This is a genomic window from Tateyamaria sp. syn59 (assembly GCF_007995245.1).
GTDB lineage: Bacteria > Pseudomonadota > Alphaproteobacteria > Rhodobacterales > Rhodobacteraceae > Tateyamaria.
Genome location: NZ_VCBA01000016.1, coordinates 1 through 57,671, shown reverse-complemented (window position 1 = coordinate 57,671; position 57,671 = coordinate 1). Strand labels below are relative to the sequence as shown.

Below are 57,671 nucleotides of genomic sequence, written 5' to 3'. Positions count from 1 at the left end.
GATGAACCTGGGCGTCGACCCCCGCCACGCGGATCAGATGGTGCGCGGCGTGGTTGGCCTGCCCAACGGCACCGGCAAGGACGTGCGCGTCGCTGTGTTTGCCCGCGGCCCCAAGGCCGAGGAAGCGCAAGCGGCAGGGGCCGACATCGTGGGTGCAGAGGACCTGATGGAAACGGTTCAGGGCGGCACCATCGAGTTCGACCGCTGCATCGCCACCCCCGACATGATGCCCATCGTGGGCCGTCTGGGTAAGGTGCTGGGCCCCCGCAACCTGATGCCGAACCCCAAGGTCGGCACCGTGACCATGGACGTCGCGGACGCCGTCAAAGCGGCCAAGGGCGGTGAAGTCCAGTTCAAGGCGGAGAAGGCCGGTGTGGTCCACGCAGGCGTGGGCAAAGCATCGTTCGATGAGGCCAAGCTGGTCGAAAACATCCGCGCGTTTGTGGGGGCTGTGGCCAAGGCCAAGCCCGCGGGCGCGAAAGGCACCTATATGAAAAAGGTGTCGCTGAGCTCGACCATGGGTCCGGGCGTGAGCGTCGATGTGGAGAACGCCGTTACCGAATAATCGGGGACGAGTTCGAGAGAGTTTGGATGGCGCGTGCCCGATGGGGTGCGCGCCATTTTTTCGTGTCCCCGCGGGGACATAAGCGGTTTGTCCCCGCGGGGACAGCGTGTTCGGACGGGTCACGCGATGTTAGGGACTTTCGAGTCCGTCAGGCGGGTCAGGGGGTTGGACCACCGCACGGTGGGTTTCAGGGATTTTAACGGGTTGATTTGTAGCATGACGCCCGAAGGCGGGCGGTTTTTGGGTTTTCGAGAATTTTGGGCATTTGATTGGCGGGGGATGCCGGGCTGAAGCCCGGCCTACGGCGTTTGGCATGGTGGGCAGAATGCCTACCCTACAGCAGGCGCGCGGTGAGACGGACATCGCCGGACCGGGGGATGGCGATCTTGGGGTGGTGCGGCGCGCTTTATGGTCGTGGGGTCATCGGACGGTTGAGCGGGGTGCAGGTGGAGATGTATCGCCAGCCCGTGGGGCCGGTCTGGCGATGTCCGGCGCCTTCGGCTTGATTCCGGACTGGTCAAGTTCTGGTTGGGCCTTAGCGAAAGGTGTTGTTGTGTCCACAAGCTGGCAGATATCGAAAGTCTCAACAGGCGTACAACTAGTTCAAATGGGTAACGCCTAAGTATCGCCAGCGGCGTTTGCGATAGCTTTCCTACCTTTTCTGCTAAGTTGTACCTCCATTCCGTTTGGACCAATATTCGCGCCAGCCGATAAACCCATTAACGCCGCAAGAGCCTGAGCACCTTCTTCCAAGCTTTCTTTTTTGTTTGCAGAAAACAAACCTTCGGTTACCCCTGAAATCCATTCAGGTGGGATCTCTTCGTCATGCTCTTTTCTGATCTCCAAGGCCGCTTCCATCACCCATGATGCGCGAGCCATGTCATTTCGGAAGCGCCTCATGTCCTCTTGGGTCTGTAGGTCACGATTATAAAAGTAACGCATCCAAGCTGCGGCCCCCAGAAAGGCGCCTAAAGAAGCTACGGTGAGCACAACTGTGCGCAATACAAGCATCATTACAGTGCTAAACCGGTCCACCGCAGAAGATGGGATTGCTGCTTCCCAAGTAGCAATATCGAAACTCAAGAAAGCGAAGAACCCTGCTGCACATCCAGCAGCAATTAATGCTATGAAAACCGCCCACCGCATGGTTCTTAAACCCTTGTCAACAGCAGGTGCATTCAAGCTTTCTAGTAGATCTTTTTGCAGCCCATCAAACTGTTTCCTTCTGGCATCTTTGTGACTGCTAATCTCCAACTTCAGCCGCTCTTCCGCAATTTCTTTCTCAAGCGTTTCGAGTTCAAGCCGTTCGGTATCTAATGTTTTCCGCGCGGTTGCTAAAAGTTCTTCTCGTTCTTCCAGCATTTCTTCCCGAAGTTTACGCCGTTCATTTTGAAACTCCGTTATCTGCTCAGCACGCTCTTTGCTCACTGCGGCAACTGCTGTAGATAATTCGGATGCAATCCTTTGATAACTTGTGTCAAATGCTTGAGAAAGGTTTGTGAGTGTAGGCACTAACCCACCGTCCTCGGGGGCCACCGGCTGGAGTAAAGTGGATAATGACTTATGGATAGACCTTTGTACTGTCTGTTCCCCCGAACCATTCATTGAATGATATTGGTTGCTTGAAGAAATTCTAAATGTGTCGGTTACACCACCGTCCGTTCCACGAACTAGTTCGAAGGTAACAGAATCCTGCCTTTGTTGTTGTCTATCAACCGTTTTTGAAACGAAGCTTAGCGATGCTCGACCGATGGCGTATTCACCTGGCGGCGACTGGCTCAAGTCATCCTCAGTAATCGTCCAAGGAAGCGAAGAGCTGTAAGAAGTGCTTATTTGGTGGTTGCGACCCTTCAATTCTATTTCCGCATCTATAACTCGCTGAAGAGTTTTCTCCCCAGCGTTTTGAGCCGATTTGAACAGACGAAAAATTGTCGCGTCATCAACGCGCTTGATATGAAATTCACTTGGGTTGGCCATGTGCGACACTCGCTCGTAAACAGACTTCGCTCCTTACTATTGTGGCAGTTGGCTAACATCTAGAGCTTACGAATTTTAACTGTACACTCTACCCCAAACCCCCTTCCCAAATCCCCCAAAACCCTCTAACTCCCCACCGCGAGGGTGTCCGATTGATTCGAACGCCCTCGCTTTCGTCCGAGACGGTGGGTGAGCGATAGCTCATAAATCCTGCCCGAGGCGGGAACAGACCTTACTTCTCCAGATGCTCCGTCGAGCCTCTGGCGGTCTTGGACCCGTGTATTTCGAGGACCAAACCGCCGGAGTGATCCGGTGCAAACTGAGCCGGGGCGTTCGCGTCCCATAAACTGGAGAAAACTGTGGATAGAGCCCAGAAAGAGAAAGTGGTCGAGGAACTCGGCCAGATCTTTGAAAGCTCTGGCGTCGTTGTGGTTGCCCACTACGCCGGTCTGACAGTTGCCGAAATGCAGGATCTGCGCGCGAAAGCACGTGAAGCGGATGCTGCGGTTCGTGTTGCCAAAAACAGGCTCGCCAAGATCGCCCTTCAGGACAAGCCCTGCGAAAGCATTGCTGACTACCTGACGGGCATGACCGTTCTGACCTATTCCGAAGACCCCGTGGCAGCCGCCAAGGTGTCGGAGGACTTTGCCAAGGGCAACGACAAGTTCGTGATCCTTGGTGGTGCGATGGGTGAGAACGCGTTGGACCGGGCCGGTGTGACGGCTGTGTCGAAGATGCCTTCGCGCGAGGAGCTTATTGCTTCCATCGTGGGCTGCATCGGCGCACCTGCATCGAACATCGCCGGGGCCATTGGCGCACCTGCAAGCAACATCGCCTCCATCCTCTCGACCATCGAGGAAAAGGCGGCCTGAGGCATTGTCTGATTGGCGTGCGGTAAACGCTGCACGTTGGAACACATGTAAACGGAAAGAGCTGATACAATGGCTGATCTGAAAGCACTCGCAGAAAGCATCGTGGGTCTGACCCTGCTGGAAGCACAAGAACTGAAAACCATCCTCAAGGACGAGTACGGCATCGAGCCCGCCGCTGGCGGCGCAGTGATGATGGCTGGCCCTGCAGGCGACGCCGGTGGCGCCGCTGAGGAAGAGAAGTCGGAATTCGACGTTGTCCTGAAAAACGCAGGCGCCTCCAAGATCAACGTGATCAAGGAAGTGCGCGGCATCACCGGTCTGGGCCTGAAAGAAGCCAAGGACCTGGTCGAAGCCGGCGGCAAGATCAAGGAAGGCGTCGACAAAGCCGAAGCCGAAGAGATCAAGGGCAAGCTGGAAGCAGCTGGCGCCGAGGTCGAGCTGGCCTAAGCCTTGCGATTTCGCATTGAAGGGGGCGTTCCGGAGACGGGGCGCCCTTTTCCGTTTCTGGGCGGGGATTTGACAAAAGCGGGGGTTTGGCGCAGTGTGTCCCTTGTGCTTTCCCCGATAGCGTCCTAAATGAACCTCTCCGCTGGGAGCGATGATTCGCGCCCGGCTTTTTGCGTCTTGTATCTATGGGGGTCAGCCGAACACACACTTCATGTTCCGATCTTTCGCAAAAAGCCGCTGGGTCCGAACCGCTGCGGCGGCTTTTTAGGAAAGATTGTGATCGGGCGCGCATCTTGGGCGGGTGCGCAGGGATAGATCACCTTTTCGATCTTTGAGGATCGCGCCGGGAATGCCCCTTCCGTTGCGCGACCAGAACAAAGATGGAGTGCGAGAACCGCATGGCACAAACGTTCCTTGGTCAGAAACGTCTACGTAAATACTACGGCAAGATCCGCGAAGTGCTGGACATGCCGAACCTCATCGAGGTGCAGAAATCCTCCTACGATCTGTTCCTGAACTCCGGTGATGAGCCGACGCCGATGGACGGCGAAGGGATCATGGGTGTGTTCCAGTCGGTCTTCCCGATCAAGGACTTCAACGAGACGTCCGTTCTGGAATACGTCAAGTACGAGCTGGAAAAGCCGAAATACGACGTGGAAGAGTGCCAGCAGCGCGACATGACCTACAGCGCGCCGCTGAAGGTTACCCTGCGTCTGATCGTGTTTGATGTCGATGAGGACACGGGCGCAAAGTCTGTCAAGGACATCAAGGAACAAGACGTGTTCATGGGCGACATGCCCCTGATGACACCGAACGGCACGTTTATCGTGAACGGCACCGAGCGTGTGATCGTATCCCAGATGCACCGCTCGCCCGGTGTGTTCTTTGACCACGACAAGGGCAAGACGCATTCCTCGGGCAAGCTGCTGTTTGCCTGCCGGATCATTCCTTACCGCGGTTCGTGGCTGGACTTCGAGTTCGACGCCAAGGACATCGTGTTCGCCCGCATCGACCGTCGCCGCAAGCTGCCCGTCACGACGCTGCTGTATTCCCTGGGTCTCGACCAGGAAGACATCATGGACGCGTATTACGATACGGTTCAGTACAAGCTGGAGAAGAACAAGGGCTGGGTTACCCCGTTCTTCCCTGACCGTGTGCGCGGCACCCGTCCGACATATGACCTGGTCGACGCCAAGACCGGCGAAGTGATTGCCGAAGCGGGCAAGAAGGTCACGCCGCGGGCTGTCAAGAAGCTGATCGACGAGGGCACGGTCACCGACCTGCTGGTCCCTTACGAGAACATCGTCGGCAAGTTCGTCGCCAAGGACATCATCAACGAAGAAAACGGCGCGATCTATGTCGAGGCCGGTGATGAGCTGACCCTGGAATACGACAAGGATGGCGACCTGATCGGTGGCACCGTGAAAGAGCTGATTGACGCAGGGATCACCGATATTCCGGTCCTTGACATCGACAACGTCAATGTCGGTCCGTACATCCGCAACACGCTGGCCCAAGACAAGAACATGAACCGCGAAACCGCGCTCATGGACATCTACCGCGTGATGCGTCCGGGCGAGCCGCCCACCGTGGATGCGGCAAGCGCCCTGTTTGACACGCTGTTCTTTGACAGCGAGCGGTATGACCTGTCGGCCGTTGGTCGCGTGAAGATGAACATGCGTCTGGCGCTGGACGCCGAAGACACCCAGCGGACCCTGCGCAAAGAGGACATCGTGGCCTGCATCAAGGCGCTGGTGGAACTGCGTGATGGCAAGGGTGACGTCGATGATATCGACCACCTTGGCAACCGTCGTGTCCGCTCCGTCGGCGAGTTGATGGAGAACCAGTACCGCGTGGGTCTGCTGCGCATGGAACGTGCGATCAAGGAGCGTATGTCTTCGGTCGAGATCGACACGGTGATGCCGCAGGACCTGATCAACGCGAAGCCTGCTGCGGCTGCCGTGCGTGAGTTCTTTGGTTCGTCGCAACTGTCGCAGTTCATGGACCAGACGAACCCGCTGTCCGAAGTGACGCACAAGCGTCGTCTGTCGGCGCTTGGGCCGGGCGGTCTGACCCGTGAGCGCGCGGGCTTTGAGGTGCGCGACGTGCACCCGACCCACTATGGTCGGATGTGCCCGATTGAGACGCCGGAAGGGCCGAACATCGGTCTGATCAACAGCCTTGCGACCTTTGCCCGCGTGAACAAGTACGGCTTTATCGAAACGCCCTACCGCGTGGTGAACGAAGGTCAGGTGACCGACGAAGTCCACTACATGTCCGCGACCGAGGAAATGCGTCACACCGTGGCGCAGGCCAACGCGATGCTGGACGAGGACGGCAAGTTCCGCAACGAGATGGTGAACACCCGGAAATCCGGGGACTACACCTTGTCGCCCGTGGATCAGGTGGACCTGATCGACGTGTCGCCCAAGCAGTTGGTGTCTGTTGCTGCGTCCTTGATCCCGTTCCTTGAGAATGACGACGCGAACCGGGCGCTTATGGGTTCGAACATGCAACGTCAGGCGGTTCCGCTTCTGCAAGCCGAGGCGCCGCTGGTCGGCACCGGTATTGAGGAAGTTGTGGCGCGCGACTCTGGTGCGGCCATCATGGCGAAACGTGCCGGTATTATCGACCAGGTGGACGCCACCCGGATCGTGATCCGTGCGACGCACGACCTTGAGCTGGGTGACGCGGGTGTGGACATCTACCGCATGCGCAAGTTCCAGCGGTCGAACCAGAACACCTGCATCAACCAGCGTCCGCTGGTGAAGGTGGGTGACACGGTTCAGAAGGGTGAGGTCATTGCCGATGGTCCATCCACCGATATGGGTGAACTGGCGCTGGGCAAGAACGTGGTCGTCGCGTTCATGCCGTGGAATGGCTACAACTACGAAGACTCGATCCTGATCTCCGAGCGCGTGTCGCGTGACGACGTCTTTACCTCCATCCACATCGAGGAGTTTGAAGTCGCCGCCCGTGACACCAAGCTGGGTCCGGAAGAGATCACCCGCGATATTCCGAACGTCGGTGAGGAAGCCCTGCGCAACCTCGACGAAGCGGGCATCGTGTATATTGGTGCCGACGTGGAGCCGGGCGACATCTTGGTCGGTAAGATCACACCGAAGGGCGAGAGCCCGATGACGCCGGAAGAGAAGCTTCTGCGCGCCATCTTTGGTGAGAAAGCCTCGGACGTGCGCGACACCTCGCTGCGCGTGAAGCCGGGTGACTTCGGCACGGTCGTTGAGGTGCGTGTGTTCAACCGCCACGGTGTGGAGAAGGACGAACGTGCCCTGCAGATCGAGCGTGAGGAAGTCGAGCGTCTGGCCCGTGACCGGGACGACGAGCTGACCATTCTGGACCGCAACATCTATGCCCGTCTGGGCGACATGCTGTTGGGCAAAGAGATCGCCAAGGGGCCGAAAGGCGTCAAGGCGGGCTCCAACGTGGACGCCGATCTGTTGGAAGCCTTCCCGCGTTCCGCATGGTGGCAGATTGCCCTGAAGGACGAGCAGTCCGCACAGGTGGTCGAGGCCCTGAACGAGCAATACGAGGCGCAGAAACGTGCCCTGGATGCCCGGTTCGAGGACAAGGTCGAGAAGGTCCGCCGTGGTGACGATCTGCCCCCGGGCGTGATGAAGATGGTTAAGGTGTTCGTGGCGGTGAAGCGCAAGCTGCAACCGGGCGACAAGATGGCCGGTCGTCACGGCAACAAGGGTGTGATTTCGAAAGTGGTGCCGATGGAGGACATGCCGTTCCTCGCGGATGGTACCCCGGTCGATTTCTGTCTGAACCCGCTGGGTGTGCCATCGCGCATGAACGTGGGCCAGATCCTTGAAACGCACATGGGCTGGGCCGCGCGGGGTCTGGGCGTGAATGTGGACGAGGCGCTGCAAGAGTACCGCCGGTCGGGTGATCTGACCCCAGTGCGCGAAGCGATGAGCCTGGCCTATGGCGAGGATGTCTATAACGAGGGCATCAGCGGCATGGACGAGGAGCATCTTGTCGAAGCGGCGGGCAATGTGACCCGCGGTGTGCCGATCGCGACGCCGGTCTTTGACGGTGCGAAAGAGGCGGACGTGAACGACGCGCTGGAGCGTGCCGGGTTCTCGACCTCGGGTCAGTCGGTGCTGTTTGACGGCCGCACGGGCGAGCAGTTCAGCCGCCCCGTGACGGTGGGCATCAAGTACCTGCTGAAGCTGCACCACCTTGTGGACGACAAGATCCACGCCCGTTCGACCGGTCCGTACTCGCTTGTGACCCAGCAGCCGCTGGGTGGTAAGGCGCAGTTCGGTGGTCAGCGCTTTGGTGAGATGGAGGTCTGGGCCCTGGAAGCCTACGGCGCCGCCTACACCCTGCAAGAGATGTTGACGGTGAAGTCGGACGACGTGGCGGGCCGGACCAAGGTCTATGAGAGCATCGTCAAGGGCGAGGACAATTTCGAAGCCGGCGTGCCGGAATCGTTCAACGTTCTGGTCAAAGAGGTCCGCGGTCTGGGCCTCAATATGGAGCTGCTCGACGCCGAGGAAGACGAGTGAAGATGAGCCACGCAATGCTTGCAACTGCTGGCGCTTGTGCATTATCCGCTTGCGGACCAAGAGTTGCTGAGTTGGCGAAGGATAGTCCAATCCGCCAGCGCAGCGGCGCGACGCATAGCGTCAGCGTCGATGTTATTCGCTTGACAGACTCAAATGCTGGCTATCAGCGCGCATTGCGTGGCGCTCTTCAAACTTGCGACCTGCCTACCAATACAAATGCTTCGGTCATCGAATTTACGCGCACTCTGGCAGCCTACTCGGGCCGCTTCTACGCGTTCAAATGCCCGGAACCTGGAAAGGACACCCAATGAACCAGGAACTGACAAACAACCCGTTCAACCCGCTGACGCCGCCCAAGGTCTTTGACGAGATCAAGGTGAGCCTGGCGTCGCCCGAACGCATCCTCTCGTGGTCGTTTGGCGAGATCAAGAAACCCGAGACCATCAATTACCGGACGTTCAAGCCCGAGCGTGACGGCCTTTTCTGTGCCCGTATCTTTGGCCCGATCAAGGATTACGAATGCCTGTGCGGCAAGTACAAGCGCATGAAGTATCGCGGCGTTGTCTGCGAGAAATGCGGTGTGGAAGTCACGCTGCAAAAGGTCCGCCGCGAGCGGATGGGCCACATCGAACTGGCCGCACCCGTGGCCCACATCTGGTTCCTGAAATCGCTGCCGTCCCGCATCGGTCTGATGCTGGACATGACGTTGCGTGATCTGGAGCGTGTGCTGTACTTTGAAAACTACGTGGTGACCGAGCCGGGTCTGACCGACCTTTCCTACGGCCAGATGCTGTCGGAAGAAGAGTACATGGACGCGCAGGACGCGTTTGGCATGGACGCCTTCACTGCCAATATCGGTGCGGAAGCGATCCGCGAGATGCTGTCCCAGATCGACCTGGAAGCCGAAGCCGAAAACCTGCGCGCCGATCTGAAAGAGGCGACAGGCGAGCTGAAGCCCAAGAAGATCATCAAGCGCCTGAAAGTGGTGGAGTCGTTCCTCGAGTCCGGCAACCGCCCGGAGTGGATGGTTCTGACCGTGATCCCCGTGATCCCGCCTGAATTGCGCCCTCTGGTGCCGCTGGATGGGGGCCGTTTTGCGACCTCTGACCTGAACGACTTGTACCGCCGGGTGATCAACCGGAACAACCGTCTGAAGCGTCTGATTGAACTGCGCGCGCCTGACATCATCGTCCGCAACGAAAAGCGGATGCTGCAGGAATCCGTCGACGCGCTGTTCGACAACGGCCGTCGTGGCCGCGTGATCACCGGTGCCAACAAGCGCCCGCTGAAATCGCTGTCGGACATGCTGAAAGGTAAGCAGGGTCGCTTCCGTCAGAACCTTTTGGGGAAACGGGTCGACTTCTCGGGCCGTTCGGTCATCGTGACCGGGCCGGAACTGAAGCTGCACCAATGTGGTCTGCCGAAGAAGATGGCGCTCGAGCTGTTCAAGCCGTTCATCTATTCGCGGCTTGAGGCGAAGGGCCTGTCCTCGACCGTCAAGCAAGCCAAGAAGCTGGTGGAAAAGGAACGTCCCGAGGTTTGGGACATTCTGGATGAGGTCATCCGCGAACACCCTGTCATGCTGAACCGTGCGCCGACGCTGCACCGTTTGGGCATTCAGGCGTTCGAGCCCGTTCTGATCGAAGGTAAGGCGATCCAGCTGCATCCGCTGGTCTGTTCGGCCTTCAACGCCGACTTTGACGGCGACCAGATGGCGGTCCACGTTCCGCTTTCGCTGGAAGCCCAGCTTGAAGCCCGCGTGCTGATGATGTCGACGAACAACGTTCTGTCGCCTGCCAACGGTGCGCCGATCATCGTGCCGTCGCAGGACATGATCCTTGGCCTGTATTACACCACGCTGGAACGCGCGGGTATGAAGGGCGAAGGCATGGTCTTTGGCTCGATCGAGGAAGTGCAACACGCCCTTGATTCCGGTGAAGTGCACCTGCACGCCAAAGTCACCGCGCGGATCCCGCAGATCGATGCGACGGGCCAAGAGGTCATGCAGCGCTTTGAAACCACGCCGGGCCGGGTCCGATTGGGTGCGCTTCTGCCGCTGAACAACAAGGCACCGTTTGAGCTGGTCAACCGCCTTCTGCGGAAGAAGGAAGTGCAGCAGGTTATCGACACCGTCTACCGCTATTGCGGTCAGAAGGAGTCGGTCATCTTCTGTGACCAGATCATGTCCATGGGCTTCAAGGAAGCGTTCAAGGCGGGCATTTCGTTCGGCAAGGACGACATGCTGATCCCCGACAGCAAGTGGACCATCGTTGATGACACCCGCGAGCAGGTGAAGGACTTTGAACAGCAGTACATGGACGGCCTGATCACCCAGGGTGAGAAGTACAACAAGGTGGTCGACGCCTGGTCGAAGTGTAACGACAAGGTCACCGACGCCATGATGGGCTCGATCTCGGCCGAACGTACGGACGAGGCGGGCGCCGAAATGGAGCCGAACTCGGTCTACATGATGGCGCACTCCGGTGCCCGTGGCTCGGTCACGCAGATGAAGCAGTTGGGCGGGATGCGCGGCCTGATGGCGAAGCCGAATGGCGACATCATCGAGACGCCGATCATCTCGAACTTCAAGGAAGGTCTGACCGTTCTTGAATACTTCAACTCGACCCACGGCGCGCGGAAAGGTCTGTCTGACACCGCTCTGAAAACCGCGAACTCGGGCTATCTGACCCGTCGTCTGGTGGACGTCGCACAGGACTGCATCGTGCGCGACATCGATTGCGGCACCGAAAACGCCATCACTGCCGAAGCGGCTGTGAATGACGGTGAGGTGGTTGCATCGCTGGCCGAGCGTGTGCTGGGCCGTGTGGCTGCGGACGACGTGCTGAAGCCGGGCACTGACGAGGTGTTGGTGGCTGCTGGTACGCTGATCGACGAGCGCATGTCCGACATGATCGAAGAGATGGGCGTGCAGTCGATGCGCATCCGCTCGCCCCTGACCTGCGAAAGCGAAGAGGGTGTGTGTACCATGTGTTATGGTCGCGACCTGGCACGCGGCACCATGGTGAACACCGGCGAGGCTGTCGGCATCATTGCGGCACAGTCCATCGGTGAGCCTGGCACCCAGCTGACGATGCGGACCTTCCACATCGGTGGGGTTGCTCAGGGTGGTCAACAGTCGTTCCTGGAAGCAAGCCAGGAAGGCAAGATCGTCTTTGAGAACCCGCAGACGCTGACCAACGCAGCCGGTCAGGTTCTGGTCATGGGCCGGAACATGAAGATGGCCATCGTTGACGAGAACGGCGACGAGCGTGCGAGCCACAAGCTGGGCTACGGTACGGCATTGTTCGTGACCGATGGTCAGGATGTGAAGCGCGGCGACAAGCTGTTCGAGTGGGACCCCTACACGCTGCCGATCATTGCGGAGAAGGCGGGTACGGCGAAGTATGTCGACCTTGTCAGCGGCCTGGCCGTGCGCGACGAGACCGACGATGCCACTGGTATGACACAGAAAATCGTGATCGATTGGCGTGCCGCACCGAAAGGCAACGAGCTGAAGCCGGAGATCATCCTGGTGGGCGAAGATGGCGAGCCGGTCCGCAATGATGCGGGCAACCCGGTGACCTATCCGATGTCCGTGGATGCGGTTCTGTCGGTCGAGGATGGCCAGACCGTGGAAGCCGGTGACGTCGTCGCCCGGATCCCGCGCGAAGGTGCCAAGACCAAGGACATCACCGGTGGTCTGCCGCGTGTGGCCGAGCTGTTCGAAGCCCGTCGTCCCAAGGATCACGCGATCATCGCGGAGATCGATGGTTACGTGCGCTTTGGCAAGGACTACAAGAACAAGCGCCGCATTGCGATTGAGCCCAGCGACGAGACCATGGAGAAGGTCGAGTACATGGTGCCCAAGGGCAAGCACATCCCGGTGGCCGAAGGCGACTTCATCCAGAAGGGTGATTACATCATGGACGGCAACCCCGCCCCCCATGACATCCTTGCCATCATGGGTGTGGAGGCCTTGGCCGACTACATGATCAACGAGGTGCAGGAGGTCTATCGTCTGCAAGGCGTGAAGATCAACGACAAGCACATCGAGGTCATCGTGCGTCAGATGCTCCAGAAATGGGAGATCGAGGACTCGGGCGACACCACGCTGCTGAAAGGCGAGCATGTGGACAAGCAGGAGTTCGATGCTGCCAACGAGAAGGCGCTGTCGAAAGGTGGTCGTCCGGCGCAGGGTGGTCCAATTCTGCTTGGGATTACAAAGGCTTCGCTGCAGACACGGTCGTTCATTTCTGCCGCGTCCTTCCAGGAAACCACACGCGTGCTGACCGAAGCGTCGGTGCAGGGCAAGAAGGACAAGCTGGTCGGTCTGAAAGAGAACGTGATCGTGGGTCGCCTGATCCCTGCGGGCACTGGTGGGGCAACTCAGGCTGTGCGCAAGATCGCATCGGACCGCGACAATGTTGTGATCGAAGCGCGTCGGGAAGAGGCCGAAGCGGCCGCTGCCCTCGCGGCGCCCACGGCAGACGATGTGGTGGGTGGCGACGTGTTCGACACGGTCATCGACCACTCGGAAGACAGCCGCGACTGATACAGTCCTTCGGTTTTGAGAATGGAAACCCCCGCCCGGACAGGCGGGGGTTTTTGCGTTTATGGGACGTGAGTGAACGGGTGCCAGGTGACCCGTTGTGCAGCGCGCATCTCTGCGCCGATGGAGCGTACAGGACGTAAGCCACACGGTTCATCAACAGGCTTGTCCAAGGATGAGCAGGATGCACGGCTTTGCCGCCGTTTAGGAGGTGACGTCGACGCCCAAGTCATCTTGGAAGTTTCCGCCTTCAAGTCGTCTGTCTGGGGTTCAAACTCCATGTCTGGAATTTTGGTATTCCAAAATATTAAAATGCCTGATATGGAATATGCCGAGCGCACACAGCGCCGTTTCCTAGGGAGGACACCATGAAAAAATTACTCGCCATTGCGGCAGCCACCGCAGTCGTCGGCGGCGAAGTCGTCGCGCAAGAATTCCCATCCAAAACCATCGAAGTGATCACGCACGCCGGGAACGGCGGCGGGACCGATGTGACCACCCGGATGATGATGATCCGCGCGCGCCGCGAGCTGGGCACCGACATGGTCGTCGTGAACAAGCGCGGCGGCGGGGGCGCCTCGGCTATGGACTACTATCTGACGCAGGAAGCCGACGGTCACAGCATCCTGACATTCACCATCGGCCATTCGGCAACTGTTGCGCTGGGCAAGACCGAGATGTCGCTTGACGACGTGCGTCCCATCGCGCGGGGCACCGATGATCCGCAAATTCTGATGGCGCGCTGCGGCGCATACGAGTCGGCGCAGGCATTTGTTGATGCGCAGAAGGATGAACCGCTGACCTATGGCACGACACATCTGGGCGGCATCGACGATGTGTCCGCCTTTATGTTCGCGCGGCGCGGTGAGCTGGCAACGCCCAAGATCGTGCCCTTCGAAGGGGGCGGCGAGCTGGCAACCCAGCTTGTCGCCGGTGCCGTTGACGTGGCGGTGCTGAACCTCGCCGAAGCCGGATCGCAGATCGAGGCGGGTGACATTTGCCCTGTCGTCGTCCTGGCGCCCGAGCGCATGAGCGGTCTGCCGGATGTCGCGACTGCTCAGGAATTGGGTATCGACGCAAACTTCTCGACCGTGCGCGGTTTTGTCGTGCATGCCGACACGCCTGACGAGGTCGCAGCAAAGATCGAGGAAGCGCTGCTGAACGCAATGAACCACACCGTGTACAAGGGGTTCCTCACCTCGGTGGGGCTGGATGCGACGTCTGTGGCTGGCTCCGATGTCTGGGGCGAACAGCTGACGTCGATGCAGTCAGATATGGATGCCGCCCTGCGCGATCTGGGTTTCATCGAATAAATCACGAAACTGCCCTGTCCGTCCCTGGTGCGGGACGGGCCGGGCCCTTGATCGCCCTGTTTCGAAAGGCACGCCATGACGCGTTACGCAGTCCCATGCGGCACAATCGTATTCTGCCTGTTCGCCTTTTGGCTCAGCACGCAGTTTGACCGGGTTCCGCCGATCTTGTTGCGGGGCATGCAGCCGGCGGACTTTCCGCAGATGGTCCTGTTGCTGATCATGGCCTTGTCGGTGCTGGTGATGATCTTTGATAAACCTGTCGAACATCCGCCTATCGGGCCAAACGTGTGGACAAGCATGGGGTTGTTCATCGTCTTTGTGCTACTGGCACAGATCGACATGTTTCTGGGTCTTGGCGTGTTTGCCGGTGGGTTGGCCTACGCCTGGGGCGAAAGGCGGGCTTGGGGCATCGGCTTTGTCTCGCTCGTCAGTCCGGCGCTGATATTCCTTCTGTTTGATCAGGCGTTCCGCATCCGCTTTCCGCGCGGGTTTCTGACCAACCTTTGGTACGGGTGAGCACGATGGCCCCTTTGTTCGCAGGACTTTACGCACTTCTTGATCCCCAGCTGTTGATCTTGCTGTTCGCGGCGACGCTGGGCGGTGTGATTATCGGTGCCTTGCCGGGGCTGAACGCCACCACAGGTGCCGCACTTCTGTTGCCGTTCACCATTACGATGGAGCCTATTCCGGCCATCGCAATCCTGACCACGATCTACTGTGCTGCGACTTTTGCCGGCGCCATTACCGCGATCCTGATCAACACGCCGGGTACGTCCGCAAGTGCCACGACCTGTCTGGACGGCTTTCCGCTCGCGCAGCGGGGCGAAGCCGGCCGGGCACTGGGCATGGCGACGGTGTCGTCGACGATCGGGGGGATCATTTCGGTCATCTGCCTGATGCTGGCCGCCCCGTTGATGGCGCGCATGGCATACAACTTTGCCCCGCCGGAATACTTTGCGCTGACCGTCTTTGGCATTTCGATGCTGGCAACCATCGGCGACGGTACACCGATGCGAAACATCATTGCCGGGTCGCTTGGGATCCTGCTGGCCACGGTGGGTAAAGACCTGCTGACGACGGTTGAACGGTTTACCTTCGGCTTCAACGAATTGTCCGAAGGGATCGGCTTTGTACCGGTCATGATCGGCATTTTCGGAATTTCCGAGTTGCTGGTGCAGGCAGAACGGCTTCAGGCCGAACGCAAGCTCATTCAGATGAAGGCCATCAAGTTGCCCTCGCGAGAAGACTACCGCAAGGTCTGGAAGACCATTCTGCGGTCTTCCGGCATCGGCACGTTCATCGGCATTTTGCCGGCCGAGGGCGCGACCGTTGCGTCGATGATCGGCTATAACGAGGCGCGGCGCTGGTCAAAAACGCCCGAAGAGTTCGGGAAGGGATCTGTCGAAGGCATTGCGGGATCCGAGGCGGCCAACAACTCGGCCACAGGTGGCGCGATGGTCCCGACCCTTGCGCTGGGTATTCCAGGCAGCCCGACGGCGGCGGTCATTCTGGCCGGGCTCATGGTGCATGGTTTGCAACCGGGACCAACGATGTTCACCCAACAGGCCGAGTTCGCCTATGCGATCTTCTGGGCCATGCTGCTGGTGAACGTGACATTCATCTTTGTCGGGCTCTTTGGTGCCAAAATATTCGCACAGGTCACCTTTGTCCCTGTGCAGATCCTGTGGCCCATCGTGTTTACGTTTTCCATTGTCGGGGCCTATGCCTTGGACCAGTCCATGCTTGATGTGTATATCGCGCTGGCCTCAGGCGTGGTGGGCTATTTCATGCGCCGTTTTGGGTACTCCGTCGTCCCACTTGCCATCGGGTTGATCCTGGGCGGGATGTTGGAAAAGCGTCTGGGCCAGTCGTTGATCATGCTGGACGATCAGTGGTGGCTGATGTTCACGCGCCCGCTGTCGCTTCTGTTTTTTGTTCTCACAATCCTCGCCTTGTTCGGACCGTACTTTTGGCGGCTTTTCAAACAGCGCGACCCGTTGGTATCGACCGGAGAGTAAGTCATGACCAAGATTAAATCTGTCCGGACGCGGGTCTGGAACTGGACCGGCCCGACTGTGCCACCGCAGGGCAATTTCTGCACCAACGCGTCGGATGCCCTGTGGATCAAAGGGGATGCCATGGCGTCTTTCCGGTTCCACCAATGGCTGACCTGCGAGGTGGAAACCGAGGATGGGACCGTTGGCATCGGCAATGCCGCACTGGCGCCGACGGTCGTCAAGAAAGCGATTGATGACTGGTACGCGCCGCTTGTGATCGGGGAAGACCCGTTCGATTACGCCTATATCTGGGAAAAGATGTACCGCCGCACCCATGCCTGGGGTCGCAAGGGCATCGGCATGACCGCGATCAGCGCCATCGACATCGCGATCTGGGACCTGATGGGCAAGCTGGTTGGCAAACCGGTCTTCAAGCTGCTGGGCGGGCGCACCAAGGAAAAGATACCTGTCTACTACTCCAAGCTCTATGCCGACAGCATTGAGGCCATGCAGCGCGAGGCTGAAGAGGCGGCCAGCCATGGCTATCAGGCGTTCAAATCGCGTTTCGGCTTTGGCCCCAAGGATGGCATGGCGGGCATGCGCGAAAACCTCAAGCGCGTCGAAGCGCTGCGCGAGGTTCTGGGGTATGACGTTGATCTCATGCTCGAATGCTACATGGGTTGGAACTTGGACTATGCCAAACGGATGCTGCCAAAGCTGGAAAAGTACGAGCCGCGCTGGCTGGAAGAGCCGGTGATTGCGGACGATGTCGCGGGGTATGCGGAGCTGAACGCCTTAGGGATCGTGCCGATTTCGGGCGGGGAGCACGAGTTTAGCGTTATGGGGTGCAATGACTTGATCCAGAAGAAGGCCGTCAGCATCCTGCAATACGACACCAACCGCGTTGGCGGCATCACCGCGGCGCAGAAGATCAATGCGATTGCCGAGGCCGCGCAGATCCCCGTGATCCCGCACGCGGGCCAGATGCACAATTACCACCTGACCATGGCCAATACGAATTGCCCGATCTCTGAATACTTCCCGGTGTTCGATGTCGAGGTTGGCAACGAGCTGTTTTATTACATCTTCGAGGGCGACGCCGAAGCCGAGAACGGGTATCTGCAACTGAATGACGACACTCCGGGTCTGGGCATCTCGATCACCGATAAACACCTGAAACACTTCGAGATCATTGAATGACGCAATATACCGGCATATGGCCCGTCGCCCCCACGCCCTTTCACGACGACGGTACGCTCGATCTTGAGGGCATGAAGCGCGTGCTCGACTGCCTGATTGATCAGGGCGCCGATGGGATTTGCGTGTTGGCCAACTTCTCGGAACAGTTCCTGATTTCGGATTACGAGCGCGCGCAGCTTGCCCGGCTGAGCGTGGAACATGTCGCGGGCCGGGTGCCGGTGATTGTGACGATCAGCCATTACGCAACGCAGATCGCGGTTGAGCGCGCCCGCTTTGCCAAGGATTTGGGCGCGGATATCGTGATGATGATGCCGCCCTATCACGGCGCGCTTCTAAAGGGCACGCCAGAGCAGAGCTTTGAACAATTTGCAGCTGTGGGTGAGGTCGGAATTCCGATTATGGTACAGGACGCACCGCTGTCCGGTGTTGACCTGTCGGTGCCGCTGCTGGTCCGTATGGCGCGCGAGATTGAGGCGGTGAAACTTTTCAAGATCGAGTGCCCGCGCGCGGCCAACAAGATCCGTGCCTTGATCGAACAGGGCGGCGCCGCGATCGAGGCACCGTTCGATGGCGAAGAAGCCATTACGCTGCTGGCCGACCTCGATGCCGGGGCCACAGGCGCGATGACCAGCGGCATGATCGTTGACCAGATCAAGCCGGTGATCACCAAACACCATGCGGGGGACGTCAAGGGCGCCACCGAGGCCTATGGTCGGGTCGCAATGGCGATCAATCACGAGAACCGCCAATGCGGTTGGCAGTCTTGCAAGGCCGCTATGGTCGAAGGCGGCGTGATCAGGTCCGAGTTCTGCCGCCATCCGATCCCGCCCTTGCATCCGGCAATCCGGTCCCGCCTGATAGATCTGTTAGAACCTCTGGACCCCTTGGTCCTGCGGTGGGGTACATAAAATGAGCGATACGGCATGGACCAACGAATTGCGGAATTTCGCAGAGTTGAAGCCGCGCAGGTCGCTGGCCGCCGAGGCTGCGGACAATCTGCGCGAGTTCATCCTTCTGGGTAAATTGCCGCCTGGCATGCCCGTGCGCGAGCGTGATTTGGCGGAAGCCTTTGGGATTTCGCGTACACCGCTGAAAGAGGCGCTGCGCATCCTCGAAGGTGAGGGGCTGATCGACTATGGCCCGACCCGCAGACCGGTCGTAGCGGACCCTTCTTTGGACGAGATCAACGACTGGCTGCGCGTTCAGGGCGCCCTCGAAGCGCTTGCCGGCGAGTTGGCTTGTGAGATGGCAACGGATGCGCAGATTGCGCAGATCGAACGGCTGAACGCTTCGATCCCGGAGGCGCGCAATGCCGAAGGTCAGGTGGCTGCCTTTCGACGCGACATGGCGTTTCACGATGCCATTGTCGAGGCGTCGGGCAACCGTGCGCTGTTCGAAACCCACGCGACTTACAATGCGCGTTTGTGGCGCGTGCGGTTTTTGTCTTCGCAACGGGTTGCGAGCCAGGACGGAACCCGCCGCGAACATCTGGAAATCGTTGAGGCCCTCAAGGCACGCGACGCCACTGCGGCCCGGCGCGCCCTCAAGCAGCATCTGCGGACGGCCGAGGTCAATATCGCGGCCGCGATGGCAGAGGCCAAAACCGAAAGGGAGACCGAATGATGCATCCCAGACTTGCGATTGTGCCCGGGGATCCGTCCGGAATTGGACCAGAGCTGATCGCCAAGCTGTTGGTCGAGGACGGCGTGGCCGAGGCCGCTGACATCCTTTTGGTTGGCGACGCGCACCTTTGGCAGCGTGGTGCTGCGCAGGCGGGTGTGGAGGTGACCCTCAACACCATAGCCGAAGCGGACATCGACACGTTTCGCGGGGTGGCGCATCTCGACATGCAGACAATTGCGCCGGAGGACGTGCAGGTCGCGGAAGTGACCGTGGCAGGCGGCACCACATCGCTGCGCTGTCTCGACAAAGCGCTTGATCTGGCGCAGGCCGGGCGGGTGGACGGGGTGATGTTCGCCCCTTTCAACAAGGCAGCGATGACTTCGGCGGGGCTGAACGCGGAAGATGAGCATCGCTATATGGCGCGCTACCTCGGGTTCACGGGCTATCACTCGGAAATCAATGTCCTCGACGCGCTTATGACAACACGTGTGACCAGCCATATCGGGCTGAAGGACGTTGCCGCGAACATAGACGGGCCGGGCATCGAACGGGCAATCGAACTGGCGCACGCAACCCTCGCCCGATCAGGCAACACACGCCCGCATGTGGCAGTCGCCGCGCTGAACCCCCATGCCGGTGACAATGGCAAATTCGGGCGGGAGGAAATCGACGTGATCGAGCCCGTGGTCAAGGCCTGCCAGGCGCGGCAGATGAACGTGACGGGTCCCTGGCCCTCCGACACCGTGTTTCTCAAGGCCAAGCGCGGCGAGGTCGATGCCGTTGTGACCATGTACCACGATCAGGGTCAGATCGCGATCAAGCTGATGGGGTTTGAGCGCGGCGTGACCGTTGCCGGTGGCCTACCGATCCCGATTGTAACGCCAGCCCATGGCACGGCCTTTGACATCGCCGGACAGGGTGTAGCCAACGTGAGTGCCAGTCGTCAGGCGTTTGATCTGCTTGTCCGCATGGCGCGGAAAGCGAAATCCGAGGCTGCCGCCTGACGAGAAAGTCTAACGGGTGCGCGGGCCTTTCCATTGCGCGTTTTACGCTAGTGACGTGCGTCCACAAGAACCGAGGCACCGCCGAATTGTAACACATCGCGCATTGAACGCTGCGCGATGCCGCAAACAAGAACACAGAAAGACATAATATGAGCGTCACCCTGCACGGAAAAAACCTCATCGCCGGTCATTGGGTCGAAAGCGGCCAGACATTTCAGTCCGATCCCGCCCACGGCCCGTCGCGGTCGTTCTTTGCGGGTACGCCCGATCTGGTCCAGCAAGCTTGCGAGGGCGCGGCGGAGGCATTTTGGTCCTACGGCTACAGTTCTGCTGCACGTCGGGCCGCGTTTCTGACCACCATCGCCGATGAGATCGAAGCGCGTGCCGACGCGATAACCGAAGTCGGAGCGCAGGAAACCGGTTTGCCCGAGGCACGTTTGCAAGGCGAGCGTGGGCGAACCACCGGCCAGTTGCGCATGTTTGCCGAGCATATCCTGAAGGGTGACTACCTTGACCGTCGGCATGATCCGGCGCTGCCCGACAGAGCGCCTTTGCCGCGCCCTGACCTTAAGATGATCCAGCGACCAGTCGGTCCGGTTGCGGTGTTCGGTGCTTCGAATTTCCCGCTGGCCTTCTCGACCGCTGGCGGTGACACGGCGGCGGCCCTTGCTGCGGGATGTCCGGTGGTGGTCAAGGGGCACCCCGCACATCCCGGTACAACCGAGATCGTGTGCGATGCGATCCATGCTGCGATTGCCAAATGCGACGTGCCGGTGGGCGTGTTTTCGATGGTCCATGACGGTGGCATCGCAGTAGGGGCCGCGTTGGTGCAAAACCCGCGGATCCGCGCCGTCGGCTTTACCGGGTCCTTGCGCGGTGGGCGCGCGCTGTTTGATTTGTGCGCAGCGCGCCCTGACCCCATTCCGTTCTTTGGCGAACTTGGTTCGGTCAATCCGATGTTCCTGCTGCCTGCGGCTGTCAAGGCACGGGGGGCTGAGATCGGCGCGGGCTGGGCCGCTTCGCTCACAATGGGCGCAGGACAGTTTTGCACCAACCCCGGTATCGCCGTTGTGCCGCCCGGTGCGGACGCATTTGCGGCCGCAGCTGAAACCGCGCTTGGGGATGCCGCGGCGCAGACCATGTTGACGGACGGCATCGCCGATGCTTATCGCGACGGCGTGGCGCGTGTCGCCAGTAGCGACAAAACCATCGAGCTTTTGGGCACTGCGAGCAGCGGACGTGAAGCGAAACCATATCTCTACCGCGTCGCGGCACGAGATTGGATGGCGCAACACAGCCTGCAGGAAGAGGTCTTTGGACCGCTTGGCATCGTGGTTGAGGCGGCGGACGAGACCGAAATGGAAGAGATCGCAAAGTCGATCCAGGGCCAACTGACCTGCACGATCCATATGGACGAGGATGACACCGATCAGGCCCGATCGCTCATGCCGATTGTCGAACAGAAAGCGGGCCGCATTCTGGTCAATGGCTTTCCCACGGGTGTGGAAGTGGCCGACAGCATGGTCCACGGCGGACCTTATCCCGCATCGACAAACTTTGGCGCCACGTCCGTCGGTACCTTGTCCATCCGCCGCTTTCTGCGCCCGGTTTGCTACCAAAACCTGCCGGATGCGCTGTTGCCAGAGGACTATTGAACGACAGCGGCTGCGTCGCTCTGGTGAAGCGGACGTGATGGCCTTCATCCGAGGCCTATACTTCGTTCGAGGAGACATTGCCGCTGCGTTGGTGCCTGTGTGGCCTGTCCTCGCGAACAGTGTTTCCATCGTATTTGACTGCTCAGGCCGCGCGCAGTGTTACGGCCTGTTGCAAGCGTCGCACTAGCATCTTAACCCGTGGCTTGTAACAGCGGTCCGCTGTTTGAGAGCGCTAGATGGCAAGCAAAACTGCATATCGCGACAAACACGCCAAACCGGCTCGCTAGATCCGGGCTCGCCTGCCGTCTGCGGTTGCGCGTCACACTCTGACGCGCTTTTGGCCTAAGAAAGAGGCAGCCTGTCACCGCCTAAACACCGGTTTTCAAGCCAAGTTTCGCCGATACTGCTGCCATCAAAAAATCCGGTTGAACTGAACGGCGTGATCTCACTTGTTCAAGTATAGGTAGAATTTCTACGCACAAGAAACGCCGCATCCACCCGTGATGAAGGTGTCACTTTTTTAGCCAACCCTTTTTCCGAAACCAGCCAACTCGACGTCCGATGAACCCGGGCGCCGTTCATCGTGAACGACCGTAGTGTCCTACGGTTGCCAGTAGAGGAGTGCCTGAAGAACACCACGCGCGGCGTCACGTGGTCGCCGCAAACACCCTGACATACCCAAAAACAAAAAGATGCCCGTCATGTCCGGGACGATCAGCATCAGCCACTGATCATCATCGGTCCTGCCCAATGATCGGACGTGAGGACATCGGCATCTCAAAGAAAGGACAGTCTTAACATGTGCATGATGTGCCAGCTGGGCTACGGCCCACAGCAAGAAACCCCGTTTGACAAGATTGGTGGAGAACAGACCGGTCTGAAAGTGGTCCTGGCCGAGGCGATGACCCTGACACCGACCTTGGCAGTTCTCGCAGCACTCGAAGAGACAGGCGCCGACCCTGTCGAAGCGAGCGAGATCACTGAAATTACGAACAGAGGCAACAGCTCCGAAGAACGTGATGCCGCCACGTTGGAGGGATCCGACCAACTGTTGGTGAGCTCACAAGCCAGCACAGACACGAACGAAGACGCCTGGTGGGTCAATGACCAGACACCGGACAATCCTTTTGGAAAGAGCGAGGACTACGAAGCCTACCTTGACTATCTGGGCGCGCTGCCGCGCAGCCTGACGCCAGAGATCGCGGCAGAGCCGCTGCGGATCAACGTAAGCGAGCTGAGCAACCATCCCGGCTATCTGGAAGCCGCCGTGGGTGCACTTGACATGTGGGCGGCGGTGACCCCGCTTGAATTCGAAATCGTCGATGACACGCCCTATGACGAAGACACGGACTGGATGCAGGTCGTCAGCCCAGAAATCGGCGAGCAATTTGACGGCAGCGCCTTTTCATCTGACCGCTATATCAGTGTCGGCCAGCGGTTCCATGATACCGAGCCGAACCTGACCGATATCGGCGGCTATGTCTTTGACACGTTCATCCATGAATACGGGCATGAGTTTGGGCTGAACCACCCTGGTCTTTACAACTATAGCGGCCCCGGTGGCGTGCAGATCAACTATCTGAACAACGCCACCTGGACCTATGACTGGCAGCAATACAGCGTCATGTCCTATTTCGATGGGATCGACGTGGGCGAAGACACGCGCTGGTCTGCTGCTACCCCGCTGATGGGTGATATCGAGGCGGTGATCCGCACCTATTTCTCGACCGTGGATGAAGACGGTGTGCGGACCTATCAGACGATCAACCTGAACACCGGCGACGATGTCTATGGGTTCAACAGCACGAAGTATGGCTACGAACTGACCTCATCGGGGATGACGCGCGACATTGGCTTTGTCATCCACGACACCGGCGGGACCGATACGATGGATTTTTCCGGTTCAATCGCGGGCACCATCCTCGACATGCGCGCCGGGCAGTTTTCCAGCGTCAACGGCCACAACAACAACGTGTCGATCTTTGCCGGACACAATGCGGACGAAACCGAATACTACATCGAGAACGGGATCGGCAGCCAATACGACGACATTCTGATCGGGAATGACGGCGACAACGTGCTGGATGGGCGCGGCGGCGGTGACCGCATGGCCGGTGGTGACGGTGACGACACCTATTTCGTGGACTCGCTCGACGACGTGGTGCGCGAAGAAATGGGTGGCGGCAATGACACCGTCATCGTGATGTCGAGAGACCTTGAGATTGGAAACATCGCCAATGTCGAGAACATCATCTACGTCGATAGCTCGCTTGCCGAACTGGTTGAGGCAGGTGGCGAAACACCTCCCGCGCCCGGGGACAACACGCGCACCAGCATCATTCTAGGTGACGATACGGATGAAACGATTGACGGCGGTGCGGGTGACAACACCGTCTTTGGACGCGGTGGCGATGACATCATCATCGGTGGCACGGACTCGCTTGAGAGCCGCGACATCAACAACACCATAGCCATCGAGGATCTGGAGGACCAGACCGAAAGCGATGACGGCAACGATGCGCTTTACGGCGGCGACGGCAACGACAGCATCTTTGGCGGACAGGGCGATGACCTGCTCGATGGGGGTAACGGGGACGACATGCTCAGCGGCCAGGCCGGTGTCGATGTGTTCCGAGGTGGCGCGGGCAGTGATACCGTCGACTACAGTCGCGAAAGCCCATTTCAGCTGATCGTCAATCTTGAAACCAATTTTGCCAACGGCGGTACCGCATCGGGCGACACGTTCGACAGCATCGAGGGCCTGATCGGATCGGATGACCGGATCGACCGCTTTATCGGGACATCGGCTGCAAATCACTTCATCGGCCAGGGCGGCGGAGATGTCTTTAATGGTCGGGCGGGCAACGACACGTTGGACGGCGGGCGGGATGGTGACATACTGTATGGCGAAGGTGGCGACGACGTGATCATCGGCGGCGCTGGCCAGGACTATCTGGACGGCGGCGAAGGTATAGATACGGTTGTCTACAGGACCAGCGCGAGCGGTGTGACGGTCGATCTGGCCAATGGCACGGCCACGGGCGGCGACGCTGACGGGCCGGTTCAGATCGTGGGGCGTGGCACTGCAATTCAGCACGACATCCTTGTTGGCTTTGAAAACGTGGAAGGTTCGTTTTTCGATGATTGGCTGATTGGTGACGATCAGATGAACGGCTTTTCCGCTGGCGTAGGCGACGATACGCTGACAGGGGGCGCAGGCAGCGACCTGCTGGATGGCGGCGCTGGCAGCGACACGGCGGACTACTCGGACGCCAGCAGCGGCGTCAGGCTCAATCTCCGCCACGGGATGTCCGAAGGGGACACTTACGTGTCGATCGAAAACCTGTCCGGGTCCGGTTTCGACGATCTGGTCAAGGGCAGCCAGGCCGCAAACGTCCTGATAGGGCAGGGTGGCGACGATAAGGTGCGTGGCGGCAACGGCGATGACACCGTGCTGGGCGATTTCGCCTATGCAGGCGACACGCTGCCAACGCCGGGCATGGGCACCGGCTATGCGACGCTGGGACCGAACGCGAACAACAACTCGATTGCGACCGCATTTGACATTTCGGACAACTTTTCACTGGAAGAGGACCCGAATATCTTCGACTCGACCACCGTGCTGCACACAACGGTGGAAGCCACGGGCAACGGCCAGGGCGGTTATTACAGCATCGACCTGGCCGCTGGTACTGTCCTGTCAATCGATGTGGACGGCATCGCGGATCCAGCCGTGCATGACAGCTGGATCAGGCTTTTGGACAGCGACGGCAATATCGTAGCGGAGAATGACGATGGCGGCGGAGACCCCGGCTCGACTTCCATCCGCGATTCAAGTGCGGTTCACGTCATCCAAGAAACCGGCACCTATTACATCGTGCAGGGCAGCTGGACCGAGGACTCCGAGGACGGCGGCTGGACCGAAGCGGTTCCCGAAGGCTCCACGTACACGCTCAATGTCTCGGTCGAATTCCCGCCGGCGCCTGCTGAACCTGGTGAGGCCGGTTCAGACGTGCTTTATGGCGGGCGCGGCAGCGATCTGTTGGATGGCGGGTTGGGCGCCGATGCCCTCAACGGTGGGATGGGAGAGGATATGTTCCGCTTCTCCACCGCGCTGGGGGGTGGCAACGTGGATCGGATCATGGACTTTGACACCGATGAGGATCTGATCCTTCTCGATAGCCTGATCTTTGAGGACCTGATCGGCCAAAGCATTTTGTCCTTCGGTGCGTTCCACAGCAGCACGACTGGGGTCGCCCGCGATAGTGAGGATCGCATCATCTACAACACGGAGACTGGCACCGTATTCTATGATGCGGATGGTTCCGGCGAAGACGCCGCAATCAGGTTTGCCAAGCTGAGCGAAGGTCTGGACCTGTCTGCGGACAATTTCATCATTCTTTGATGATACGTGGCCGGGGCGCTTTCAACTCGCTCTGGCCCGGACCCGTGTTGTTGCACGATTGCTAATTAGCCAAATTTGATGATGGAGGTGCTGAAGTGACGTTTTGGTCCTATCGCAGCGGCTGGTTTATCGGGATCCTCGTGGGAGCCGCTGTGTTTACGGGGATGGCGCAGGCTCAAGCGGAGGATATGCGCGGCGGCGTGACCTATGCGGGCGGGCAAGTCATCCCGGCGGGTCGGATTGAAATTACCATTGAAGACGCTGAAGGTGGTAATGTGCGGCTGCAAGGCGATGAGGCGCTAACCATCGAAAGCGACGGAAAGTCTCGGCAGATCGAATTTCCCCTGACATGGCCAGGACGCGCGACCGGGACGCCGAAACTGCGGCTTGTCGCGCATTTGCGCCGTGAAGACGGCTGGTTGCTCGCTCGCGGCAGCGCGGGGGTTAAGGTTGGGCAACCCGTTTCTGTCACTTTGAATACTGTGATGTATTGAGGATGTGCTAAGCAGTTCAAGTCGTGTAAGCGGTGCGGTCGTCGCGACCGGAGCAACCGAGACAAAGGCAGTGCCATTTCGGGACCGTTTGGAAGGACAATCGCAACGTGGTCTTCTGCGCTGATCCCCATAGCGTGCAGGCTTGCGGTGACGTCCTCTGATAGGTGCCGCAACCCGTCTTAGCTGGACCAAGGGCGCCCGGCGGCTCCGATGGCGGGCAGATCGCCCAGGTGCCCGGCAAGAATGACTTGATTGTGTTCTCCGTGGTCATTCCTCTCTCAGATTGTTGGCGATCTGCGGACGACGACTATTCGGATAACAGCGTCTCGGCGAGGCTTCGGCCACTCATGAACGCGTCCTGCGCGGTCGCGCCAAGGCACCAATCTCCGCAGATCGAAAGCCCAAGCGCTTCGTCCGTCAGACAGGGTTGGCCCAAGGGTTGCGAGGTCAGAGCATAGCGCCAACGGTGAGCCATGCTGATAACGGGCGAAACAGGTGGACAGTCGAGCGCGGCGAAGAACGCTTGCAGCAACAAGCTCTCGATCTCCGCGCGTTCGTATTCCAGATGTGCGGTGCTCCACTCGGCGTTGGCCTGAATGACCCATGCGTCGCCGGGTGGGGTCCGGCCCGGTTTTGCAATCTCTCGCGCGATGACAGAAATGGGGCCCGCGCAGTCGTTGATGTAGGTGACGTCGGTGGGTAAGGGGGCGTCAAAGCCCGCCATAAGCGTCCAGCACGGGGCCATCTTTGCGTGCTCGATCTGTGCCTGAACCTTGGGCCATGGCGACACAAGCCTGTGTGCCTGCGGCTGCGGTATCGCAAGAACAAGCTGGTCGAAGGTCTGCCCCGAGAATTCCGCATGTCCTTGCAAGGACCACCCGTCTGACCCGCGATCCAATGCCGTGATTTCGGCCTGGGTGCAGATCGTCAGACCGTTGGCAATCGGTTTGACGCTTCCACTCATCCCCGGTAGCCCTGTCCAGCCTTTGGCATCTGTCCAATACGCCGCGGTCCCCTGGCCTTCGATTTGCGTGATAAAGTTGGCAAAAATGCCTTCGGTCGGGCGCAGCACGACGGCACCGTGGTCAAAGCGCCATCCATCTTTCCGGCGCGACGCCATGCGTCCGCCAAGGCCACGGCTCTTGTCACATACAACCACGTCACGACCGTCGTCCGCCAACATGCGCGCCACTGTCAGACCGGAAAGCCCTGCGCCGATCACGACAATCCGATCAGTTTTATTCATGTCGAATGTCTCCTAAAGTGGGCGCTTGCCAGGACGGGCGGTCATGTCCCTACAAGAGGCATCATCCAATTCCAACCGGCATCGCCTCAGCGGGTAAATCAGTGCGTCCATGTTCTATACTAAGCGGGAGGATGGCGTAGGTCTGTGGCCAAGCTAGCTTTGGCTTTTGCGGCGCCGGCCTAAACGAGCATGAGAACGCCTTACTACTCCCTTGAACAGCGTCTTCGTCGTTGGGTCACTTTCTGAGAATTTATGTGACGGTCACAGACAGCTTGCCGAGCGCTGCAAGTTCCACGTCCATGACATCGCCCTGGCTGACAGGGCCAACCCCGGATGGCGTCCCGGTCATGATCACATCGCCCGCGGCCAATTCGAAATATTCCGACAGGTAGGAGATCATCTCGGGTGTCTTCCAGATCAGCTGATTGAGGTTGCCTTCTTGCCGCAATGCGCCGTTCACACGGAGGGTAATTGCGCCCTCTTCGAGGTGACCAACATCCGTGACCGTGTGGATTGGGCCGATGGGCGCCGAGTGCTCAAAGGCTTTGCCGATTTCCCAGGGGCGGCCTGCCATTTTCATCTCTCCCTGAAGATCCCGGCGGGTCATGTCCAAGGACAACGCGTAGCCGTAGACGTGATCTAGTGCATGTTCGACCGGTATGTTTGTGCCGCCTGACTTCAGCGCGACGGCCAATTCCGCTTCATGGTGAACATCGGACGTGCGGGGCGGGTAGGGGAAGCGACCCGTGGTGTTTAGGTTGTCGGGGTTTTTCTGAAAGAAGAAAGGCGGCTCGCGGTCCGGATCATGGCCCATCTCAATGGCATGCGCAGCATAGTTCCGTCCGACGCAATAGACACGGCGTACCGGGAAAGCCCCGCCTGATGCGACGGGGATCGACGTAATGGGTGGCGCAGGAATTACGTATTCAGACATTGCGCGGCTCCATGCTCTGACCCGTTTGGCATAAAGGCTGGGCTGGGAGAGATCAATCTGACCTACCCGCGCTTAGGTGCAGTGGCGCGTCAAATCCCATCAAGCGCGTGCGCTGATGGATGCCGGTCCAAGAGCCGCGAAAACCCGGCCTGATCCCCTTGTTCGGTCGATCCACGATGAAGCTCAGGCGGGCTTGCTGTTTTTTGATGCTGTGCTCGGCGATCTCCGTTGTTTATGGAGATTTCCGCTGTCCCCCGACTTTCAAATATATCGTTAAACGTGTGTCATAGAGAGGTGCCATAGCACGGCTTGTCTTGCTGATTGAGGAATATGCAATGGGCTTCTTTTCTACAAATTTCATCTTTGGATCGTTCGGGTCGGACACCCTGACAGGAACACAAAAAAGAGACTACATCTTTGGGTTTTTTGGTGATGACAGCATCAAATCCGGTGGTGGAAATGACGTGGTTTTTGCAGGTTTCGGCAATGACACGATCCATGGTGGCGGGGGCAATGATCGCATCTTTGGCGGCTTTGGCTTCGACACAGCCGCGTACTCAGGCTCGATCAACGATTACAGCATTTCAACCGGTGGTCGGTGGGGGCCCACGACCGTAAAGTCCGTGGGTGACGTCGAAGACGCAGGCCGCGACAAGCTCTACAGCGTCGAAGCGCTGTTTTTCGAAGCGGACGACTACACCCTGTTTCTGGACGGCAGAAACAATGAGGTCCTGGCGGGCGATGACGCATTCACCACGGCCGAAAACACAACCCTGACCATCGGCGTCGGAGCGCTTTTGGAGAACGACCAGGAGTTTGACGGGGACACGCTCGAAATCAATGGCGTGTCGGGTACCAGTGCATCCGGTGCGACGGTTGAGTTGGTCGATGGGCAGGTGGTTTACAGCCCGGGCGATCTTTTCGACATGCTTGAGGTGGGCGAAACCGCGACCGATACGTTCACGTATACCGTCACGGACAATCAGGGCAGTACGGTCACAGCCACTGTTACAGTAACTATTGAGGGCGAGAATGACGCGCCGACCCTGCTGGCCGTGGATCAGATCTGCCTGATCGAAGGCAACGAGACATTTCAGGCCGTCATTGCCGCCTCTGACGTAGAGGGCGATACGCTCAGCTTTGCCCTGGCCGGCGCTGATGCGAGCCTGTTTACAATTGATGCCCAGACGGGCGCCATCAGCTTCATCGACGCGCCGACCGCCGACAATCCGCTTGATCAGGGTGGCGACGGCATCTACGACCTCGAACTTCTGGTGTCAGATGGCGTGAACACGACCAGCCAAGAGCTTCAGGTCCAGGTGCAGCGGGCGCCTGCAACCGGCGGTTCCAGCCCGATTGCGTTTGACATGGTGGGCAGTGCGTCGCTTGGCCTTCTGGGCTTTGTAAGCACGGCGCCCACCTTCTCGAGCGCGGGGGACGGGTTCGGATTTTTTCAAGTCGGTGCCGGATCGGTTCCGTTTAGCCTCGTTGATGACAGCGCGGCGTCATTTCCCGGCGATAGCCTCGGCATCATCGACGCCAGCGCGAACACCGATGTGTTCTTCGGTGTGACTGATACGATCAACAGCGACAATCCGAACGACGAAGCCTATGAGGCGCAATGGTCCTTTGACATTGCAGGTCAAACGGATCTGAGCCTGTCGGTCGACGTGGGCGCGATGGGTGATTTCGAAGGCTCCGACACCTTCACGCTGAGCTACAATATTGATGGCGGTGCCGAGATCGTGCTGTTCGATTTTGTGCCCGATGAGGATGCGTCCCTCGACTACACCCTCGCGAACGGCGATGTCGAAACCCTGGACGACCCGTTGACGGTTGCCGGGTCGGGCGAGGTTCTGTCGAACATCCTGCAAACGCTGAGCGCCAGTCTCGAGGGCACAGGTGCGGTCCTGAATGTCACCCTCACGGCAAGCACCGACGGCGGATCCGAAGCGTTTGCCATGCAGAACCTTGTGATCGAAGGGGCCGCGCCCTCCGGATCGCAGGTGGTGGCATCGACTTTGACGGGCGATGCTGACCGGAACCTTATCAGTTTCACCAACAACGCCCCGGCCTTCTCCAGCCTCGGGGACGGCTTTGGCATTTTTCAGGTTGGCACAAGTGCTTCGATCCCGTTCAGCCTTGTCGATGACAGCAATGCAGGCTTTGCGAATGACACGTTGGGTATCATCGATGCGTCCACCAACACGACCTCATTCTTTGGCGTAACGGACACCGATAACAGCGACACCACTGGACCTGTTTCGGCGACCTGGGCTTTCGACATCTCAGGGTTCAGCGATCTGATGTTGTCACTTGATGCTGGCGCGATGGGTGATTTCGAAGGGTCCGACAGCTTTATCTTCACATACAACATCGACGGCGGCGCCGAGATGACGCTGTTCGACTTCGTCGCGGACGAGGCGGCGTCGCAAGACTATACGCTTGCGGACGGAGATGTGTTCACCCTCGACGACCCGCTGACGGTTGCCGGTTCCGGTGAAGTCTTGTCGAACGTTTTGCAAACGTTAAGCGGTGCGATTGAGGGCGAAGGTTCCATCCTGAACCTGACGTTCACTGCCGACACCGATGGCGGATCAGAGGCTTTTGCCTTCCAGAACCTGATCATCGAAGGGACCGGAGGCGCCACTGAGCCCGAACCCCCGACCTATTCCATCTCGACAAACAGCGGTGATGCGCTGGAAGGCGATGAAGGGAGCACCGAGTACAGCTTTGTCATAACCCGCGATGGCGATGTGTCCGAGGCGGGCAGCGTGGACTTTACCATCGGTGGTGACGTTGATGCGGACGATTTCGGTGGCATGCTGCCAGCGGGCGCGGTCATGTTCGCGGCGGGTCAGACCTGTGCCACGGTGACCTTTACCGTCACCGGCGACAATGTGATCGAAGATGACGAGACTTTTACGGTTACCTTGTCGAACCCGGTTGGTGGAGAGATCACCACAGACAGCGCCTCGGTCGAGATCCTGGATGATGATGACATCACACTGATCTCCGACATTCAGGGCGCTGGTGACGCCAGCGAACTGGTTGACCAGGTCGTCACCGTCGAAGCCGTCGTGACCTACGTGACGTCGGACGGATACTTCCTGCAAGAGCAGGACAGTGACAGCGATGGCAATGCGCTGACCTCGGAAGGTATCTTTGTCTTTACGGGTGGCGTGGACCAGCCTGCTGTTGGTGATCTGGTTTTCGCCCGCGGCGTGGTCGAGGAAAGGTTCGGCCAAACCCAGCTCAGCCAGGATTTTGTTCGCGTGGTGTCGTCGGGCAACCCGTTGCCGACGGCGGCGACCGTGCTGCTGAGTGGTACAGAGCAGAATTTCGAAGCCGTTGAGGGCATGCGCTTTACCCTCGACAGCGGTATCGAGGGCGAAAACATCACCGTCATCGAAAACTTCAATCTCGACCGCTTTGGTGAAATCACGGTGTCGGCGGGCATTCAGACACAGGCGACACAATTGTTCGACGCCCAAACCGAACAGGAAGAGGTGCAGGCGCTGATCGAAGCCAACCTGAACAACCGTCTGATCATCGACGATGGCGTGTCAGAGCAGAACCCCGACGAGTTTGTTTACATTCCGAACACCACCGATGGCGACAACGGCAACGGGTATCTGGATGCGGGCGATACGTTCACCGCCGAGGGTCCCACCCTGCGACTGGGGGCCGAGATTGATGGACCGACCACTGGGGTCATGACCTTTGGTTTCGGCGAGTACCGGATGCTGGTTGATGGTCAGTTAAACGTGGACGAGGAAACGAATTCCGGCGCGCGCGAAGAAGACGCGCCCGATGTGGGTGGCGACATTCAGGTCGCCTCGATCAATGTCCTCAATTACTTCACGACGCTGCGTGGCGAGGGCACCTCGGGTCCGGGCGGCCTTGATCCGCGCGGCGCATCCTCGGCCGATGATCTGGAACGGCAGACCGACAAGCTGGTCGAAGCCATCACAGGAACGGGTGCCGAGATTTTTGCGCTTCAGGAAATCGAGAATGGAGGATTTGCAGAAGGCTCTGCCATCGACGCACTGGTGGACGCCTTGAACGAGGATGCGGCGATGTCCGGTTCCGGCGCAGCCTATGCTTTTGTTGATCCGACGGCAGATGCAGGTTTCATCGGCACCGATGCGATCACAACGGGCATCATCTATGATGCGAACGCGGTGACCGTTACCCATTCTGAATTCCTCGTCTTTGAGGAGGCGTCAGCGGCGACAACCTTTGCTCTGGCCGAAGTGCTGAATGCGGTGGTGCCCGAAGATGATCGCGTCGGTGACTTCCAGCGGAACCGCCCGGCCGTGGCGGCCACCTTTGAAGACAACGAAACGGGCGAGACGTTCACCATCGTCTCAAACCACTTCAAGTCCAAGGGGCCAAGCGGTCTGACTGATCTGGTGGAGGCCGCGCAAGACTATCTCGACAATGGCGGCACCGACATCAACCAGGCCGATATCGACGCGCTGATCAATGACCCAAACTATGATCAGGGCGATGGTCAGGCGTTCTGGAATCAGGTGCGTGCAGACGCGGCGGCTGAAGTGCAGGCCTGGATCGAGAACGGCTATATGGGCACGGGCGTCGACAACTTCATCATCATGGGTGATTTGAATGCCTATGCGAAGGAAGACCCGGTGCAGACCTTGACGGACGATCCCGGTCTTGTTGATCTGATAGATCAGTTCATTGGTCAGGATGAAGCCTATAGCTTTGTATTTGATGGCCAGCGCGGTGCGCTTGACCATGCAATCGCCTCGGGTGGCATGGCGGGCCTGATAACGGGCGCGTCGGAATGGCATATCAACGCAGATGAGCCGGATCTGCTGAGCTACAACTCGGCCTTCAACAACTCCAACTTCTACGAGCCAAGCCAATTCGCGTCATCTGACCACGATCCGCTGATCATCGGCATCGATACCGGTGTGAACGACAGCGTTCTTTCGTAGAGAAAAGAAACTGCCCTTTGGGCGCGCCTACAAACAGGTGCGCCCGGGGCTTCGCTTCTGATGACCTTGCGGTCCTAGACGTCAACCAAAACGGTACCGTCGCAAAGCGGATTTGGATGTGTTCGCGGCCTTTCGAGCGATCAGCCTGCCGTGTAGGTCACTAGCAAGCCCGGAGTAACAACCGCGACGTTCATCCAACAAAAAACCGGCGCAAGCGATTGCTTGCGCCGGTTTCTCTACAGATCAGCTGCTTAGTTGATCCAGGTTTCCACGATGTCCATGTTCTCGGCCACCCACTCTTCGGCCACGTCTTGCGGGTCCATCTCATCCCGACCGATGGCCAGGATCCATTCGTTCACCGTGTTGGGGTCCAGTTGGATCTGGCTCAGGAACTTGGCCGCGGGCGGGTTCCGCTCTTCCAGCGACTTGGAGTAGCTGACGAAGATCTGAGCGTCGGGCGTTTTGCAGCCTGCTTCGGACACTTCCAGCCAGTCCTCGCCGTCGAGCTGCAGGTTCATGCAGCCTTCGGTGTGCTCGGGCTCGGCCAGCGGTGTGATGTCATAGGCGGCGTGGATCCACTCGGGCGTCCAGTAGTAGAAGAGGATCGGTTTCTGGTTGCCGTAGGACGTTTTCAGCTGCGCCTTGAAGGTCGCGTCGGAGATAACCTCCGGCTCCCACAGCTCGGAGAGTCCATAGGACTTCATCTTGACCTGCCAGATCTTCGTGGACTTCCACGAGGCGTCACCGGCCCAGTATTCACCCTTGCCGTTGCCGTCCTTGTCGAACATCGCCGCAACCGCCGGATCCTTCAGGTCCTCAAAGGACTTGATCTGGTCAGCCATGTAGCTGGGCACGTACATCTGCTGGGTTCCGGCATAGGGCTGGTTGTGGGCAACTGTACCTGCGTCTTCGATATACTTGTCCCAAGGCGCTTGCTGGTTCGGCATCCACATGTCGGTCCAGACGTCAGCCGAGCCGTCGCCCTTGTCCATGCCTGCGCCGATGATGGCCTGGTCGGACAGACCTTCGACGATTTCGGCTTCGGAGTTCAGCGGCCCTTCGATGACCGTCTTGATCACGTGGGCGATGGCCTTGGCGCCGGTCCAGTTTAGGTCGGAGATGGCGACCTTTTCCTGAGCCGAGGCACCGACTGCTGCGACGGAAAGCGCCCCGGCAGCGGTGAGGGTTGTGATGAGTTTCATATGTGTCTCCCTTATTGAACTCATTCTTGGTTAGTGTTTGACGGTGTTGGCCTTCTGGACAACGCGGTCGATCATCATCGCAAGAAGCGCGATGCCGATGCCTGCCAGGATGCCTGCGCCCGTGCGAGTGTTGGCGAGCGCCTCCGTCACGATAAAGCCCATGCCGCCCGCGCCGATCAGCGCGGCCACGACGACCATGGACAATGCCATCATCACCACCTGGTTGACCCCTGCCATGATCGACGGCAGGGCCTGGGGCAGTTCGACCTTCATCAGCAGTTGTCGCGGGTTGGCGCCGAAGGCCAGGGCTGCTTCCTTGGTGTTCTCGGGCACGTGGCGGATGCCGAGGGCCGTGAGGCGCACCATGGGTGGCATGGCGAAGATTACTGTGGCCAGGATGCCCGGCGGTTTGCCGATCGAGAAGAAAGCGACCGCAGGCAGCAGGTACACGAAGGATGGGATCGTCTGCATGATGTCGAGGATGGGCGTGATGATTGCCTGCCCCCGTTTCGATTTGCCGACCCATATGCCCAGGGGCAGGCCGAAGACGATACATATGATCGAGGCCGCGACCACGAGGCTCATCGTGTCCATCGCTGTTTGCCAGAAGCCGAAGAGGGCGAGGTAACAGAGCGATGCGGCGACGAATATGGTTATTCGCGCCCCGGCCATTGTGTAACTGATCGCCATGATGGCCCCCATGGCGATGATCCATGGCGTGCCCACGAAGACCGCCGTGATGGCCGACAGCATCGACCGCAGGAACGTCGTGATCCCGTCGAAGAAGAAGCCATAGAACGCCGTCAGGTAGCCGATGCCGTCATCGATGAGTTGGGCTGTGTAGCTGTTCAGGTTGACCGGTGGCAGACCTTCGCGCGGGGCTTCGCGGCGGACAAAGCGGTCGCCGTTGTCGTCGCGCGGGTAGGTGACCGTGTCGCGCCGTTCCAGCCAGACAATGGTGGGGAATTCCCCGATGATCATGCAGTCGAACTGGTCCTTGAACGCGACCTCTTCTCCCGCGGCGATGGAGCGGGCCTGTTTGATGCAGGTCCGTTCTTCGGGCGGGAATTGCGAGGCGCGGTAGAGCATGAGCGGCGCGATCATGGCGACAATCAGTGTCGCCCAAACGAGCCGTTTCATGTCCCAGCCGGAGGGTTTGGAGTGGTCCACGCGCCAGGTGTTGTACTGGCGGAAGTAGATGCGGTCGGCGAGCCAGCCGAAGAGGATGCGGCCGAGGATGAAGATGATCACGGCGGCCCAGAGGCTGGACGTGGTCCAGTTTTCGAACCGTTCGACGAGAAAGTCCTTGTTGTCGATGACCGCCTGTTCGGCGGCGCGTGAGAATTTCCAGACTTGCATGAGGTAGACCGCTGCCACGAGGTCGATCAGGAAGCCGATCCAGAACAGCATCTTGTTGGCGCGCAGGGCAGCCCATGGGAAGCCCGCGATGGCCGCCATCCAGTTGACGTGGGTGGCGGGCAGCTTGGCCTTTTGGATCGACAGGAAGGTTTCGGCGAAGTAGCCGCCGGATTTGTCTGCGAAGTCGGCGAAGGGTTTGGTTTCGTCTGTCGCAGCAGCAGGCGCTGCGCCCATTTGATCGGGTGTTGTGTCGGTCATGTTATGCCTCCCCCTGGACGCCGTGCAGGATTGCATCTTTGGACACCACGCCCACGACATTGCCGTCCGACTTGATCAGCACCGGGTGGTCCTGGTTGACGCTGAGCGCGATCAGCTTGTCGAGGTCATCGTCGGGCTCGGCCACCGGGGCCTCTGCCTGCGGGATGGGGCCCTTGCGTTGTTCGTAGGCTTCGAGCGGTTCCATGACTGTGTGTGCATAGAGCAGCTTCAGCTTGGAGATGCCAGCCACGAAGTCCGCCACGTAGTCGTCGGCGGGCTTGGTCACGATGTCTTCGGGTGTGCCGACCTGCACGATCTCGCCATCCTTCATGATGGCGATGCGGTTGCCCATGCGGATCGCCTCGTCGAGGTCGTGGGTGATGAAGAGCGTCGTCTTGTTCATCGATTTCGACAGGTCGAGGAATTCGTCCTGAAGCACCCGCCGGATCAGCGGGTCGAGGGCCGAGAAGGGTTCGTCCATCAAGAGGATGTCCGGGTCGGCAGCCATGGCGCGGGCGAGGCCCACGCGCTGCTGCATCCCACCTGACAGCTCCGACGGCAGGCGGTCGCCGTAGCCTTGCAGGCTGACCAGTTCGATCACGCGGTCGGCGACTTGCGCGCGGGTGTAGGCATCGACATTGCGCAGCTCCAGCGACAGGGCGACGTTGTCGCGCACCGTGCGGTGGGGCAGAAGCGCCATGTTCTGGAAGACCATGCCGATCTTGTCGGCGCGCATGGCGCGAAGCTCTTCGGCATTGAGTTTGCCGACATTGGCACCGTTGATCAGGATGTCACCGCCCGTGGGTTCGATCAGGCGGTTGATGTGCCGCACGAGGGTGGATTTGCCCGAACCCGAGAGGCCCATGATGCAGAAAATCTCGCCCTCGCCGACGGAGATCGAGACATCCTTGACCCCCACGACAGCGCCGAACTGTTCCAGCACCTCGGCCTTGGACAGGTTGTCCCTGCGGACGGCTTCCATCGCTTCGTCTGCGCGGCTGCCAAAGATTTTCCAAACGTTGCGGGTGACGACCACCCCTTCTTCCCTGTTGTCGTTCAAGCGCGTGCCTTTTCTCTTTTTGGGTCGAGGAAGGGCAGGTCGACAAGCGTTGCGCCGAGGCGCTTCATATGTCCGTCCAGTTTGCCCACTTCCAATTCCGTGCCGGGTGCTGCGTTTTCGACGGCGACCCGGGCCATGCAGATCGCATGTCCGAGTGCGGGGGAGTGGCAGGCACTGGTGATCGTGCCCACCTGCTCGCGTCCCACAAAGATACCATCGCCATGGACGGGCACCTCATTGCCGGCCATGTGCAGGCCCACGAGCTTGCGCCGTGGTGCCGTGTTGTTGCGTTCAAGCGCGGTGCGCCCGATGAAGTTTTCTTTTTTCAGATCGACGGCAAAGCCGAGCCCCGACTCAAAAGCGTCTGCCTCGGGCCCGAATTCAGCGCCCGAGATCATCAGACCCGCTTCGATCCGCAGCATTTCCAGGGCGTTGCCGCCCATGGGCACCAGCCCGTCGGGTGCGCCAGCCTCCATCAGCGCGTCCCAGATGGTGACGGCGTCGGCGCTGTCGCAGAAGAGTTCGTAGCCGAGTTCCCCGGTGAAGCCCGTGCGGCAGAGCATGAACATCGGCCCGTCGCGGTCGTGCAGCCTGGCGATGGTGAAGCCGAACCATTTGAGGTTGTCGAGCGACGGGCGCGAGGGCTGTGTGAAGACGATCTTGCGCAGGATGTCGCGGGATTTGGGCCCTTGAAGGGCAAGGTTCTGGATCTTGTCGCCGTAGCTGAGCACCCGGACGTTCAACCCGTGGGCCGCTGCCTGTTCGCGCAGGTGCAGGCCGGAGTTGTCCGATCCGCAGCACCAGCGGAAGGCCGTGTCTTCGAGCCTAAAAAGCGTGCCGTCGTCCAGCACCGACCCGCGTGCGTCGCAGACCAGGGCGTAGAAGCCGCGATGTTGGGACAGCTTGGCCGCGTTTCGGGTGAGGCAGATCTGCAGCAGTTCCTCGGCATCGGGGCCGATGATGTCGAATTTGCGCAGGCCCGACATGTCCTGCAGTGTGGCGGCGTTCTTGCACGCCCAGTATTCGGCGATAGCCCCTGTTGCGTCGTATTGCGTGGGCATCCAAAGCTGGCGCGCGACCTGGTAGCTGCTGGTCAGTTTTGAGATGCGCGGATGGAATGCGGAATGGGCGGTCATTTGCGCTGCGTCCTCGGGGTTTGCGCGCCATGCGACGGCGTGCTGTATCCGGCTGTTTTCGTCATAGATGCGGACATGCACATCTGTTGGGTTCCATCCATTGATTGGGTCCACGTCGTCGGGACATGCCGTTGAGACGCAGACGAGGTCGGTGAGCGCTTGCATGGTGACGTGATCGCCGGGGCGGGACCATGCTTCGTCCGCGGCAATGTGGTGGTGTTGCCAGTCGATCCACGAGTTGAAGAAGAAGTTGATCGCAGGCCACGCGCGGCGGTTGCCGATGCCGTAGGGGGCGAAGGCGCCCGAAATGTTGTCGGAGCAGTTGATGTGGCCGGGAAAGCCGCGCTCTTCATAGCCACGCGCGGTGCAGGCCAGTGCAAAGGTGTCGTGGCGGCCCACAGTGTCTTGGCGCAGTGCCAGCAGGGGCACCATGTCCTGATCGAAGAATTTGTCGTGCAGGCCGGGTGTGGGGTAGGCGCCCCGCGCCATGGTGCGGGAGACGGTGCTGTCGATATAGCGTTCCAGCCCGCCGTCCAGTGCGTCGGCCCGCATCGCCATGAAGTCGGAGCATTGCTGCCCTTCGACGTCGATAATCTGGACGAATTGCCCTTTTTTGAGCGTATAGGCGTGGGCCGTGCCGCGGCTGACCCGCCATTCGTCGACCACGTGGCCGAGCGGGTCGGGCAGTGCCAGGTCAAAGCCGTTGCCTGCGGGGGGCTGGATCGTCAGCGTGACGCTCCCGCCTGCGCCCGTTTCGATGAAGCCGTCCTGCGCGGGCAGGATGCAGATCAGGTCGGCGTCCTGCGTGATCTTGCCGATATGGGTTTCGCCCGGTGCATCCTCGGGTCCGAAGATGTGCAGGCCGCGCGCCGCGTCGAGCGTGCTGTCGCGGCCGTGTGCCATGGCGTTCATGGGGCGCGTGTCGTAGCCGGTGGTTGGCAGGGCGTCGCCTGCGGTTGTCACACCCTCGAACGCGCTGGTGTCGAAGGTGCGCGCGGTGTCCGTCCGCGCGGTGATCCAGACATCGCATCCGCCATCTGTCGTGGTCAGCGAGATGACAGACCCGGCCCGCACGCGGACCTGTTCAATACGTCCATACCGCACGTCGCGTCGCAGGGTCGACGTGTCCTTCAGACCCTGGTAGCGCACCCGCTGCGGTGCAATGCTGTCGCTTCGTTGTAACACGAGCCTATTTCCCTGTTCGGTTTCCACATCATTGACGTAGGTGCGGTGTAACCGGTTACACTTCAACACCCGCGAATCGCTTCGGTCAAGGGCGAGGGACGGCAGGGAGCAGTTTGTGAACAAGATTGGCGTCAGTATCCGCGATGTTGCCCGCGAAACGGGCTTGTCCACGGCGACCATATCGCGCGTGGTGAATGGCGGCAGCAAGGTGAGCGACGAGACGCGGCAGCGGGTGCTGGAGGCCTGTGCGCGGCTGGACTACCTGCCGAACCCGGCCGCGCGTGCGTTGTCCACCCGCCGGTCGAAGGCCGTGGCGGCCATCATCCCGACCATCGAGCATTCGGTTTTTGCCAAGTTTATTGCGGCCGTCGAACGGACATTGGGGGAGCGCGGGTATTCGCTGATCATGGCGATTGCGAAGGCGGATGAGGCAGAGGAACTTGCGGCCGCCCGCAAGCTGTTGGGTATGGGGGCTGATGCCTTGATCCTAAGTGGGCTCGACCACAGTGACCTGTTGTTGGAGATGCTGGAACGCCGCGCGGTGCCTTACGTCTTTACCTCTGCCTGGGACGACCGGAGTGCGCGGCCGACCATTGGCTATGACAATGCGTTGCTGGCCGAGCGGGCCATGCAGCATCTGGCGGACCGGGGGCATCGGCGGGTGGCTGTCGTGCATGGGCCGTTAGCCGAAAGCGACCGGACCCGGTCCCGCCGCGCGGGTGCGGCGTCTGTGGGCGACCGGTTTGAGCATCTGGCGTTTTTCGAAGCGCCATTGGATGTGGCGGGTGGCAAGGCGTGTGTAGGGGCCGCGCTTGAGGACCCGCGGGATTTCACCGCCTATCTGTGTTCGACCGACGTGCTGGCGCTGGGGGCGTATTTTGCCTGCGCCGAGGCGGGAAAGCGCATCCCGCAGGACATCTCTGTCATGGGGTTTGACAACCTCGACTGGTCGCGGGACATCGTGCCGCCGCTGACCACCATCGACCTGCCCGCCGTGGGCATGGGCGAGATGGTGGCGCAGCGGATCGTGGCGTACCTTGAGGATGGCGCGCCGCTGCAAAATGAGTTGCTGACGGCGGGGATTATTGAACGGGGGTCGGTGGCGGATCTGACCTAGATCGAGGCTGCGCCGTAGCCCGCGCGTCGTCCGAAGACGGCGCCCGAGGTCAGACCTGAGCCGCCGGGGTAGCCGTTGAAGAACACGCCGCCCACAAGCTCGCCGCAGGCGTAGAGGCTCGGAATGGGCGCGTCATTGTCCGTCAGAACGGCGCCAGTTTGGTCCACCTTGAGCCCGCCATAGGTGAAGGTGATCCCGCCTGTCACCGGGTAGGCGCGGAAGGGCCCCTGGTCCAGCCGTTGGGCCCAGTTTGATTTGGCGAGCGGCAGCCCTTGGGTGGCCTTGCCATCGAGGATTGTGGGGTCGAAGGCTGTGCCGTCGTCCACGGCGGCGTTGTAGGCGTTGAGCGTTTGGTCGGCCTGCGCGTGATCGACGCCGTCCAGCATTGGGATCAGGGCGTCGAGCGTGTCCGCCTCGACATAATGCGCGTCGTGGAAGTGGTATTCGCCGTAGAGCAGGTCCAGCACCTTGGCGTCGAAGATCTGCCAGGCGAAGTGGTCCGGCTGTTCCATGATGGCAGCGCCGAACTGGGCGTAGGTGTAGTTGCGGAAATTGATCCCTTCATCGACGAAGCGGTGGCCGTTTGCGTTGAGCATGACACCGAGGAAGTAACAGATCTTGCGGTAGTTCTTGCGCTCGCCCGGGGGGATGTCGAGGTTGCCGTAGTCCGACATGTGCAGGTCCATGGGCGTGGCGTGGCAGCCGCCGAAGAACCCGTATTCCTTTGCGCCCAGCTTGGTCGCCATCACCAGCCCGTCGCCGGTGTTGTGGGGCGTGCCGCGCACCTTGGCCTTGTCCCAGTCGGTGCCGATATGGCGCTGGCGCAGGTCGGCGTTGGCCTCGAACCCGCCGCAGGCGAGGATGACGGCATCGGCGTTGAGCCTTTCGCCTGTATTTGTGATGACGCCGTTGACGTGGCCGTCGTCGGTGATCAGGTCGGTGACGGCGGTATTGTAGCGGATCTCTCCCCCCAGCCGTTTGAATGCGGCAAGTTCCTGGTCGAAGAGGCCGACGCCCTCGTTTTCGGCGGCCAGTGTCAGACCGCCCCAGAATACGTGGCGGCCATCCTTTTCAAAGCTCTGGCGGGAATAGATGGGCTCGAATTTGACGTCGCGACCGCCGAGCCATTTGAGCGTGTCGTAGCTTTCGGCGATCAGCGTTTGCTGTTCGGGGCTAAGCGGACGGCCATCGTTGAAGCCGAGGAGATCAGCGCCGAATTTCTCTTGCGTGTAGCTTCCGAAATCGGTGTGAGGCAGGCGAGGGTCGTCGGGGTCTTTTAGGAGTGGGATCAGGTCCGCCCCGTCCTCGTAGGCAAAGCGCATGGCGCCTGCGGTGTATTTCGTGTTGCCGCCAGCGAGGGCCGCGTCCGCTTTTTCCAGCATCAGGACGGTGGCCCCTTTTTCGAGGGCCGCGATGCCTGCGCAGAGGGCGGCGTTGCCGGAGCCAGCGATGATGATGTGCGTCATGGGGTGGTCCAAACCTCGGGGTTGATCATGTGGATGGGGGCGCCGCTGGCGTAGGCGTTGACCTGGTCGAAGATGTCGGAGAATTGCAGGTCAAACTCGTCCTCGGTGACGTAGCCGATATGCGGCGTCGGCAGAACGTTTGGTGCGGTGAGCAGGGGGTGTGTTGGGTCGGTGAGCGGTTCGGTGTCGAACACGTCGATGGCTGCGAAGATGCGCTCGCGTGCGATCTCAACCTCAAGCGCGCCGGGTGCGACGAGGCCCGCGCGCGATGAGTTTACGAAGAGGCTGCGCGGAGACATGGCGGCAAGGTCGTCGGCGGTGATGATCCCGCGCGTGGCGGGTTTGAGCCGGACGTGGACGCTGACGATGTCGGAGGTTGCGAAGAAAGCGTTGCGTGAGGGGGCGACCGTTTCACCATCAGCTTGTGCCCGTGCGCGGCCATCTTCCGAGGCCCACCATTGGACATTCATGCCGATGGCTTTGGAGTACGTGGCAACCGCTTGGGCGATCCGCCCATAGCCGTAGAGCCCGAGTCTGCGGCCGCGTAGGGTGCGTCCAACGCCGGATTGCCAGTTCCCCGCTCGGATCGAGGCCACTTGTTCCGGGATTTGGCGGTAGCTCGCGAGTATCAGCGCCAGAGTGTGTTCTGCGGCGGCGTAAGAGGGCGTGCCTGCATGCATGTTCGAGCAGAGGAGCACGCCGGTGCTTGTGCAAGCCTCGACGTCGATATGCGGGTAGACGCTGCGTTGCGAGATCAGTTTCAGGTTTGGCAGGCGTTCGAGCAGGTCGGCGGTAATCTTCGTGCGTTCGCGGAATAGGACAAGGGCTTCGGCATCTTGCACGCGCTGGGCGAGGGTCACGGGATCGGGTTCGTGGTCCGTCCAGACGGTGACGTCGTGCGCGGCCAGTTTGTCAAAGCAGGGCAGGGTGCGCAGCGTGTTGAACCAGTCGTCTAGGATGTGGACTTTCATCGGCTCTCGACACCTGCCTGTGGGGTTGGCGAGCGTGGGGTGGGCACGAACACGCAGTCATCCAGCGATTGGATCGCTGTCAGCACCTTTTGCCGTTCGGCCAGCAGGTGATTGAATTGCGCGTCGCAGCCCGCGATGGGGCGTGGGTAGTTGGAAATCTCGTCCTGCAGCAGTTGCCGGGCCATGGACAGTTCCGCGCGGGCGGCGAGAACGCAGTCTTCGAACGTATCGAGCATCTTGCACCTCCAATTTTGTATCCGCTTGTATACAATTTTGAACGTGGGTCAATTCCCTTCCCAGATATGCGTTGGAATGAACACATGCCCGGCGGCCAATTTGCGGGCCGTGCGGACCAGTCCGGCGGAGTTGATCGTGATCCCGTTGCCGGTCAGGTCGTAGTCGACCAGCACGTCGATCTGGCCCGATGCGTGTTCGAGTGTGATTGTTGCCGGGCGTTCGTTCGGCGTGGGCGCGTCCGCCACGGTGCCGGGGGTCAGCACGCATGAGGCCAGGCATTGTGCGCCGGTGACCGCCATCGTGGGATGCGTTTTCCATGGCATGAAATAGCGTGTCGCGATGGTGCCGCCGTCGCGGGCCGGGGCGACGATGCCGAATTTCGGCGTGACCGACTTTGACACGTCGCCCATGCCCATGAGTTTTCCGGCTTTCAGGCGTATCGTTTCCATCCGCGTGAAGAACTCGGTGTTGTCGTCCAGTGCGGCGGCGCTTTCGTATCCGGTCAGCCCGAAGTCGGAAGCGCGGGCGATGACCATGGGCATGGCGACGTCCATGCAGGTGACGGGGATGCCGTCGATTGTGTCGACCAGGTTGCCGGTGGGCAGGAAGGCTCCGGTCGCGCCGCCAACGGTGTCCATGAATTGCAGCGCCACGGGTGCGGCTGTGTGCGGGACGCCGTCGATTTGCGCGTTGCCTGCGTAGGCGACGCGTCGGTCCGGGGTTTGGACGGTGGCGCTGACCCGGGCGCCGGTGTTGACGGCGCGGATGTTGATTTGGGTTTCGTCCTCTTGCGCTGGGATTAGGCCCATTTCGATGGCGGCAGGGCCGACGCCGGAGAGGATGTTGCCACAGGTGGGTTTGAAATCGACCAGGCAGTCTTCGACGCTGACCTGGGCGAAGAAGTAGTCGATGTCGGCCCAGTCGTTTTCGGACTGCGAGAGCATGGCGACCTTGGTCGTGACCGCCGCACCGCCGCCGATGCCGTCGATGTTGAGCGCGTGGCCGGAGCCGAGCATGGCGATCAGGACCTTAGCCAATGTGTCGAGGTCTTCGGGCAGGTCGGCGCGGTTCAGGTAGGGCCCGCGCGAGGTGCCGCCGCGCATGAAGAGGTATGGGATCGCTGTCTGGGTCATGTCAGCGGCCAGGGTAGGTCGGCGTAGCTTTGCAGCAGGCCGGGCGGGAAGTCGCGGTTCAGGAGGCCCGCCATCACGCACATGAAGGCGATGCCCGCGGCGGTGTAGCCGGCGGCCATGGCCGTGCTGAGCCCTGCGCGGAGTTTGAGGAAGGCGAAGAGGAAGAGGGCGAGGGCGAGGATGAAGCCGACGAATGACGTCAGGATCAGGAGGGCGGCAAACCACGCGAGGGTGGGCCAGAGGCCGTGGGTGGCGGCGGCGTCATCCCCTTCCCGCTCGCGGTCGGCGAAGATTGTGTCGGTCTCGGGTTTCAGCATCATGCGGATGATCAGGACCGCGCAGCCCACGAGGCAAACGCCCGCGACGAACATGGGGAAGGTGCGGTCGCGGCTGAAGCTTGGGATCGAAGAGGCGTCGTAGAAGGCGTAAGCGACGTAGGCGGTGATCGCGACCAGGAACAGGAAGGGCGCGCGTTTTGATCCGGACTGAACGTCGCCCTCGGCCATGATGTTTTTCGATTGGCGCAGGCCGATGACCACCGACAGGACGGTGATGATGATCAGCACGATGACGATGGGGGAGAAGATGTAGTCGAGCCCTTCTTCAAAGCCGCGGCGGAAGCGGGATTGGGCGATTTGCAGGGCCTGGTTGGCGTATGTTTCGGCGGGATTGCTGAGCACGAAGCCGATGAGGAAGGCGGGCCGCGACCAGTCAAAGCGGCGCATCAGGATGCCCAGGAAGCCGATGGCGAAGAGGGCCACGAGGTCCATCAGGTTCTGTCCGGACTGGAAGGCCGCGAAGCTGATGATCATGAACAGGAACGGGGCGAGGAGCGCGAAGCGGATCGTTGTCAGCTTGGCGATCCCACCGGAGGCCGCGATGCAGATGATGGTGCCCACGACGTTTGCCAACGCGAGGAGCCATACGATGGAGTATGTGATGTCGAGGTTGTTTTTCAGCATCGCCGGGCCGACCTCGATCTGGCCGGAACCCAACAGTGCGATGGCGCCGATGAAGATCGCCATGGAACCTGAGCCGGGGATGCCGAACATCAGGGTGGGGACCAGTCCGCCGCCTTCCTTGGCGTTGTTCGAGCTTTCGGGGCCGATCACGCCGCGCACTTCGCCTTTGCCGAAGTTCGACTTGTCCTTGGTGGATTGGACCGAGTGGCCGTAGGCGATCCAGTCGACGACCGATCCGCCGAGGCCGGGGATCACGCCGACGACGACCCCGATGATCGAGCAGCGGACCGACAGCCAGATATTGGCGAACCAGTCGCGCACCCCGTCGAGCCAGCCGCCGCCGAGCGATTGTTCCTTGGCGATCGCGCGGTCCTGACGGAGCAGCGAGATGATTTCCGGGATGGCGAAGATGCCCAAGCCCACGATCACCAGCTTCAGCCCGTCGGTCAGGTAGGGGTAGTTGTAAGACGACATGCGTAGGTCGCCTGATGAGGCCCCTTCGCCGATGGTGCCAATCAGCATGCCGAGGCCTGCGGCGACCAGCCCCTTGATGGCAACCCGGCCAGCGAGGATGCCGACCATGGACAGGCCGAAGATCGTAATCATCAGGAGTTCCGGCGTGCGGAATTCGAGCACGATGGGCCGGGCGATCAGGATGAAGATCGTGAGGAAGCTGGCGCCGACGAGGCCGCCGAAGAGCGACGAGGCGAAGGCTGCGGACAAAGCGCGCGCCGCCTTGCCCTTTTGCGCCATGGGAAAGCCGTCAAGCACCGTCGCCTGGGATGCGGAGGAGCCGGGGATGCCCATGAGGACGGAGGCGAACGTGTCTGATGTGGGCACCACGGCGACCATGCCGATCATCAGCGCCAGACCGAGGATCGGGTCCATACCGAACATGAAGGGCAGGAGCAGTGACAGCCCCGCAATGCCCCCAAGGCCGGGAAAGACGCCGATGCACAGGCCCATGACGACGCCAAGCACCAGATAGCCCAGCACGATGGGTTGCAGGATCAGGACCCACGCTTGCCCAAGCGCAGGAAGGGCTGTTGCCAGAATGTCCATGAGATGCCTCTGCCTTACCGGGTAAAGCGCCCTGTCCCCGCGGGGACAGGACAGTCAGACAGCAAAGTCTTAGTTCAACGTCACGCCGTAGCGTTCTTCGAGCCAGCCAGTGACGAAGTCCTTGGCCTCTTGCGGGACGTTGGTGCCGCTTTCGAGTGCGGCTTGCGCCTCTGCCCCGGTCATTTGCGGGTACTTGCCCAGACGTTTCGACGAGATGTCGGCAAAGTCGGCGCGGGCTTGGACCGCTTCGAACGCCGCCGTGTAGGTCGCGATGGCGTCCGCTGATGCGCCGTTGGGCAGGAACACCATCTTCTGCGCTGGGAAGCCCGCGATGAAGAAGGCTTTCCATGCGTCCCATTGCGTGCCGGAGGTTTCGCAGCCGTCGGTCGCATCGCACACCTCTTTGAACGTCGGCATGTCGGGGAAGGTCGGGTCGCGGACGATGTTGCCATCCGCGTCCAGCGCGCCCCAGCTCATCATCGGAACGGCGGTGCCAGCCTCGACCAGTGGTGTCACGCCCGACAGGAAGCCGGAGGAGGTCTGGTAGTCGATATTTGCCTCGCCTCGTTCGAACATCAGGCGGCCATCGCCACGGCCCTTGATGCCGAAGACAGGCTCGACGTTCAGGCCGAGCATTTCCCACGCCAGAAGTGGCACAAGATCGAGGCGTGTGGCGCCCTGAGAGCCATAGATGAAGTCCTCTTCCTGAAGGCCCGAGGCATCGAGCCCGTCCATCTTGGCCGCCATGTCCGGCGGCAGGTAGGCGACACCGCCCGTGCCGGATGCCAGAACGACGTTCCAGTCCGCGTAATTGTACTTGACCCGTGGGTCGTCCAGCAGGAACGGGAATTGGGTCGAGCCGGACGAGCCGAAGATGAGCGTGCCTTCGCTGTCTGCGTACTCTTGTTCCTGGAAGAAGTTGGCGCCTTTGGTGGAGCCTGCGCCGGGCATGAACTTGACCACGACCGTGGGCTGGCCGGGCAGTGCTTCGCTGAGTAGGGGCGCGTAGAAGTTGGCCCATTTGGCCGAGCCGCCGGTTTCCGAGAACGGGATGATCCATTCAACGGTCTTGCCTTCGAGATCAATGCCGTGGCCGCCTGCGTTGGCCTGCGCCGCGAAAGTCGCGGCTGCCGCAGCCACGAGGCTGCAGGCCACACGACGTGTGGTTTTGATATTGGACATGTGTTCCTCCCTTATGTGCTGGTCGTCCCCTCCCCGGGCCGACCGAAGCCATGTGACCGGGCTGTCCGTGCCTGGTTGATGTGTACAAGTTGACCTGCGAACCTTGCGCGAAACTTGCAGACCGGGAAATTCATGCGGATCACGTTGGTGGAAGACAATGTCGGGTTGGCAAAAGGCATCGCCTACCGGTTGGAGGATGCGGGTCACGCGGTGGATATTCTGCATGACGGCACCGACGCGGCGGAGTTCCTGCGGACCGACACGTCGGATATGATCATCCTCGACATCAATCTGCCGGGGACGGACGGGCTGCGTATCCTGTCGGAGTTGCGGGAGCGGGGAGATCAGCGTCCGGTCGTGTTGCTGACCGCACGGGCCGCGACGGAGGACCGTGTGCTGGGACTGGATGCCGGGGCAGATGACTACCTGATCAAGCCGTTCGAGATGGCCGAGCTTGAGGCGCGTGTGCGTGCGCTGGCCCGGCGGCGCGCGGTGCCGCAGCGCCGGGTGCGGCAGGTGGGGCGGCTGGCCTTTGATCCCGATGCGCGCCAGCTTCTGGATGGGGACACGCCCGTTGAGTTGCCGCGCCGCGAGCTTGCGGTGTTCGAGTGTCTGCTGGATGCGGGCGAGCGGTTGGTGACCAAGTCGGCGCTGCTGGACTATGCCTATGGTGTTGGTGCGGATGTCGAGGAGCAGGTGATCGAGGTTTATATCTCGCGCATCCGGTCGCGCCTGAAGCCCTATGGCATCGGGATCAAGGCGCAGCGGGGTCTGGGCTATCAGTTGCGCGTGAGCGAGGCGCCATGAAGACCCGATCGCTGCGCACGCGCCTGATCATCATCATCCTGACGCCGCTCTTGCTGATTGCTGTTGGCTTGGCGGTTCTCGAGTTTCGCGGCACGACCGAGCGGGCGGGCGAGATCTTTGATCGCGGGTTGTTGTCGGCGGCGTTGGCCATTTCGCGGGATGTGGCCTTGTCCGGGGGCGACGCGCTGTCACCCGACACGAGGCGGTTGATCAGTGACACCTCCGGGGGCGAGCTGTTCTACCACGTTTTTGCACCCGATGGCGTGTTCGTAACCGGATACGCGACGCCGCCGCGCCCGCCCTCTGCCGTACCCATCACCGAAGCGGAGCCGCTTTTTTACGATGCCACCTATCAGGGTCGGGACGTGCGCGCGTTGCGGTTTCAGGATGCGGCGACGCTGGACGGGATTACTGGCATTTTTACAATTTCGGTCTGGCAGGATATGGGCGTCCGCGCATCGTTCGTGACCGCTGTGGTGTCGCGTACGATTGCTGTCCTTTTGTTGCTGGTGCTGTCGGTTGCGTTGATCGTGTGGTTTGGCGTGCGCTTGGGGCTGCGGCCCCTGCTGGAGTTGGAGGACGCTATTGCGCGGCGTACGCCCAGCGATCTTACTCCGATCCGCCGCGCGGTGCCGACCGAAGCGCAGGGCGTTGTGGCCACGCTGAATGCGCTGCTGGACCGTGTGGCGCGGCGGATCAGTTCCAAGGACGAGTTCATCTCGAACGCCGCGCATCAGTTGCGCAACCCGATTGCCGGGGTGCTTGCGCTGGCCGAGGCGGTCGAGAGTGCCCCGACGCAGGAGGCGTCGAAGGCGCGCAGCGGAGAGTTGGTGGCAGCGGCGCGTGAGGCCACGCATCTGACCAACCAGCTTTTGTCTTTTGAGCGGGCGAGCGGGTCGGATACGGCGCAGTCTTTGCAGCTTGTTGACCTTGGTGCGCTATGCCAGTCCGTGGTTGCCCGGTTTCGGGGCGGAGCGTCGGTGGAAGTTGCGCATATTCAGGTAAGCTTTGATCCGCCCGCTGATGAGGTGCAGGTGCGTGGTGATGATCTGATGTTGCAAGAGGCGCTGTTGAACCTGCTGACGAACGCGGTTGCACATGGTGGCCCGGACTTGACGCGCATCGTGTTGCGTTTGATTGCCCATGGCGACATTGCGCGGCTGGAGGTGGAGGATGATGGCATCGGTATCGCGCCCGAGGACCGTCCCCTTGCCGTGGCCCGCTTCAGCCAGCCCAAGGCCGGACCGGGCACGGGCCTTGGGTTGCCCATTGCGGCCCGTGTGATGGAGAACCATGGTGGGCGTTTGACCATTGCAGAACGGGCGCGGGGGGCCTGTATTGTTCTGGAATTGCCGCTTGCTGCTGATTGACTGTGCCTATTGCGGCGCGCTGATCGGTTTGAACCCCCGGCCCAGAGGCCGCCATGCCAGCGCCGTAAGCGCTGTGGCACCCAGAGCCGCAAGGACGAAAGGCGTGATCAGGGCGAGATCGCGGGTCACCGCACCTTCGGACCAGCGCACGATGAGACCGGACAGGAGAAGCCCGATGGGCATCATGCCCCAGGCCAGCAGCCGGTAGATGCTGTTGACCCGGCCCAAGAGCGCGTCGGGGATGGAGCGTTGGCGGTAGGAGACCGACACTGTGTTCCAGATGAGGCCGGTGAATTCGAACATCGCCAGCACCAGTGCCAGCACGTAGCCGTTCGGGGCAAAGGGCATGATGGCAAAGGCTACGGCGGAGGCGAGTGTCATCCATTGGGCGGCGGCGTTCTGGCCCATCATTTTGACCACGCGCGCGGCGACGATGCCACCCGCGATGCCCCCGACCGCTCCGGCAGCGAGGATCAGGCCGTAGCCCTGTGCCCCGATCCCGAGGTTTTCCTGTACGTGCAGGATCAACGCGATCACGACCATTTGGTGCAGCAGGTTCCAGATGCCGGTGATCACCGCCAGCACCATCAGGAACGGGTGCCCGCGCAGAAAGCGCCAGCCTTCGGCAAGATCGCTGCGCCATGACCCTTGTGACGTCCGTGTCGGCTTGAAAGGCCCGCTGAGCGACAGGACCAGCAGTGCGGCGAGTGCGAACATGGCGGCGTTCAGGGCGAAGGGGGTCCAGATCACGGCGGCAATCAGGAACGCGCCGAGGGCTGGGCCGAGCAGGGAGTTTCCGACCAGTTCGACGCTCCACAACTGCCCATTGGCCTGTTCGAGCTGCGCGTGGGGGACGAGCGCTGGGAGGATTGTCTGGGCGGCGTTGTCGCGAAACACCTCTGCCGTGCCCACGAACAAGGCGCAGGACAGAAGCGCGTAGAAGAGCATCGGGTTGGCGGTGCCTGTGTCCGGCGCGGGCGTGAGTGGCATCGACATCCACACGCATAGGCCCGCCGCGGCAAATGCGGCGGCGCGCAGGACATCCATTCCGAGGATCAGAAGTCGCCGGTCCACGCGGTCCGTCACCACGCCCGCAGGCAGCGCAAAGAGGAACCACGGCAGCCGCAGGGCGATGGGCATGAGCGCAATCAGCACGGGATCACGGGTCAGAAGGGATGCGATCCAGGCCCAGACCACGACGGCGATGCCGTCGGCCAGATTGGTCATGCCACTTGCTGCGATGAAACGGGGAAGGAGGGAGCGGTCTGCCATTGGGTCTTTCGTGTCAGAGTTTTTCACGGCGTAAGAGGTCAAGTCCACTTGAGGTCAAGGAATAATTCCGACCTGTGTCTCTGGTCACTGCGAAACGATGAAGATAGCGTCGCCGGGCAAGCTTAGGATTGGTTTCCCCATGTCTCCCAACACGATTGGTGCGCTTTTGATGATGGCGTCGATGGCGTCGTTCACGCTGAATGATACGCTGATCAAGATGACGGATGGGGCGGTTCCGCTGATGCAGCTTCTGGTCATTCGCGGGGTGATCTCGTCCGTTCTGATCGTGGTGATGGCGCGCTGGCTGGGCGCCATTCACTTTCGCATCGCGCGGCGCGACTGGGGTCTGACTGCCGTCCGGTCGGGGGCCGAGGTGGGAGCGGCGTACTTCTTTATCACAGCGCTGTTGAACATGCCGCTCGCCAATGTGACGGCCATTCTGCAGGTGCTGCCACTGACCGTGGCCGTGGGGGCTGCGCTGTTCCTACGCGAGCCGTTGGGCTGGCGGCGGATGTCGGCCATTCTGATCGGGTTCATGGGTATGTTGCTGATCGTGCGACCGGGGGCGGAGGGGTTTTCGGTCTGGTCCGTCTATGCGTTGATCGCGGTGGCTTGCGTAACCGTGCGCGATCTGGCGACGCGGCGGCTGTCGGAGGAGGTGCCGTCGATGACCGTGACCCTTGTTGCGGCGCTGACGGTGACGCTGTTTGCTGGCGTCAGCGGGGCCGGTTCCGAATGGGTGCCCATTGATTTGCGCTTAGCCGTGCTGATCGGTGGCGCGTCCGTCTTTATCATCGGCGGTTACTTCTTTTCCGTGCAGGTGATGCGCGTGGGCGAGATCAGTTTTATCGCGCCCTTCCGCTATACCGGGTTGATCTGGGCGCTGGTGTTGGGGTGGCTGGTCTTTGGCGACTGGCCTTCGTCGCTGACGCTCCTCGGGGCTGCCATTGTCGTGGCGACGGGGCTCTTTACGCTTTATCGCGAGCGGCAGGTGTCAGGGGGCTGAGAAGACCTGTTTCACTGCGTCCACGTCCACGGCGAAGCGGTTGCGGAAGAGCCGCACCTGCTTGGGTGTCAGTGGCTCGACCGGCCAGTCCTTCACCTTTTTCTTGCGGCTGTCGTTGTAGCCGTTGTGGGTGCGGACGAACATGTCGCGGTCTGAGTAGGTCACGCAGGGCATGAATTGCGGGATGCGTTCGTGCATGAAGTTGTGGATCGTCATGGCGCAGTCGCCCTGGATGTGCATGCCTAGCGCGGAGACATAGAAGGCGCGGTAAATCTGGGTGGCCGAAATCCCCTTTGCGCCCACTTCGGCGATGTACCCCTGGTTCCAGTCTAGCCCGACGGTCTTGTGCTTCTTAGTCAGGGGGCGGGCATCCTTGGCCGCTTCGCGCAGCTTTTCGATGAAGTCCACGGCGCAGGCGTCGTCGTCATCGTGGCGAAACTGGATGCAGGGTTTGGACGGGTCGCGGCGGGCGTTGTTCAGAAGCGCCTTGGACATCTCGCGGCTGGGGGCAGGGGGCTCGGCGATGATCTGGATCTGTTTTATGCCGGCGGTCAGGTCGTGCAGGCGGTCGCGATGTTCCTTTGGGAACTGGTCACCGATCAGGATCAGCAGGTCAAAATCCTCGTCCGTCTGCGCGCGCAGACAGGGCAGGGCCATGGTTTCGAGCAGGCGAAACCGTTCTTCGATCCGGTCATGGGCCCAGAGGTAATCCATGCGTTCTTCGATGGTTTCGTGACCAACCTGAAAGCCCCCGATGGCGGGATAGGAAAAGCGGCAGAGTCCGATGATCTGCATTTTGTGCCTTCTGTTTGCTCAGTCTACGGCGCGACGCTGGCGTTCGACCGCGACCTTGTCATAGCTGCGGCCCATGCGCACCTCGTCAAAGAGCACAACTTGAGTGGGCATGGGGCCGCGGTGCTGGCTGACGAAGGAGCGGTAGATTCCGTATTTGAAGTAGTAGGCTTCGGGCGCGTAGTTCTGGTTGTAGGCGTGTGCGGCCACTCGTGTTCCGTTTTTATAGACCTCCAGTGATCCCGGCGCGGACTTCGTGTTCAGACGTACCACGAAGTCGGTCCACTTGCCCCGCAGTTCCCGGATGCTGGCAAGGTTGTAGTCCTTGATGTCGTTGCGCACGTTGTCGAACGGACCTGACAGAACGTGCACGCGCAAGAAGTATCGGTCACCCAGCATCTCCATTTGGAACACACCTGGTTCAGAGGGGAAGCCACCAGTAAAACCTGTCGGGCCGCCCTTCATCTTCACCTGACCCACTGTGGTTCGCACTCGAGAAGAGGTTTTGAAGTCTGGCGGAAGATAGATCGAAAACGCGATCCATTGGTCCGTGCCCGCGCGCCAATCCTTCTTGACATTTAATTCCGAGCGTTCCCGGTCGTTGTCACAATCGCTCCAACCGTCGTCCCACCCGCAATCGCCGGCGCGTACTTCAAAGCGCTGGGCGCGTTTGCCCATACGGGTGTTCCCTTTGATCTTTGCAAATCCGTGGTCAGTCGTGTTGTATTTCATGCTGCGTTCGACGGGCAGGCGCTGGGCGTCGGCAGGCTGGGGGAAGATGAAGGTGATAAGGGCCAAACACAGCGCGGCCAAAAGACTTAAGCTTCTCATTTTTCGTCCAATTTCCTGATCCGACAAGCTGTAGCGGCGACCCGATGCCTCTGTCCAGCAAAAGGGCGCGATCCAAGCCTTTGGAAATAAGCGACATGGCCATATGATCATGGGGCAGGGCCTGTTGACACCCTAAGAGACTCGCCATATACGCCCGCTATCTCGGCAAGGGGTCAGTCCCGGCACCGAAATCAAAACTTAAGTGGACACGATCCGGCCCCTGCATTGGCCCGATCCTCTGGAAACCCACCGCGTCGCCCCGTCCACCGGAGCGATTGCGGTTTTTGCGCTGTTGTGGACGCACAGCAAGCGATGAGATTGAAACCGCGGGGCAGTCCCGCACGACATATGTTGATGAGACGGGGAAAGAACCTGCAATGCCAACGATCCAACAGCTGATCCGCAAGCCGCGGCAGCCTAAAGTAAAACGCTCGAAGTCGCTTCACCTTGAGGGCAATCCTCAGAAGCGCGGCGTGTGCACACGCGTGTACACCACCACACCAAAGAAGCCGAACTCGGCCATGCGTAAGGTTGCCAAGGTGCGCCTGACGAACGGGTTTGAGGTCATCAGCTACATCCCCGGCGAGAGCCACAACCTGCAAGAGCACTCGGTTGTGTTGATCCGCGGCGGCCGTGTCAAAGACCTTCCTGGTGTGCGCTACCACATCCTGCGCGGTGTTCTGGATACCCAGGGCGTCAAAGATCGTAAGCAACGCCGTTCGAAATACGGCGCCAAGCGCCCCAAATAAGGAGAGCAGCAGATGTCACGTCGTCACGCCGCCGAGAAACGCGAAGTCCTGCCCGACGCCAAGTATGGCGATAAGGTTTTGACCAAGTTCATGAACAACCTGATGCTGGACGGTAAGAAATCGACCGCCGAACGCATCGTCTACAACGCGCTGGACCGTGTTGAAGGCAAGATCAAGCGCGCACCCGTGGAAGTGTTCCACGAAGCGCTGGACAACATCAAACCGTCCGTGGAAGTGCGCTCGCGCCGCGTCGGTGGTGCCACCTACCAGGTGCCGGTTGAAGTGCGTCCCGAGCGCCGCGAAGCGCTTGCAATCCGCTGGTTGATCACTGCCAGCCGCGGCCGCAACGAAAACACAATGGAAGAACGCCTCGCCGGTGAACTGCTCGACGCCGTACAGTCGCGCGGTACTGCCGTGAAGAAGCGTGAAGACACGCACAAGATGGCCGACGCCAACAAAGCGTTCAGCCATTACCGTTGGTAATCCAGACACCCTGAGGAAGCAGCCCCATGGCACGCGAATATCCGCTCGACCGCTACCGCAACTTCGGCATCATGGCTCACATCGATGCTGGCAAGACCACATGTTCGGAACGCATCCTGTACTATACAGGCAAGTCCCACAACATCGGTGAGGTGCACGATGGTGCGGCCACCATGGACTGGATGGAGCAGGAGCAGGAACGCGGCATCACCATCACCTCGGCTGCGACCACCACCTTCTGGGAGCGCACCGAGGACGGTCAGACCGCTGACACGCCCAAGCACCGCCTGAACATCATCGACACGCCCGGCCACGTGGACTTCACCATTGAGGTTGAGCGCTCGCTGGCGGTTCTTGACGGTGCTGTGTGCGTTCTAGACGCCAATGCCGGTGTTGAGCCGCAGACCGAAACCGTGTGGCGTCAGGCTGACCGCTACAAGGTGCCGCGCATGGTCTTTGTCAACAAGATGGACAAGATCGGCGCCGACTTCTTCAACTGCGTCCGCATGATCGAAGACCGCACCGGCGCCCGTGCCGTTCCCGTCGGTATCCCGATCGGTGCAGAGACCGAGCTGGAAGGCCTGGTTGATCTGGTCACCATGGAAGAGTGGCTGTGGCAGGGCGAAGACCTGGGTGCATCCTGGATCAAGGCCCCCATCCGCGCCGAGCTGCAGGACATGGCCGCAGAATGGCGCGAGAAGATGATCGAAGCCGCCGTCGAGCAAGACGACGACGCGATGGAAGCCTACCTCGAAGGCAACGAACCCGACGTTCCCACCCTGCGTAAATTGCTGCGCAAGGGCACTTTGGCGCTGGACTTCGTTCCGGTTCTGGGCGGCTCGGCCTTCAAGAACAAGGGTGTGCAGCCGCTGCTCAATGCTGTGATCGACTATCTGCCTAGCCCGCTGGACGTGGTTGACTACATGGGCTTTGCCCCCGGTGACGAAACAGAAGAGCGTAACATCGCCCGCCGCGCGGACGACGACATGGCGTTCTCGGGTCTCGCGTTCAAAATCATGAACGACCCCTTCGTGGGCTCGCTGACCTTCACCCGCATCTACTCGGGCGTCCTGAACAAGGGCGGCTCGATGCTGAACTCGACCAAGGGCAAGAAAGAGCGCGTTGGTCGGATGATGATGATGCACTCGAACAACCGCGAGGAAATCGAGGAAGCGTTTGCAGGCGACATCATCGCGCTGGCGGGTCTGAAAGACACCACCACCGGTGACACGCTGTGCTCGGAAAAAGAGCCGGTCGTTCTGGAAACGATGACCTTCCCCGATCCGGTGATCGAGATCGCGGTTGAGCCCAAAACCAAGGGCGACCAGGAGAAGATGAGCCAGGGTCTGGCGCGTCTGGCGGCAGAAGACCCGTCCTTCCGTGTGGAAACTGACCTGGAATCCGGTCAGACCATCATGAAGGGCATGGGCGAACTGCACCTCGACATCCTGGTTGACCGCCTGAAGCGTGAGTTCAAGGTCGAAGCCAACATCGGTGCCCCGCAGGTGGCCTACCGCGAGACCATCGGTCACGAGGTCGAGCACACCTACACCCACAAGAAACAGTCGGGTGGTTCGGGTCAGTTCGCCGAGGTGAAGATGATCATCTCGCCGACAGAAGCGGGCGAAGGCTACTCCTTCGAGAGCCGCATCGTCGGTGGCGCCGTGCCCAAGGAATACATCCCGGGCGTCGAAAAGGGCATCCAGTCGGTCATGGACTCCGGTCCGCTGGCGGGCTTCCCTGTGATCGACTTCAAGGTGGCACTGATCGACGGTAAATTCCACGATGTGGACTCCAGCGTTCTGGCCTTTGAAATCGCAGCCCGCATGGGCATGCGCGAAGGCATGAAGAAAGCGGGCGCCAAGCTTCTGGAACCGATCATGAAGGTCGAGGTCATCACGCCTGAAGAATACACCGGTGGCATCATCGGTGACCTGACATCGCGTCGGGGTCAGGTGTCGGGCCAGGAAAACCGCGGCAACGCCATCGCCATCGACGCAATGGTGCCGCTGGCCAACATGTTCGGCTACATCAACACCCTGCGTTCGATGAGCTCGGGCCGCGCCCAGTTCACCATGCAGTTCGATCACTACGATCCGGTGCCGCAGAACATCAGCGACGAGATCCAGGCGAAATACGCTTAATAAGGTCGGGTTTCCCGACCACTGGGAAGGCGGGGTGAACCCCGCCCTACCACCCACCGTAGGGCGGGGTTCACCCCGCCACCCTTGAGACAGAGAAGGAGCTTTGC

General features: G+C 60.5%; 40 protein-coding genes (1 of these 40 running past the window's edge). 24 read left to right on the top strand and 16 right to left on the bottom strand.

Going from position 1 to position 57,671, the window contains the following annotated elements; translation table 11 throughout:
• Window positions 1-565 carry the 3' portion of a 50S ribosomal protein L1 gene (gene rplA / locus FD715_RS19990; RefSeq protein WP_147114215.1) on the top strand. 134 nt of this gene lie to the left of the window's left edge, so the window shows 565 of its 699 coding nt (coding positions 135-699); the start codon falls outside the window, past its left edge; it ends in the stop codon at window positions 563-565.
• A gap of 618 nt (window positions 566-1,183) precedes the next feature.
• Here rplA and FD715_RS19985 read toward each other — a convergent pair.
• Window positions 1,184-2,542 (bottom strand): hypothetical protein, encoded by a 1,359-nt coding sequence (locus FD715_RS19985; protein ID WP_147114212.1) that lies wholly within the window; start codon window positions 2,540-2,542, stop codon window positions 1,184-1,186.
• 359 nt (window positions 2,543-2,901) lie between these two features.
• On the opposite strand from FD715_RS19985, the gene rplJ reads away from it, so the two are divergent.
• The 15 genes from rplJ (at window position 2,902) to FD715_RS22590 (ending at window position 26,636) form a co-directional block, all read left to right on the top strand.
• A complete protein-coding gene (gene rplJ / locus FD715_RS19980) occupies window positions 2,902-3,414 on the top strand; it encodes a 50S ribosomal protein L10 (RefSeq protein ID WP_039689769.1) in 513 nt (170 codons plus the stop codon).
• Between the two features lie 69 nt (window positions 3,415-3,483).
• The gene (gene rplL / locus FD715_RS19975) at window positions 3,484-3,861 is read left to right on the top strand and encodes a 50S ribosomal protein L7/L12 (RefSeq protein WP_039689767.1); all 378 of its coding nucleotides are present in this window, start codon (window positions 3,484-3,486) and stop codon (window positions 3,859-3,861) included.
• Window positions 3,862-4,259: 398 nt separating this feature from the next.
• Window positions 4,260-8,396, top strand: coding sequence for a DNA-directed RNA polymerase subunit beta (rpoB, locus tag FD715_RS19970; protein ID WP_147114209.1), 4,137 nt, complete (start codon window positions 4,260-4,262; stop codon window positions 8,394-8,396).
• A 2-nt stretch (window positions 8,397-8,398) separates the two neighbouring features.
• Window positions 8,399-8,707 carry a hypothetical protein gene (locus FD715_RS22860; protein ID WP_223274996.1) on the top strand — a complete coding sequence of 103 codons (309 nt, stop codon included), beginning with the start codon at window positions 8,399-8,401 and terminating at the stop codon, window positions 8,705-8,707.
• Window positions 8,704-12,948, top strand: coding sequence for a DNA-directed RNA polymerase subunit beta' (rpoC, locus tag FD715_RS19965; protein ID WP_147114206.1), 4,245 nt, complete (start codon window positions 8,704-8,706; stop codon window positions 12,946-12,948). Before FD715_RS22860 ends, rpoC begins: the two co-directional genes overlap by 4 nt.
• Before the next feature lie 365 nt (window positions 12,949-13,313).
• Window positions 13,314-14,258, top strand: a complete 945-nt coding sequence (locus tag FD715_RS19960; RefSeq protein WP_147114203.1) for a tripartite tricarboxylate transporter substrate binding protein — start codon at window positions 13,314-13,316, stop codon at window positions 14,256-14,258.
• Window positions 14,259-14,333: 75 nt separating this feature from the next.
• Window positions 14,334-14,774, top strand: a complete 441-nt coding sequence (locus FD715_RS19955) for a tripartite tricarboxylate transporter TctB family protein (RefSeq protein ID WP_147114200.1) — start codon at window positions 14,334-14,336, stop codon at window positions 14,772-14,774.
• Window positions 14,775-14,779: 5 nt separating this feature from the next.
• Window positions 14,780-16,276, top strand: coding sequence for a tripartite tricarboxylate transporter permease (locus FD715_RS19950; RefSeq protein ID WP_147114197.1), 1,497 nt, complete (start codon window positions 14,780-14,782; stop codon window positions 16,274-16,276).
• A 3-nt stretch (window positions 16,277-16,279) separates the two neighbouring features.
• Complete coding sequence (locus FD715_RS19945; RefSeq protein ID WP_147114195.1) at window positions 16,280-17,455, top strand: L-rhamnonate dehydratase; 1,176 nt, start codon at window positions 16,280-16,282, stop codon at window positions 17,453-17,455.
• Window positions 17,452-18,363, top strand: a complete 912-nt coding sequence (locus FD715_RS19940) for a dihydrodipicolinate synthase family protein (protein WP_147114192.1) — start codon at window positions 17,452-17,454, stop codon at window positions 18,361-18,363. The genes FD715_RS19945 and FD715_RS19940 overlap by 4 nt, the downstream gene beginning before the upstream one ends.
• A 1-nt stretch (window position 18,364) precedes the next feature.
• The gene (locus tag FD715_RS19935; protein WP_147114189.1) at window positions 18,365-19,078 is read left to right on the top strand and encodes a GntR family transcriptional regulator; all 714 of its coding nucleotides are present in this window, start codon (window positions 18,365-18,367) and stop codon (window positions 19,076-19,078) included.
• Window positions 19,075-20,082, top strand: a complete 1,008-nt coding sequence (locus FD715_RS19930; RefSeq protein WP_223274995.1) for a 4-hydroxythreonine-4-phosphate dehydrogenase PdxA — start codon at window positions 19,075-19,077, stop codon at window positions 20,080-20,082. Before FD715_RS19935 ends, FD715_RS19930 begins: the two co-directional genes overlap by 4 nt.
• 149 nt (window positions 20,083-20,231) lie before the next feature.
• Window positions 20,232-21,737, top strand: coding sequence for an aldehyde dehydrogenase (NADP(+)) (locus FD715_RS19925; RefSeq protein ID WP_147114186.1), 1,506 nt, complete (start codon window positions 20,232-20,234; stop codon window positions 21,735-21,737).
• 799 nt (window positions 21,738-22,536) lie between these two features.
• A complete protein-coding gene (locus FD715_RS19920; RefSeq protein WP_223274994.1) occupies window positions 22,537-26,142 on the top strand; it encodes a M10 family metallopeptidase C-terminal domain-containing protein in 3,606 nt (1,201 codons plus the stop codon).
• 95 nt (window positions 26,143-26,237) lie between these two features.
• Window positions 26,238-26,636 carry a hypothetical protein gene (locus FD715_RS22590; RefSeq protein WP_189799569.1) on the top strand — a complete coding sequence of 133 codons (399 nt, stop codon included), beginning with the start codon at window positions 26,238-26,240 and terminating at the stop codon, window positions 26,634-26,636.
• Window positions 26,637-26,943: 307 nt separating this feature from the next.
• Here the strand turns inward: FD715_RS22590 and FD715_RS19915 are convergent, their stop codons facing one another.
• Window positions 26,944-27,882, bottom strand: a complete 939-nt coding sequence (locus FD715_RS19915; protein WP_147114182.1) for an NAD(P)/FAD-dependent oxidoreductase — start codon at window positions 27,880-27,882, stop codon at window positions 26,944-26,946.
• Between the two features lie 250 nt (window positions 27,883-28,132).
• Window positions 28,133-28,816, bottom strand: coding sequence for a fumarylacetoacetate hydrolase family protein (locus FD715_RS19910; RefSeq protein WP_147114179.1), 684 nt, complete (start codon window positions 28,814-28,816; stop codon window positions 28,133-28,135).
• A 335-nt stretch (window positions 28,817-29,151) separates the two neighbouring features.
• On the opposite strand from FD715_RS19910, the gene FD715_RS19905 reads away from it, so the two are divergent.
• Window positions 29,152-33,780, top strand: a complete 4,629-nt coding sequence (locus FD715_RS19905; protein ID WP_147114177.1) for an ExeM/NucH family extracellular endonuclease — start codon at window positions 29,152-29,154, stop codon at window positions 33,778-33,780.
• Window positions 33,781-34,031: 251 nt separating this feature from the next.
• Here the strand turns inward: FD715_RS19905 and FD715_RS19900 are convergent, their stop codons facing one another.
• The 4 genes from FD715_RS19900 to FD715_RS19885 are packed head-to-tail and all read right to left on the bottom strand — an operon-like array spanning window position 34,032 to window position 39,980.
• A complete protein-coding gene (locus tag FD715_RS19900; protein WP_147114174.1) occupies window positions 34,032-34,982 on the bottom strand; it encodes a glycine betaine ABC transporter substrate-binding protein in 951 nt (316 codons plus the stop codon).
• Between the two features lie 30 nt (window positions 34,983-35,012).
• Window positions 35,013-36,599: a proline/glycine betaine ABC transporter permease gene (locus FD715_RS19895; RefSeq protein WP_189799568.1), complete on the bottom strand. Its 1,587-nt coding sequence runs from the start codon at window positions 36,597-36,599 to the stop codon at window positions 35,013-35,015.
• A gap of 1 nt (window position 36,600) precedes the next feature.
• The gene (locus FD715_RS19890) at window positions 36,601-37,659 is read right to left on the bottom strand and encodes a glycine betaine/L-proline ABC transporter ATP-binding protein (protein WP_223274993.1); all 1,059 of its coding nucleotides are present in this window, start codon (window positions 37,657-37,659) and stop codon (window positions 36,601-36,603) included.
• Entirely contained in the window at window positions 37,656-39,980 is a 2,325-nt protein-coding gene (locus tag FD715_RS19885) for a DUF1989 domain-containing protein (RefSeq protein ID WP_223274992.1), read from the bottom strand. The genes FD715_RS19890 and FD715_RS19885 overlap by 4 nt, the downstream gene beginning before the upstream one ends.
• Window positions 39,981-40,095: 115 nt before the next feature.
• Between FD715_RS19885 and FD715_RS19880 the strand changes: the two genes are divergently transcribed.
• Window positions 40,096-41,097: a LacI family DNA-binding transcriptional regulator gene (locus FD715_RS19880; protein ID WP_189799567.1), complete on the top strand. Its 1,002-nt coding sequence runs from the start codon at window positions 40,096-40,098 to the stop codon at window positions 41,095-41,097.
• On the opposite strand, the gene tcuA is transcribed toward FD715_RS19880, so the two are convergent.
• From tcuA to FD715_RS19850, 6 genes are all read right to left on the bottom strand, one after another.
• Entirely contained in the window at window positions 41,094-42,563 is a 1,470-nt protein-coding gene (gene tcuA, locus FD715_RS19875; RefSeq protein ID WP_147114164.1) for an FAD-dependent tricarballylate dehydrogenase TcuA, read from the bottom strand. The two genes, FD715_RS19880 and tcuA, sit on opposite strands and share 4 nt — an antisense overlap.
• Window positions 42,560-43,534 (bottom strand): D-2-hydroxyacid dehydrogenase family protein, encoded by a 975-nt coding sequence (locus FD715_RS19870; protein WP_147114162.1) that lies wholly within the window; start codon window positions 43,532-43,534, stop codon window positions 42,560-42,562. Before FD715_RS19870 ends, tcuA begins: the two co-directional genes overlap by 4 nt.
• Entirely contained in the window at window positions 43,531-43,770 is a 240-nt protein-coding gene (locus FD715_RS19865) for a hypothetical protein (RefSeq protein WP_147114160.1), read from the bottom strand. The genes FD715_RS19870 and FD715_RS19865 overlap by 4 nt, the downstream gene beginning before the upstream one ends.
• A 48-nt stretch (window positions 43,771-43,818) precedes the next feature.
• Window positions 43,819-44,904 (bottom strand): 4-oxalomesaconate tautomerase, encoded by a 1,086-nt coding sequence (locus FD715_RS19860; RefSeq protein WP_147114158.1) that lies wholly within the window; start codon window positions 44,902-44,904, stop codon window positions 43,819-43,821.
• Window positions 44,901-46,928 carry a tripartite tricarboxylate transporter permease gene (locus tag FD715_RS19855; protein WP_147114156.1) on the bottom strand — a complete coding sequence of 676 codons (2,028 nt, stop codon included), beginning with the start codon at window positions 46,926-46,928 and terminating at the stop codon, window positions 44,901-44,903. The genes FD715_RS19860 and FD715_RS19855 overlap by 4 nt, the downstream gene beginning before the upstream one ends.
• A gap of 69 nt (window positions 46,929-46,997) precedes the next feature.
• Window positions 46,998-48,083: a tricarboxylate transporter gene (locus FD715_RS19850; protein ID WP_370455429.1), complete on the bottom strand. Its 1,086-nt coding sequence runs from the start codon at window positions 48,081-48,083 to the stop codon at window positions 46,998-47,000.
• Window positions 48,084-48,242: 159 nt separating this feature from the next.
• Between FD715_RS19850 and FD715_RS19845 the strand changes: the two genes are divergently transcribed.
• Both FD715_RS19845 and FD715_RS19840 read left to right on the top strand, forming a co-directional pair.
• Window positions 48,243-48,917: a response regulator transcription factor gene (locus tag FD715_RS19845; protein WP_147114150.1), complete on the top strand. Its 675-nt coding sequence runs from the start codon at window positions 48,243-48,245 to the stop codon at window positions 48,915-48,917.
• Entirely contained in the window at window positions 48,914-50,287 is a 1,374-nt protein-coding gene (locus tag FD715_RS19840) for a sensor histidine kinase (RefSeq protein ID WP_147114147.1), read from the top strand. The genes FD715_RS19845 and FD715_RS19840 overlap by 4 nt, the downstream gene beginning before the upstream one ends.
• A gap of 6 nt (window positions 50,288-50,293) precedes the next feature.
• Here the strand turns inward: FD715_RS19840 and FD715_RS19835 are convergent, their stop codons facing one another.
• Window positions 50,294-51,559 carry an MFS transporter gene (locus FD715_RS19835; protein ID WP_147114144.1) on the bottom strand — a complete coding sequence of 422 codons (1,266 nt, stop codon included), beginning with the start codon at window positions 51,557-51,559 and terminating at the stop codon, window positions 50,294-50,296.
• 139 nt (window positions 51,560-51,698) lie between these two features.
• Here FD715_RS19835 and FD715_RS19830 point away from each other — a divergent pair, with 139 nt between their 5' ends.
• Window positions 51,699-52,565 (top strand): DMT family transporter, encoded by an 867-nt coding sequence (locus tag FD715_RS19830; RefSeq protein WP_189799566.1) that lies wholly within the window; start codon window positions 51,699-51,701, stop codon window positions 52,563-52,565.
• Here the strand turns inward: FD715_RS19830 and FD715_RS19825 are convergent.
• Together FD715_RS19825 and FD715_RS19820 are read right to left on the bottom strand one after the other, a co-directional pair.
• Window positions 52,554-53,360 (bottom strand): putative rhamnosyl transferase, encoded by an 807-nt coding sequence (locus FD715_RS19825; RefSeq protein WP_189799565.1) that lies wholly within the window; start codon window positions 53,358-53,360, stop codon window positions 52,554-52,556. The genes FD715_RS19830 and FD715_RS19825 overlap by 12 nt on opposite strands.
• 18 nt (window positions 53,361-53,378) lie before the next feature.
• Complete coding sequence (locus tag FD715_RS19820) at window positions 53,379-54,188, bottom strand: heparin lyase I family protein (RefSeq protein ID WP_189799564.1); 810 nt, start codon at window positions 54,186-54,188, stop codon at window positions 53,379-53,381.
• A gap of 377 nt (window positions 54,189-54,565) precedes the next feature.
• On the opposite strand from FD715_RS19820, the gene rpsL reads away from it, so the two are divergent.
• From rpsL to fusA, 3 genes are read left to right on the top strand one after another with little or no spacing between them, the layout of a single operon-like run.
• Window positions 54,566-54,937 (top strand): 30S ribosomal protein S12, encoded by a 372-nt coding sequence (gene rpsL / locus FD715_RS19815; protein ID WP_024809820.1) that lies wholly within the window; start codon window positions 54,566-54,568, stop codon window positions 54,935-54,937.
• Window positions 54,938-54,949: 12 nt separating this feature from the next.
• Entirely contained in the window at window positions 54,950-55,420 is a 471-nt protein-coding gene (gene rpsG / locus FD715_RS19810; protein WP_039689754.1) for a 30S ribosomal protein S7, read from the top strand.
• 26 nt (window positions 55,421-55,446) lie between these two features.
• Window positions 55,447-57,564 carry an elongation factor G gene (gene fusA, locus FD715_RS19805; protein ID WP_147114138.1) on the top strand — a complete coding sequence of 706 codons (2,118 nt, stop codon included), beginning with the start codon at window positions 55,447-55,449 and terminating at the stop codon, window positions 57,562-57,564.
• Window positions 57,565-57,671: the final 107 nt, after the last annotated feature.

Excerpts from the sequence above, each read along its gene's own strand:
- FD715_RS19930 (WP_223274995.1), top strand. The coding sequence starts at position 19,075 with ATGATGCATCCCAGACTTGCGATTGTGCCCGGGGATCCGTCCGGAATT.
- FD715_RS19945 (WP_147114195.1), top strand. The coding sequence starts at position 16,280 with ATGACCAAGATTAAATCTGTCCGGACGCGGGTCTGGAACTGGACCGGC.
- FD715_RS19835 (WP_147114144.1), bottom strand. The coding sequence starts at position 51,559 with ATGGCAGACCGCTCCCTCCTTCCCCGTTTCATCGCAGCAAGTGGCATG.
- FD715_RS19935 (WP_147114189.1), top strand. The coding sequence starts at position 18,365 with ATGAGCGATACGGCATGGACCAACGAATTGCGGAATTTCGCAGAGTTG.
- FD715_RS19830 (WP_189799566.1), top strand. The coding sequence starts at position 51,699 with ATGTCTCCCAACACGATTGGTGCGCTTTTGATGATGGCGTCGATGGCG.
- FD715_RS19870 (WP_147114162.1), bottom strand. The coding sequence starts at position 43,534 with ATGAAAGTCCACATCCTAGACGACTGGTTCAACACGCTGCGCACCCTG.
- FD715_RS19825 (WP_189799565.1), bottom strand. The coding sequence starts at position 53,360 with ATGCAGATCATCGGACTCTGCCGCTTTTCCTATCCCGCCATCGGGGGC.
- rplL (WP_039689767.1), top strand. The coding sequence starts at position 3,484 with ATGGCTGATCTGAAAGCACTCGCAGAAAGCATCGTGGGTCTGACCCTG.
- FD715_RS19910 (WP_147114179.1), bottom strand. The coding sequence starts at position 28,816 with ATGTCTGAATACGTAATTCCTGCGCCACCCATTACGTCGATCCCCGTC.
- rpsL (WP_024809820.1), top strand. The coding sequence starts at position 54,566 with ATGCCAACGATCCAACAGCTGATCCGCAAGCCGCGGCAGCCTAAAGTA.
- FD715_RS19905 (WP_147114177.1), top strand. The coding sequence starts at position 29,152 with ATGGGCTTCTTTTCTACAAATTTCATCTTTGGATCGTTCGGGTCGGAC.
- FD715_RS19955 (WP_147114200.1), top strand. The coding sequence starts at position 14,334 with ATGACGCGTTACGCAGTCCCATGCGGCACAATCGTATTCTGCCTGTTC.
- FD715_RS19895 (WP_189799568.1), bottom strand. The coding sequence starts at position 36,599 with ATGACCGACACAACACCCGATCAAATGGGCGCAGCGCCTGCTGCTGCG.
- FD715_RS19950 (WP_147114197.1), top strand. The coding sequence starts at position 14,780 with ATGGCCCCTTTGTTCGCAGGACTTTACGCACTTCTTGATCCCCAGCTG.
- FD715_RS19940 (WP_147114192.1), top strand. The coding sequence starts at position 17,452 with ATGACGCAATATACCGGCATATGGCCCGTCGCCCCCACGCCCTTTCAC.
- FD715_RS19820 (WP_189799564.1), bottom strand. The coding sequence starts at position 54,188 with ATGAGAAGCTTAAGTCTTTTGGCCGCGCTGTGTTTGGCCCTTATCACC.
- fusA (WP_147114138.1), top strand. The coding sequence starts at position 55,447 with ATGGCACGCGAATATCCGCTCGACCGCTACCGCAACTTCGGCATCATG.
- FD715_RS19985 (WP_147114212.1), bottom strand. The coding sequence starts at position 2,542 with ATGGCCAACCCAAGTGAATTTCATATCAAGCGCGTTGATGACGCGACA.
- FD715_RS19865 (WP_147114160.1), bottom strand. The coding sequence starts at position 43,770 with ATGCTCGATACGTTCGAAGACTGCGTTCTCGCCGCCCGCGCGGAACTG.
- FD715_RS19925 (WP_147114186.1), top strand. The coding sequence starts at position 20,232 with ATGAGCGTCACCCTGCACGGAAAAAACCTCATCGCCGGTCATTGGGTC.
- rpoB (WP_147114209.1), top strand. The coding sequence starts at position 4,260 with ATGGCACAAACGTTCCTTGGTCAGAAACGTCTACGTAAATACTACGGC.
- FD715_RS19840 (WP_147114147.1), top strand. The coding sequence starts at position 48,914 with ATGAAGACCCGATCGCTGCGCACGCGCCTGATCATCATCATCCTGACG.
- FD715_RS19960 (WP_147114203.1), top strand. The coding sequence starts at position 13,314 with ATGAAAAAATTACTCGCCATTGCGGCAGCCACCGCAGTCGTCGGCGGC.
- FD715_RS19845 (WP_147114150.1), top strand. The coding sequence starts at position 48,243 with ATGCGGATCACGTTGGTGGAAGACAATGTCGGGTTGGCAAAAGGCATC.
- rpoC (WP_147114206.1), top strand. The coding sequence starts at position 8,704 with ATGAACCAGGAACTGACAAACAACCCGTTCAACCCGCTGACGCCGCCC.
- FD715_RS19900 (WP_147114174.1), bottom strand. The coding sequence starts at position 34,982 with ATGAAACTCATCACAACCCTCACCGCTGCCGGGGCGCTTTCCGTCGCA.
- rpsG (WP_039689754.1), top strand. The coding sequence starts at position 54,950 with ATGTCACGTCGTCACGCCGCCGAGAAACGCGAAGTCCTGCCCGACGCC.
- tcuA (WP_147114164.1), bottom strand. The coding sequence starts at position 42,563 with ATGACGCACATCATCATCGCTGGCTCCGGCAACGCCGCCCTCTGCGCA.
- FD715_RS22860 (WP_223274996.1), top strand. The coding sequence starts at position 8,399 with ATGAGCCACGCAATGCTTGCAACTGCTGGCGCTTGTGCATTATCCGCT.
- FD715_RS19855 (WP_147114156.1), bottom strand. The coding sequence starts at position 46,928 with ATGGACATTCTGGCAACAGCCCTTCCTGCGCTTGGGCAAGCGTGGGTC.
- FD715_RS19860 (WP_147114158.1), bottom strand. The coding sequence starts at position 44,904 with ATGACCCAGACAGCGATCCCATACCTCTTCATGCGCGGCGGCACCTCG.
- FD715_RS19920 (WP_223274994.1), top strand. The coding sequence starts at position 22,537 with ATGTGCATGATGTGCCAGCTGGGCTACGGCCCACAGCAAGAAACCCCG.
- FD715_RS19915 (WP_147114182.1), bottom strand. The coding sequence starts at position 27,882 with ATGAATAAAACTGATCGGATTGTCGTGATCGGCGCAGGGCTTTCCGGT.